The organism is Prevotella amnii DSM 23384 = JCM 14753 (assembly GCF_000378745.1).
Lineage (GTDB): Bacteria > Bacteroidota > Bacteroidia > Bacteroidales > Bacteroidaceae > Prevotella > Prevotella amnii.
The window spans coordinates 1-56,103 of record NZ_KB905278.1 but is presented as its reverse complement, the minus strand read 5'-3'; the positions used below and the strand labels follow the sequence as shown (position 1 = coordinate 56,103).

Below are 56,103 nucleotides of genomic sequence, written 5' to 3'. Positions count from 1 at the left end.
CTCGCTGGTAAAACCATAACTGCTTACAGTGCCTAACTTATGGTCTGACTTTTCCATAAAGTTACGCTCGTCAAGCCAAAAGTCAATCTGCGAAACACTCTCTTGAATATCGACAACATCAAAGTAGTCGGCAAGTACATCTGGAAAGATGCAACGTAATAATTGGTGATTCTTCATGATGCAAAGATAACAAATACTTATGAAATTATGTGCCTGAGAGGAGAGGGCTTGCAACTGGGTTTTAGGACTGACCCATTATTAAGAACAACACTTTTCGCAATATTTAATTTGTTTAGGGAATTTCTTCTCAATATGCTTGATAATTGTCTCACAAACTTCTTGGTAATCCTCGTTTGTCATTGGTTCCTGTTCACTTCTCCATCCTCCATGTGATAAGTCATTTATGAATGTATATGATTTTTTGTCACTTGGAATGTTCTCCTTTATATATTCAGAAATACTATCCTCTGATATTTCTATATTTTGAAATTTCGATAGCGTCTCTATAATATGTCTTATAGAATTAGCTGTAGTGTGACTGTATAGTTGCCCCTTACGAGCAATCCTATATATATCAACCAGATGGTTAATATATGGAACGGTAAAATTCTCATTAAAAGCAATTAAATTCCCTCTACTAAGAAGAAGTTTTGTTGTAACAATGTTATTTGAACATAATATTCTCATAAAATCATTATTGTGAGTAAATATTATAAATTTCTCATATTGAATTTTATTAACTATCTGCCGTAAATCTCGAATAACTCCACATAGCGTATAGACATATGTGAAATCCATACTTGATATTGGGTCATCAATAATAAAAAACAACTTATTATAATCTTCTTCCCTCTGAATTTTTAAATGCAAATCCCCAATATAATAGGCAAATGCGACTATGTTTTTTTCACCTTCGCTAAGCACTCTTTTCACTTGCCCTTTCTCCAAAGATTTTTTCTCAAAAATCAGTCTAAATGAATCTTCATCTAAACTATATTTTCCTGCAAAGAAATAATCGAGAACTTTCTTTATCGTTTCATAAACAGTTTTTTTCTTGCTTATTTTTTCAGATTCCTCTTTTTTTTGAATTTCAATATTAAGTTTTTTATATGCTTCACGCAAAGATAAGAGAGAGTTTAAATCTCCTGAAATTATATCCAATAACTTATTATAAGCAGATTTACAAATTTTTCGTCTTATAGATTTGCTTTCCTCTCCAATTTTGTTTTTACGGGCATTTATTTCGTCAATTTTTTTATTATTATCCTTGATAATTTTCTCAAGTTGCGAATAATGCTCATCAATTTGGGATATAAATTCTGTGCCAAGGTTAATCTTTATACTTAAATTATCTACTTTATTTTTGAGGTGCTCACTCAAATTATCTAAATCTTCTTCAAGGGATTTGATTTCTATTTCTTGGAGATTATCTTTTTCAAAAGACGGGATATATTTCTGCTTATACTCATCAAAGAAATTAATTGCTTTTACAGATTGCACCTGTAAACTTTTCAACCTCTTTCTTTCTGCCTCAATGTTATTTTTATATACTTGAAATAGCTTTATTGCCTTAGCCTCTTCATCTGCAAGATAGTGAGTATATTTGTCTATTAAGGATAAGGATTCCTTTTCAAACTTCTGACCACAAAAAGGGCATAACCCATTTTCCTCCTCCTTGTATCTAAGACCTAATTCTATAAAATCCTGCCTATTTTTTACTTTTTGCTTAAAATCTTCAGCAAAAGAACTTATAGAGAAGACTTTCCCAAGATTTTCAATCATGTTAGTAAGGGTAGGTCGGAAATCGCTTTCAGTTGTGTCTATGGACTTAATATCTATAAGATTATCTGGCGTTGATTTTATTTTGTTATAATCATCTACATTATCGCTGAGATTCTTATCGACTTCTACTTTACTGCATTTTGTTGGTGAATCTAAGATTGTATCAACACTTAAATATTGCTTGTACTCTTGGAGTCTTTTTATATCTCTTATAGCATTTATATTTTTATCAAGAAAAGTTTTAATTATATCCTGCAACTTCACTCTAAGTTCCTTACCCTCATCATCAATATTTTGTAATCGGGCTTTGTCCGAAGCCAAATCTATGTGAGACTTCCCTAAGATATATCCTTGTATTTCGCTGTCTTTTTCAAACCCCAGAGACCGTATATTTTCATCAACGTAATCTTGGTTGAATGTATGATAGATATAGAAAGTATGTGGAATTGTCGGAAGCTGTTTTTGTTGTATAGCTAATGAAAAGTCCTCTTTAACCGTATCGTTATATGCTGTTATTTTAAAAGAAAATAATCCTTTTGTAGAATTAAACCGCAACAGGCTATCAGTTGGGCTATTACCTTTATCGTCTAAACATATAGGAGTGTTGTTCTCCATAAGCCGGAATAGGCGACTTATGAAAGTTTTACCACTTCCATTATTGGCAAATATAGCTGTTTTTAAGCAACTCGCGGAATAAGAATATTGAAGGTTTTCTAAGGGAGCAATATTTGAGCAAAGTATATCTATTTTTATATTCTTCGACATAAATTAGGCGGCATTATAAAGTTGTACTAGCATATTCTTAATTTCTAAAAAGGATAAAGTAGCTGACAAATGGACATCTAATCCTATATTTATAATAAAGATAAAAGACTCTTTTCTGTAGTATTTATCACCAACTGCTTTCAAAGACTTTTCTACAGTATCAGCCTTAGCTAATAAGCATGTAAGCTGATAATCACGATTTATCTCCTGAGTTTTATTATCAGGGTGGGCTTTTGTAAAATGTTGCGTAGCTGTAAGCTTTATCAGGTTCTCTAAATAGTGTGCCAATTGCGGAAATTGAGATTTTGGAAAGATATGATGAACTTGTGTTGCTTCTCCATTTCCCCATTGGTCATGAACTTCGCTTTCTATTTGTATTTTCCGCAACAGATTCATTGCTTTCTGAACATAATAAGCATTGTATGCTTCCTGCTGTTTTACATCTTGTTGCTCTTGTGCCTCCTGCCTAGTGATGGATTTATCTTTATTCAAGTCTCTCCAATTCTTACGATTGTACATTAAATCAGAGAATGTAAAGATATATTTAGACATATGTCCTTTTTCTGTTCCATTAATCTGATTTTCAACGGCATATACATTCAATATCTTACTAAAAATACGATGAACTTCTACTTCCGTATTTATAGCTGTATGACCAATCACAAAACGGTCGTATCTACTTTTTAGCTCTTGGAAGTCTGTATTCGTAGCTTTCCCCTGCAAACATTTATCTTTGAATGCTTCAAAATATCGGATAATTCCACTATCCGAAAGAACCTTTCGTAGATAGCAATAGAGGAAATTATATGTGTTTCTTTCTCTTTGCGCTATATAGTCAAGAATATCCAAATTAGCAACACGATAATAATTTGTTCCAGATCGCTTTTCTATCTCCAACACATGAGCATAAGCAAGCATCCGCAGAGGTTGCTGTATAAACTTGTCATATTCATGATGAGCTTTTGGATTAGTTGGCAATGGCTTGTTGAAAATAGCTCTTGCGTTCTTTATGAAGTATTGAGCATCCCAAATATTGGACACGGTAAACTCATTGTCAACATCTATTGTATTGATAATGCAATCAGCAATAAAGCAAACAACATCAGGAGTACACTTTTGATCCATAAAACGTGCATTTTGTGATTTACGTACATCCAAGTCAAAGTTACTAAGATATCTTATTATATTTTCTCTCATTTCATCTATCCTTTAAGTTTTCCAAAAAAGAAAACAGAGTTGTTATCAATATTAAGTGAACGTGTACCTAAATTTCTTGCTATTGCATAGAATTTAGTAAATTTATCCGTGGCATAAAATGACAGGTCTTCTTTTGTTATAACCTCATCATTATTTGCCAAAGTAAGAATTGCAACAGAACCATCAGCAATGCACCCTTTGGGGAGAAAGCACGCTCGTGGGTTATATGTCAAGTTTGGGAGCAGGACACAATTTGTTTTGTTTAGAAACTTACTAACATCCAGCCCATCTAAATTATCCACATAACTGTCATATTCTGGAATATCTATAATTTGATTATCACCAATATTCCTTGACTTGAGAACTCTTACCTGACCTTTTCCTTTTGTCAAAGACTTTGTTATAACTCTGTCTCTATATGCTTTGAACACATTGAACTCCATTTTATCTGCAACTTTATCAAAATCTTCGTTACGATATATTATCCAATAAGGAAACTTTGTATCCATAAGGTAGGATTGCTGCTGTACTACAACTTTTTCCGTAATATAAGATTCGACAATAGTCTGAGCAGACTTTCGCTGTGTTTCAACAACAAAGTTTATAGTTTCAATCTTAACTTTCTTGAATCCTTTTTCCCCGAAATCAATGATATGAGAAACTCTTTTTTTACTCATTAGTTGACGAGTTTTATTAAACTCAGGAGCATTTATCAAACTTTTAGGTACAATCAATGATACTACTTTTCCGATTCTCATAGACTTTTCTATAAAAAAAGAAAATATGTTATTTGTATCAGTATTGTAAGCTTCAGCTTTATAGACAGATAGTAACTCTTTTTCCTTTGTCAGTTTTTTATAAGGAGGATTTCCAACAACAACATCATACTTCTTCTTAAAACAATAAGTAAGAAAGTCTGTATGAATGTAATTTATGTGTACATTATTAGGAATATTTATATGACTGACTAGAGCCTTAAGCACTTCAAGGCTGTCATTATCAATATCCACAACATCTATGTTTACAGAGGGAACGTCCGCATACTTTTGAATAAGCATGGGAATAAAGTTGCCTACACCAACAGAGGGCTCCAAAATATTGATTTCTGTAAAGCCTTTCACTTCTGGCAAGTTCGTAACTACTGAAAAACAAATATCCTGTCGAGTATAATATGCTGCGTTATTATTTCTATTCGCATTTGCTAATTCTGCAATTTTTGACAATTCGCAGAAACGGTATTTTGTAGATTTATTGATAAAATCTACAAGATTTATTTGACTATCAAGATGTTTCCGCTCTATCAAATCCTTAATATCTTGCTCCGTCATATTGACACGACAGGAAACTTTGGATATTTTATGCGCTATCTGTCTAAATATGATAGTAGGAACAGCTTCGCCCAAATTTTGTCTTATATTCATTTCTTCCTTTTTGAGGAAAGCTTCTTTTTCTTTTATAGGCAATTTGTTCAGCTCATTAAAAGGAATATCACTCCATTGAAAAGATTCTGGAACCGACATCATAAGCATAACTTCACGAATACTGAAAACCCGATTATCCACTGGATGAACAGTATTTTGACTTGCCATAATATCATTACGAGTATGAATGCAGGGTGCAACTTTATCCCAACACTGACGTGTATATTTATCCCCATTCTTCTGAGCATTATAAACTATAACCCCATCCTTTATGGTATGGGGTATCTTGGTTATGTCAGTATTGTCAAAAGCTGACTGCCCCTCTTTTATATCGGCAATCCATGCTTCCATTCTTGGAGCATATTTTCTAAAATTGTGATAAATATCGGTTTTAGAAATTTCTCCCATAGTTCTTAATGATGGCAAATCACCTATTATCTGTCGCAAAGTTCTCTCAGGCTGCCTGTCAGGAAACACATCATAAGGAGTAATTTCTTTTAAATCTTTTCTTACTCCAATGACCAAAGTTCGTGTCCTGCTAGATGGATTACCATAATCCTTAAAGTTCACAACCTTAAACAGCACATTATACAATCCTCCAAGATTCAACTCTATTGCATTTTTAATAGTCTTATCTTGACCATCAACATCTGTACAAATGGATGTAAGAAATGCACGGACATTCTCGAATATGAAAAATTTTGGCTGTATTTTGCTAACCATTTTTATAGATTCAACAACCAAAGAATTCCTTTTCAGTTCATTTTTCTTCTTATGATTTGCTACAGACATACCTTGACATGGTGGTGTCGCAATGATTACATCTAAATCTTTTACATTAAAATTTCGTTTCCATAAATCCAATTCCTCAAACACTCGTCCTTGTGTTTCTTTTTGGGTCATATCTCCACAAATATATCCACTATCGTATGCACATTTTTGATTGAATTTTTGTATCTTTAGCCTACGTTCAAGTAATTCTACTGTAGCAATGCAATAGAAGTTCTCTTGTTTAAAACCGTAACATCCTACACCAGCGCTACTGAACAAACTAACATAGGTTTTCAGCCCATACGGAGAACGGCTTTCCGCAACTATTGTGGATGCAAATTTTATTGTATTATATTTCTTTTTTAACATCACACTATACCTTTAAGTTTTCTTTGACAACAGATAAAACATTTATAGCAACTTGTTTCTCTGGAGCCACAATATCGGAGACTTTGTCAGCAAGCCATAAGATAATCAACTCTTCTTGCTTGACATGAAATAGCCCTGACAAGATGCACACCTGTTCTCTTTTTGCTTTTCTTTCTCCTTTTTCTATCTTACAATAAGTCGCCGTATCAATATCAAGTGCAGCTGCCAAATGGCGTTGTGGCAGCTTATATTGCATACGCAACTCTTTTATTCGTTCAGAAAATAGCATATTACTTACTTATGTCTTGACATTATTTGGCAAATATAAGCAAAAATATTGATAACAACACATTTTCTACGCAAAAATGTTGCTTTCATTGTACATTATATTTTCATGGTATTATAACTCTTCAATGCTTAATTATGATTTTTTTTTATATTTCATGAGCCTAAATTATTTGTTAGTTCTCATATTGATGAGCAATGCAACGGTTTTCGTTCCGTCGTTGGTACAGTCATGGTTTTGAGTTTTGCTTCGTATTCCTCTTAGTAGCAGTGGTAATATTTGTTTTTTGTTGAGCGTAGATTTAATAAAAGGGATTTATATGTTGTAAGCTATAAGAAAGTAAGAGGGTATGTCAATATTGGCATACCCTCTTACTTTAATATTTTATTTTTTATCTGTTTCTTCCTTCATATCTATAAATTGCTTATCTTCACCATAAAACTCATATTGTAGGTAAGCTAATTTTTGTGAAGGAATAACATGAACTCCTATTCCGTATTTTAGTTGCCATTTTCGCTTTAAAGAGATAAAGCCCTTATTAATATAAGCAGCTACATAAGGATGAACATGTAGATAAAATTTCTTCACCCCAAACTTATTAACTAATCTGTCAATCTTATGCTCTAATTGATCTGTAAACAGAATACTTGCTCGTACCTTACCTGTACCAAAACATGTTGGACACGTTTCATCTACATCTACGTCCATAGCAGGACGAACGCGTTGACGTGTAATTTGCATTAAGCCAAACTTACTTAATGGTAATATATTATGGCGAGCCCGGTCTTGTTGCATATTCTTGCTCATTCGTTCATACAGCATCTGTCTGTCTTCGGCAAGATGCATATCAATAAAGTCTACAACAATAATTCCACCCATATCGCGTAAACGAAGCTGACGTGCAAGCTCATCTGCTGCTCCAAGATTAGCATCAAGAGCGTTTTGCTCTTGACCTTTTTCTTTAGCTCTATTACCACTATTTACATCAACAACATGCATAGCTTCAGTATGTTCTATAATAATATAGCACCCATGTCCATAATTAATAGTTTTACCAAAACTAGATTTTATTTGTCTTGTGATATCAAAATTATCAAAAATAGGTAACTTTCCTGTGTATTGCTTTACTATGCTTGCTTTTTCTGGAGCTATCATAGAAACATAGTGGCGGACAGCTGTGCAAATATCTTTATCGTTTACATAAATATTTTCATAAGTTGGATTGAAAAGATCACGTATCATTGCAACTGCTCTACCAGTTTCTTCGTAGACAAGTTGTGGACGTTCTTGTGTCTTTTGCACTTTGGTGATAACATCATTCCAACGTTTTAGCAATATTTGCATTTCTGCGTCCAGTTCTGCAACGCGTTTTCCCTCTGCAACCGTACGTACTATAACACTAAAATTTTTGGGAGTGATACTACGAATTAGTTGTTTTAAGCGAGCTCTCTCTTCACCACTTTTTATTTTTGAAGAGACACTTATTTTGTTTCCGAAAGGAAGTAATACAATGTAACGGCCTGCAAAAGAAATCTCTCCTGTCAGGCGGGGACCTTTTGTAGATATAGGCTCTTTGACAACCTGCACTAATACTTCTTGCCCTACTTGCACTACCCCTTTTACTGTACCATCTTTTTCTATATCTGGCAGTATAATGGCCTTCTGTATAGGATAAAGGCGTTTACGATCGCTCTGTACCTGTTTAAGATATTTAGCATAAGAATTAAACTGACTTCCTAGGTCTAAGTAATGGAGAAAGGCATCGCGTTCATAGCCTACATTAACAAAGCAGGCATTAAGTCCTGGCATTAGTTTTTTAACCTTTGCCATATAGATGTTGCCAACAGAGAAATTAGCTTCTCTTGGTTCACGCTGATATTCTACCAGCCGTTTATCCTCAAGTAGTGCTATAGAAATCTCTTTTTCTTGGACATCAATAATAATTTCGCTTGTCATTATCCTTACTTTAAGTAATTATACTCTACTATTTTTTTTGAAGAGTATGAATAATTAAAAAAAACAGGACTTGTCATCGCATCTTTAAAAAAAGGTTATACGCGAAGACATGCCCCATTTCCATTTTGAAAGTCTTTAAATACTTAAGTGCTTTCAGCCTTATTAGGGGATTACTTGCTCTTATGTCTATTCTTTCTTAATCTTTTTTTACGCTTATGCGTAGCCATCTTATGTCCTTTTTTCTTTTTTCCGTTTGGCATAATTTTTAAATTTTTAAATTGTTATTTATTATATTATTTCTTCATATCCTCTATAAAAGTCTTAGCAGGCTTAAAGCTAGGGAAATCATGTGCAGGAATAGTAAGCGTAGTGTTTTTTGAAATATTACGGGCAGTCTTTTCTGCACGATGCTTTACTATGAAGCTACCAAAACCACGTAGATATACATTTTCTTTCTTGTCTAAAAGGCTATCTTTAATAGCCTCCATGAAAGACTCTACAACGGCTGAAACATCTTTTTTTGAGATACCTGTTCCTGTGGCAATCTCATTAATAATATCTGCTTTAGTCATTTTAATTTTATTTTTTATAATTTGTTCCTTATTTATCTTAATATATTACGGACTGCAAAGGTATTCATTTTCAGAGAAATAAGGAAATGTTTTTAGTTGTTTTTTAGTTTTTAAGTCTACTTTACTTAGTTATTCTTCTGATTTTTGTAACTTTGTTTCCTTATATTACATTAAGTTTTATGAAAATATCAATAGGTATAGATGTGGGTATTTCTACCACAAAGATTGTAGGGCTACGAGAAGGTAAGGTAGTAAAGCCTATGCGTATTAAGGCTACCGACCCTGTAACATCATTGTATGGAGCATTTGGGAAGTATCTATATGACAACAAAATAGGTCTGTCAGATATAGATAAAGTGTTACTTACAGGGGTAGGTGCTGCCTATATTAATAAGCCAGTATATGGGTTACCTACTTATAAGGCAGACGAATTTCTTGCAGATGGGTTAGGCGCACAATATGAATCGAAATTGCAAAAGATGATAGTGGTATCGATGGGTACAGGTACATCTCTTGTAAAATGTGATAATAATAAGATTAATCATATTGGTGGTATTGGCATAGGTGGTGGAACTTTAAGCGGATTATCACGTTTATTATTAAAAACTGATGATTTTCATGAAATAGTTTCTTTGGCACGAAAAGGAGATATCTCTCATATTAATCTTCAAATAAAAGATATTTCATCAAAGCCTTTGCCGGGTTTGCCTATGGACGCTACTGCTTCTTTGTTTGCAAATGCTCAAGGTACAGCAAGCAGAGAAGATATTGCTTTAGGGCTTATTTGTATGGTATTGCAATCTATAGGCTCAGCGTCAATCCTTAGTGCACTTAATACCGATATTCAAGACTTTGTTTTAATAGGCAATCTTACTTTGCTCCCACAGTGTGAACATATTTTTTCTTTAATGGAGCAAATTTATAATGTACATTTTATAATACCGAAATATTCTGAATTTTGTACTACCATAGGAGTTGCTTTGCAGGCTACTATGATAGATGAAAATGATAAGAGTAGAGTTCTTTAATATTTATAAATATACTTATATTTCATGCAATGTAGAGCTTTTTTTTTATTATAGTCTGCTACATTGCATAAAAAATTATTTTTTACCTAACCCTTTTAACCACTTCAAAGGTTTTTTTAGTAAAGCTTTTATTCCTTTTTCTTTTGAAGTATATTTTCTTGAAATATCTTCGCGAATATCATACTTAGTACTTCTTTTGATATTCTGTTTTTCTTGATTAGAGAGTTTTTGTGAACGCTTTCTCTTTGGCTTCGTATTATTACTTGCAACTTTTGTTTTTCCTTTATTGCCTGATGGTTTATCGTTACCTGTAATGTTCTGCTCTTTTTTATTATCTTTTGAATATTTTTTTTGTTTAGTTTTATTGTTGTTATTATAAGTATGCTTACTGTTTTGACCTTTATCGATATTAACAACCTCGCCTTTGTTTTCTTCTTGCTTTTTGCTTATCTTAGTATTAATTGCTTGTGTGTTGCTTCTGTCATTTTTTTTAACATCTAACAACTGATTGTCTTTCTGTTGTTTTGTGTGGCAATTATTGTTTTTCTTTTCTTTATTATTGTTCTTTATTTTATTATTGTTCTTATGACTTTTAGCTTGTTTGCTTCTAACAGCTTTACTATTAAAATTATATTTTGGACCCTCACCTAAAGATTCTGGTAGAGGCTTTTTATCTATTGTCTTTTTTAAGAAAGACTCTATATGCCGGAAATAATATATATCTTCTTCACTAACAAAAGTAATAGCGTTGCCATCACGGTCAGCTCTTGCTGTACGCCCTATGCGATGAACATAATCTTCTACATCATGTGGCACGTCATAATTTATAACCATTGCAATATCATCTATGTCAATGCCTCTTGCAACAATATCTGTTGCAACCAGAACATCTATTTGGCTGCTCTTAAATTTGAACATCACATCATCGCGTTGTGCTTGATCTAAGTCTGAATGCATTTCCCCGCATTTGATATTCTGTTTATTTAGTGAAGCTGTTATTTTCTTAACCTTTTGTTTGGAACCAGAAAAGATAATTACACGTTTTAAATTGCCAGATTTAAAAATTTCTTTTATTATTCCAATCTTCTGAGTTTCATAGCAAATGTAAGCAGACTGCTGTATCTTTTCGGCAGGCTTACTCACTGCAAGCTTAATAATTTCAGCATTTTTCAATAAGCTCTTAGCAAGACTTTCTATCTTATTAGGCATTGTTGCAGAAAACATAATCGTCTGACAGCTTTTAGGCAAATTATTAGCTATCATCTTAATATCTTCTGAAAAACCCATATCAAGCATACGATCAGCTTCGTCTAAAACGAAAAAGCTAACTTTAGATAAGTCGACATTGCCTAAAGAGATATGCGAAATAAGTCGGCCTGGTGTTGCAATAACGATATTAGCTCCCATGCTAAGGCTTTTAATCTCTTGATCATATCTATTGCCATCATTACCACCATATACAGCTACACAAGAAATGCCATTGAGGTAATAAGAAAAGCCTTGTATGGCTTGGTCTATCTGTTGTGCTAATTCGCGTGTTGGCGACATTATGACACAATTTATAGCATCATCAGCATAGTTGCCTTTTGCCAGCTTAGAAAGTATAGGAAGGAGGTAAGCTGCTGTTTTACCCGTACCTGTTTGAGCTACAGCAAGAATGTCCTTACCTTTTAATATTAGAGGGATACATTTTTCTTGAACAGGGGTACACTTGTCAAAGTGCATATCATATAATGCATCAAGTACATCGTCATTTAAATCTAATTCATCAAAATACATATTTTCTTTTTGTTGTTTACTACCATTTCTTTTGGTAATAAGTATTTTCTTAATAATTTTTATAAGTCTTAAGACCTTAGTTTGGTGCATGTTTATAGCAAAAATATGCTATAAAAACAAATATAAAATTAGGTATCCATGCTGCTAATATAGGAGGAGTATTGGCTTTAATAGCAAATGTAGCAGAAACAGTTTGCAATAAAATATAACTAAAACTCAATCCTAACCCTATGCCAAGATATAATCCCATACCACCTTTACGCTTTCGTGCAGATAACGACAAACCTATTATAGTAAGTATAAAAGCAGAAAAAGACATTGCTATGCGTTTATGAAACTCTACTTCATATTGCACCACATTACTTAATCCTCTACTATTTTGCTTTGATATATAGTTAAGTAACTCTGGAGAAGTAAAAGTTTCTTGTTGTCCTTTAGAATAGACTAAATCGGTAGGTTCCATTAAAAGAATGGTGTCTTTTTCATCTCCTGTTGTAATATGTTCTTTTAATCCTTTAAGCTGCCTGATTTTGTAATTGCTTACTTTCCAATGATATTTTGTGTCTGCAACTGTATCATATTGTATTTCCATGGCTGTCATGTGGCTAACAAGCTTTTTATTTTCAAATTTAGCTAAAGAAAAGCCATAGCCACGCTTATAGTGGTCGTCAAAATATTGAATATATGCTACAGTGTTTTTAGCAACCTTTAATTGAACATTTTCGGCAGAAGTGTTCTTCTTGTTGTTACGATAGAGCGATTCAAAGTTTTGTCTAATCACTGTTCCATGTGGAATAACAAAACTATTTAAATAAAACGTAAGTACAGAAATGACTATACACGAGATCATATAAGGACGCATTAAACGCTTAAATGATACACCTGCTGCCAACATAGCTATTATTTCAGAGTTGCTCGCAAGTTTGGACGTGAAAAAAATTACAGCTATAAAAACAAATAAAGGTGAGAATAAATTGGAATAATAAGGAATGAAATTGGCATAGTAATCGAAGATTATAGCTCTCCATGGGGCATGATATTGTGTAAACTTTGAAAGATTTTCATTAAAATCGAACACAATAGATATAGATATAATCAAGAGAATGGCAAAAAGATAGGTACCGATAAACTTTTTAATGATATACCAGTCAAGCCTTCCTATCCAATGGGAAGGTAGGCAATGTCTAAGGTAAGACCAAATCTTATTTAGAAATGGAAGCCCATGTAAAAGTCCCTTTCTAAGGACTTGTAAGAAATTCTTTATTACTTTTATTAGATTCTTTATCTTTTGCATGATTATCAAGATACAAAATCTTTCTATATTCTTCTGCCTAACTGTTCTATAACAGATGATTTCCACATTGTGAAATCGCCTTTTTCTATATGTTTGCGAGCATCACTGACAAGGCGAAGGTAAAAAGCAAGATTATGAATACTTGCTATTTGCATAGCTAATAATTCGCCAGCCTTAAATAAATGATGAAGGTAAGCTTTTGTCGTAATTATATCAATATCACAACCATCTATGTCTATAGGAGAGAAATCTGCCTCCCATTTCTTATTCCTCATATTCATTGTGCCGTTATAAGTAAAAAGCATAGAATTACGTCCATTGCGTGTAGGCATTACACAATCGAACATATCAACACCACGCTCAATAGCCTCCAATATGTTTTGGGGCGTACCTACACCCATTAAATAACGAGGCTTGTCTTTAGGGAGAATATTGTTTACTACTTCTATCATTTCATACATCACTTCCGTAGGCTCTCCTACAGCCAAGCCTCCTATAGCATTTCCGTCAGCACCCTTATCAGCTACAAACTTTGCCGCCTCACTACGTAAATCCTTATATGTACAGCCTTGAACAATAGGGAACAGGCTTTGGCTATATCCATAAAGAGGAGATGTTTTTTCTAACTGCTTAATGCAGCGATCTAACCAGCGTTGCGTAAGCCCTAAACTCTTCTTTGCGTATTCGTATGAGCTTTTCCCAGGAGGACATTCGTCGAAAGCCATTATTATATCTGCACCTATTACGCGCTCTGTGTTCATAACACTTTCAGGAGTGAATATATGTTTAGAGCCATCTATATGACTTCTAAACTCGCACCCCTCTTCTGATAATTTTCTAATGCCTGTTAAAGAAAACACCTGAAAGCCACCAGAGTCGGTGAGTATAGGGCGTTCCCAGCCGTTAAACTTATGTAATCCTCCCGCAGCTTTTAATATTTCAAGACCAGGACGAAGATATAGATGATAAGTATTACCTAAGATAATTTGTGCCTTTACTTGCTTTCTTAATTCTTCAAAGTGAACACCTTTCACAGACCCTACAGTACCAACAGGCATAAATATAGGAGTCTTTATCTCACCATGATCAGTTGTTATAATTCCTGTCCTTGCATCACTTGCAGGATCGGTATGTTGAAGCTCGAATTTCATTTCTTTTCTTCTTCTATTGTGAAATTAACAGGATCGCTAACCAATTCTGTGCTAAGGGCAAAGTCCCATACTTGTTGAACAGTCTCTACATAATGAAAAGTTACTCCTTTCCTATAAATTTCATTTATTTCATCTATATCTTTTTTATTTAGAGAACACATTACAATATCTGTTATCCCTGCTCGTTTTGCAGCTAATATCTTTTCCTTAATACCACCCACTGGGAGAACTTTTCCACGAAGGGTTATCTCTCCCGTCATAGCCGTGTTTTTACGCACCTTACGTTGAGTAAGAGCAGAAGCAATACTTGTAGCAATAGTTATACCAGCCGATGGACCATCTTTAGGGGTAGCACCTTCAGGGACATGTATATGTATGTTCCATTGTTCTAATATTTTATAGTCTACACCTAATTTGTCTATATGGGCTTTTACATATTCTAATGCTATGATGGCAGATTCTTTCATTACATCTCCGAGATTACCTGTAATGGTCAGTTTCCCTGCCTTTCCTTTAGATAATGAAGTCTCTACAAATAATATCTCACCCCCAACACTTGTCCATGCTAACCCTGTTACTACACCAGCATATTCGTTACCCTGATAAATGTCGCGAGAGAAAGGGGCTTTACCTATAAGCTCTTCTATCTTTGGTAAAGTGATCTTATCATACTGAGCATTATCGTCTATTGCTTGCTTATATGCTATTTTACGTAAAATCTTATTTATCTGCTTTTCTAATTGGCGAACACCGCTTTCACGGGTATAATCTTCTATTATCTTTTCAAGTATAGCTTTAGAGAATTTAGGCTGAACACTTAGCTTGTCAAGCCCAGTGTTATTAAGCTCTTTGGGGATTAAATGGCGTTTAGCTATTTCTACTTTCTCCTCTGTAATATACCCTGATACGTTTATAATCTCCATTCTGTCAAGCAATGGCCTTGGAATAGTATTCAGGTCATTAGCAGTAGCTATAAATAATACTTTCGACAAATCGTAATCTAAATCAAGATAATTGTCGTGGAAAGCATTATTCTGTTCAGGATCAAGTACTTCTAATAAGGCTGAAGAAGGATCACCATTTAAGGTGTTTTGAGTTACTTTATCTATCTCATCTAAAATAAATACAGGATTTGAAGAGCCCGATTTTTGCAGACTTTTTATAATACGTCCCGGCATTGCACCTATATAGGTCTTACGATGCCCACGAATCTCAGACTCATCATGTACACCACCTAAAGAGATACGTACATATTTACGTTTTAAAGCATTTGCTACGCTCTTTCCCAGACTTGTTTTACCTACTCCGGGAGGACCATATAAGCACAAGATAGGCGATTTTAAGTTACCTCGCAAACGTAATACTGCAATATACTCTAAGATGCGTTCTTTCACCTTCTCCATGCCGTAGTGATCTTTATCTAATATGCGTTTTGCACGCTTAAGGTCAAGGTCATCTTCAGTAAATTCGCCCCAAGGGAGAGAAACTATTGTTTGTAGATAGTTTATCTGGACACTATAATCAGGGCTTTGTGGGTTAAGCGTATCTAATTTATCAAGCTCTTTAGTGAAAAATTTAGATATTTGTTCTGACCATTTCTTACCATTAGCTTTTTTTACTAATTCCTTTTTCTCTGGCGAACCTTCACCATTACCTAATTCTTCTTTGATATTTTTTATTTGCTGATGAAGGAAATATTCTCGTTGTTGCTCGTCAAGATCCTCTCTTGTTTTTGAGCGAATATCTTGTTGTAGATGTTGATATTGAATTTCACGATTTAATATTTTCATCAAATGAAACATACGTTTATGCATCATTTGTTCTTCTAAAAGCTCTATCTTTTCTTTCGTAGAAAGAGGCAGGTTGGTTGCAATATAATTAATCGTGGCTATAGGATTAGAAATGCCCTCAAGAGCAAAGGCAGAATCATCGGGCAGCTCTTCATTTCCATGGATATATTCTTTTGTAACATTTTTCAGATCCTTTACAGCTGCTTTAAACATCACTTCTTCTTCCTTGCTTATAGAAGTGTTTTCAGGTAAAGCTTCTGTAAAACCTTTCATAAATGGCTTTTCGGTGCTTATGTCATTAAGCTTACACCTCCCTAATCCCTGAATAATAGCAGTACGTGTGCCTTTCTCAAAGTTAGCAGGCATATCAAAAGCACGTACAAAACGAGCATAGACACCCGTCTGGTATAGATCTTTTAGCTTTGGCTCGTTTACACTTGGATCTTTTTGGCAAACCACAGCAAAGATAGTATCAGGATGTTGTTCCAGATATTTTACTAACTTTAATGTTGGCTTTCTTCCTACAAGGACAGGAGAAAGTATGCCGGGAAAAATAACCAAATTACGAGTAATAAAAACAGGCACTTCGCCATCTACTTTTATATCTAATTCTGGTAAATCACCTTCGTAATCAGTGAACATTTGAATAGAACTATTTTGTTTCATAAAGTTTTTATCCGAATTTTAGTGTGCAAAGATACAAAATAAAAACCGATTAAGGCTATTTTTTATATACCTTTATGTAAAACCTATTTTATATAGAAATTTGTTGTAAGTTCTTTATACCATTGGGAACGTTCTCCGTCTGTTTCATTCAGAATAACAGTTTGGTTTTGGCAATCTATATTATTATTACTTTTCCTAAAGCATAGCAAGCATCTTTTAGCGCGTGTAGCTTTGGGGGTAGTGAAGATTTTAACAAGTTCTTCTAACTGAAAGCCAGTGAAGATGGCTTCTGTTTTTAAGATAGGCACATTATCCATAGGAATAATAACAGATAATGTTCCATCTTCTTTTAAAAGTTTTTTTGTGCAATGCATTAATTCTGTATACGATAAAGACACGGTATGGCGAGCTTTTGTTCTACTTTCTGAAACAGATTTAAGCGAATTAATAAAAAAAGGAGGATTACATACAATGGCATCGAACGTGTTGTTTTGTGTTTTGCAAAGATCTTGTAAAGAGATAGGTTCTATGCGTATTCTATCATTAAACTTAGAGCTTTTGATGTTTTGAACAGCATCTTTTAAAGCGTTTTCATCAATATCAATACCTGTTACTTTGCTATGTGGAAACCTTTGCGCCATCATTAAAGCGATAAGCCCGGTACCTGTCCCTACGTCTAAGATGTTTTCTCCACCCTTTCCCCATGCTCCTATAAGCACACCATCTGTGCCTACCTTCATGGCACAGAAGTCCTGCTCAATGTGAAAAGACTTAAAAGAAAACCCCATTTCTATATTTTCATCTTGTTTAATAAATTGTGATACATGTTTTGTACCTTTCCAAAACTTGCAAATATTTCAGATAAAGCCGTTTGAGCAATATTAGGTTTCATCTTTTCTATATTAAAATCGGGATTCATTATTACCCTAATTCCTTTTTCTACTATACTTATATCTACATCTTGTTCCGTCTCTATAGGGTCGCCATCAAAATGAATAACCCCAGGCTGCTGCCTGTGAATATGTACCTTTCTACATTTAAATGTCTTGACTTTGATATTCTTGTCTAAAGTCTTATTAAACATCTCTATAGCCACCTTAGCCGCGTCTATAATTCCAAAGGGCTCTATTAAAGTAATGTCTAACAGCCCATCACTCATTGTAGCTTGTGGAGCAATATAAGCATTATTACCATATTGAGAGGCATTAGCAGCAGATATTAAAAAAGCTTTGTAATGTAGAGCTTTATTATCTATTTCTATGTCGTAAACTTCAGGCTTATAAGATAAACCTATCTCAAGCACTTTTTGTACATAAGTAAGCGCTCCTCGTTTCCCTGCTTTGGCAAATTGCATGGAAATAAAGGCGTCGAACCCCATGCCACAAGTGCAGAAAAAAGGATGCCCATTTATCAGTCCATAATCTAAATCTTTTATATTGCATTGGTTAATAATGTCAATACATTTTTTTACTTTAGCAGGTATGCAAAGGTGGCGAGCTAATCCGTTACCCGACCCACAAGGGATAATAGCCATTGCTGTGCTTGTATTAATAACAGATCTGCCTACCTCGTTGATAGTCCCATCACCTCCTACAGCCACTACAATATCTACTTTTTCTTGAGCAGCTTGTTTAGCTATAATAGAAGCGTGCCCGGCATATTCTGTTTTTATAAATTGATAATCGAACTTCTCTTTGTCAATATATTTTTCTACATAATATGGGATCTTCGCTTTACTTACTGTTCCTGAAATAGGATTAATTATAAAAATAATTTTTTTCTTCATTTGCTTTTAAAAAGATAGATATTATTTTTTTATACAAATATAAAAAAAGTTTTTTAAGATACTCGTTTATATAATAAAAAAAACGTCATTATAAACTTTTCTTAAAATTTAAGCCATATATTCATTCTTAATTTATTATCTTTGTACTCTAAAATAAAAATTGAAGTGTTGTTGTAAGATGAAATAACACATATTATAAAGATATAATGGGACAATTACAAGAAAGATTTAAAAGCTACACGCAGCCACAAGAATACATGAAAGCAGGGCTTTATCCTTACTTTCGTGAGATAACAAGCAAGCAAGGCACAGAAGTAACAGATATTGACGGGAAAAATATTTTAATGTTTGGGTCAAATGCTTATACGGGCTTACCAAACGATCCTCGAGTAATTAAGGCTGGGTGTGATGCTATGTTAAAATATGGTTCAGGATGTGCTGGTAGCCGTTTCTTGAATGGTACATTAGATTTACATGTACGCTTAGAAAAAGAATTAGCCTCTTTTGTGCATAAAGATGAAAGCTTAGTCTTCTCAACAGGTTTCTCTGTAAATGCTGGCGTGTTAGCTGTAGTAGTAGGGCGTGGCGATTATATAATATCAGACGATCGTGATCATGCAAGCATTGTTGATGGAAGACGCTTGAGCTTTGCTACCCAGTTACGTTATAAACATAACGACATGGAGGACTTGGAGCGTATTCTTCAGAAGCTCCCTAAAGACTCTGTTAAGCTTATTGTTGTCGATGGAGTGTTCTCAATGGAAGGAGATGTGGCTGATCTTCCTAAGATCATAGAGCTGAAAAAGAAGTATAACTGCTCGGTGATGGTTGATGAGGCTCATGGTTTAGGTGTTTTTGGTAAGCAAGGACGTGGTGTTTGCGATCATTTCGGATTAACTGATGAGGTAGATCTTATCATGGGTACATTCTCTAAAAGTCTTGCCTCTATAGGTGGTTTTATAGCTGCTGATAAGGATACTATTAACTTCTTGCGCCATAATTGTCGCACTTACATTTTCTCTGCAAGTAATACCCCCGCTGCCACAGCTGCTGCTTTAGAAGCTTTGCATATATTGCAAAATGAGCCAGAACGCTTAGAACATCTTTGGGAAGTTACTAATTATGCGCTAAAGCGTTTCCGTGAAGAAGGTTTCGAGATAGGTGATACGGAAAGTCCTATTATCCCTCTTTATGTTCGGGATATTCATAAAACTTTCGTTGTAACTAAAAAAGCATACGAAGCTGGTGTGTTTATTAATCCTGTTATACCACCTGCATGCGCTCCGCAAGATACTCTCGTACGTTTTGCCCTTATGGCTACACATACAAAAGAGCAAGTGGAACGTGGCGTAATTGCTCTTAGAGATATTTTTAAAGAAGAAAATATTATAAAATAAAAAGCAGTGGCTATAACTTTTTATTAGCTGTTGTGTAAAAAAAAACTTTACTTTTGCGTAGCTGCATCGCTCTTAAAAGGAGCAATGTAGCTATGTTTTTTATATAATGCTCATAATAAAATAAAAAAGGAGAGGCTTTGCTTAGTTTTGAAAAATATCATGTGAAAAAGTTAAGCATATTTTGCACTTGCTGGTTCGGGTACGTCTGTGATAGATTGGATTTAGGATAATGCAGGCTTAATTGGCAAGTGTTTGAAATATTATCACTATCTTTGCAATGCAAATGCGCTGCATTTAGCAAACAAATATAGTAATAATTTTAATTTATACATATCGAAAGAAGATAAGCTGTAAAGTATATCCCTGATTCGACCGAGTATCAGAAATAGCACTTCGGTAAACTTAGGTCTGTCAACTCTCGGATATTCACGCCATATCGGGCGTGGATATAAAGATTGTTGCCTAAAGTGGGCTGTGCTATGCCTTGATACCAGCATTCCTCTCCACGCCCTTTTTTTCTTTCCGAAAAGAGGGCTTTTTGCCTTCAGGTAGTTTGTCGCTTAAATTTTACAACTATGCTGAAGAAGATTAAAATGAAAAATAGCGAGGTTGAACAACTGTCAAATGCCTCACGGTATGCTTTTCCAAAGTATGCGACCCAGATTATTAACCTTTTGAATAGCAATGCTCAAGGTACGAGACCTGCTGTTGTAGGTCAGATGTCAGAACTTATCCAAGAGTTTAATGGTAAATCTTTGGAAGAGTGGATTAAGTGGTACAATGAACATCAACCAGATGCGGTAAATAACGCTACAGAAAAGATTTATAATATGTACCTGGTTATGAGTGAAGCATTTAGTGCTATTACTCGTGAAATGGTAGAAGAGTGGGTAAAGGATTTGCTTTATATCAAAACGTATTGTGGTCTGAAATTCCAGAGTGCAATTATTGCATTCTTGGCTGATAAGGTTAATGACACATGGAGATTGGCAAATGTAGAAGAGGAAGCACAAGGCATTGATGGATTTATAGGAGAACAACCTCTTCAGATTAAATCTATAACATACAAGTTAGAAGCTCGTTTGTCTGAAAACATAGATGTCCCTATTGTTTACTATGATAAGAAGAAAGATGGCATAAACATTGAATATGATACAAATATCTTCGGATAACGTTATGGATGAATTTATACTTACGATAGATAAAGATAAGTTCCGCTCCACAAATACCAAATGGAATAAACTGATGCTCAATAGCCCATAATCAGTAGGATATGTATCTACTCTTATTGAAACTGCTAATTGGAAGAACTATGAAGAGTGGAAAGAAACCTATTATGCAAGTGGAAAAGTTCGCAATACCTTTATTGAAAAAATGCTACTCAGTTTGGTTATAGCAAAGAGTTCTTAAAAGATACAACAACACCTCACAATAAAGCAAGGCGCTCTGCATTGAGGCAGGGCTTTCTTTTATTCAAAAATTATTCAAACAACGTTCCTTTTTCTGAAATTGGAATATCCTTCAAAGAACGATCAAGATAATATGTCGATTCTATTGTCAAATCGTTTTTATCTTCAATGACATCAACTTCTTTCATGTAATGGAAGGTAAGATCGGTTTCTTGACTAGTCATAACTTTGCACCCTAAATGAATATTGTCATATTTGACCTCCTTTTTCATCTTAATACGCTCATCAACAAAAGCTAAATGCTTCTTATATCGTTCGTTAATCAACGCATTGGCTTTAATAATATTAACAGAACTAAGAATATCTTTAAGCAATGGTTTTAATAGTGCGTCAATTTCGAATCCAACACTATTTCTTTCACTCAGCATCGCTGCGATTACTGTTGTACCTAAACCTATAAAGGGATCTAAGACTACATCTCCTTTCTGCGAATACATATTTATTAGACGGAAAGGTAGTTCGATGGGATATGATGCATTTCTATCTCTTGATAGTGCTTTATCAATAGTTTGTTTAACACCTCTGATTTCCCAAACATCAGAGAACCAAACATTTCTTTCTTCCCAAAAGAAAGAGCTATCTCTGCGAGCATCCTTTTCTTCTGCTTTTTTATAGACCTTTTTTCCGCCTTTTCTAAATATAAGAATCCATTCATGTTCTAATGTTACATAAGCTCCACATGGAAGCATGCCACTTCCCATAAATTTGTTAGGAGCATTTGTTGTCTTGCGCCAAAGGATGTTCGGAAGATTGATAAAGCCTAACTTTTCACAAGCCTGGATAATCCTTGTGTTATTGTTATATAGGGCAAATTCACCGTTTATTGTTCTTGTTGCATCACCAATATTGATGCATAAGAAAGATCCTTCTTTTAGAACTCTCCAGCACTCTGCCCATACTTTATCAAGTTCTTGATGCATGAGTTCAAAGGCTTTTCGAGGTTTATTAGCTCCGAAAGCACTTTTGATGTCAGGATTTTGGTTTGACATAATATCATCCCACATTTCAATCATCGGATATGGTGGTGATGTAACAACTATATCCACTGACTTGTCTTTAAGCTGACTCATATTCTGAGCTGCATTGAAATAAATAGTATGCTTCATTGTCTACAATTTTGTCGAAATAATAAGGTCTTTTACATCAACATCCAATAAAAAAGCAATCTTTACTAACGTTAATAGGTCTGGTTGGGACGCATTGGAACACCAGCGGCTTGTTGTAATTACACTTACGCCAAGCTGTTCGGCTAACCATTTTCCTGTTTTTCTCTGTTCGACAAGAACAATTTTTAATCTATTTAATTCCTTCATAGCTAATATATTTAAATCGAATGCAAATATATTAACATCATTTGTAAACTCTAAGAGATTTTAGATTATTTATATTTTTGCTGCATGTTGGCTATATCTGTGTTAAAAAAATATATTTTTGTATAATACGGATTTTTCTTTGTATTTTTGTCATACGTATCAATGCAATTGGGATTATGTTGTATGATATACTTATTGTTTTTTAAGCCTTTTATAAAGTATATTCAATAACAATTTGTAAGTCATATCAAAGCGAAGATTACTTTGAAGTTGGAAAGATTTAGTTTTTGAAGATGCTCATTTGTTTCTTAAATACACGTTGGCGGAATTAAGTCAGTGCATACTTGACTCTTCCCCGAGAGAAAAATTAAACCCTAATCGGTCATTAGACTAGTTTAGGACTTGTCTATCTATTTACCGAAACTTATGTCTTGTAATGAAAAAGCAAATGCGTTTTCGTGAGGAGAAATATCAGAGAAAATGAAAAATAAATTATTTTTGTAGCATTTTTAATCTATTTTTGCTCAAAAAATAGATTAAAAATGTTTTTTATAGTATGTCTTTCAGTGGTGTATATATGCTATATTTCTTTATACGAACAGGTGTTTTTTCTTTTTAAGACTCATGCTTGGTAACGTTTTTTAACACTCGCCTTAAAAAAGTATTTATTTTTTATAATCGGCAGTCTTGGTTATATTGTGAAAATGTGCAAATTAAATAATAATAAGCAGGCAATCTATTAAAATCATACCAGTTTTATGAATATTTGGTGGTTTCGCTATAAAATATTATCTTTGCATATCACTTAGCATAAAAGATAAAACAATATACAATTATGGCAAAGAAATTCGCCGAGCATAAGGGACTGGATCTTGTGCAGACTAACAAGAAAGTATTGAAAATGTGGGAGAGTAAAGATATTTTCCACAAGAGTGTTGATGAGCGTGAAGGTGAGCCTAAGTTTATTTTCTTTGAAGGGCCACCCTCTGCAAATGGTCATCCTGGCATTCATCATGTCTTAGCTCGTTCCATAAAGGATACTTTTAACCGCTATAAGACTATGCAGGGCTTTCAGGTTAAGCGTAAAGCAGGTTGGGATACTCATGGGCTTCCTGTAGAGCTGGGTGTAGAGAAGGAATTAGGAATAACAAAGAAAGATATAGATAATCCTGCTTCAGAAAAATATATATCAACAGTAGATTATAATCATAAATGTCGTGAGAATGTAATGAAGTTTACAGCCGAATGGCGTCAGGTAACAGAAGAGATGGGCTACTTTGTAGATATGGACCATCCTTATATTACTTACGACAACAAGTATATAGAAACTCTTTGGTGGTTATTAAAACAGCTATATAATAAGGGTTTGTTGTATAAAGGGTACACTATTCAGCCTTATTCTCCCGGTGCAGGTACAGGTCTGTCAAGTCATGAGCTTAATCAGCCTGGGTGTTATCGAGATGTGAAAGACACAACGGTAACGGCTCAGTTTGATATTCCCACAGCTGATTGGTTAGAGCTATCAAAGCGTGCAGGTTTAGGTAATGCTACTTGGGGTAAACCTTGCTTTATAGCATGGACTACTACTCCTTGGACTTTAGCATCTAACACAGCTTTGTGTGTAGGTCCTAAGATAGAATATTCTATAATAGAAACTTATAATCCATATAATGGTACTCCCATTACGGTTATTATAGCAAAATCTCGTATAGAGGCATATTTTAAGAAAGAGGCTGAAATAAAAGAAGGCTCATTACCTCCTTTTGAACAAGGTAAAAAAGTAGTACCTTTTAAAGTAGTAGGAACTATAAAAGGAACAGAGCTTGAAGGGTTGCATTATAAGCAGTTAATGCCTTGGGTAAAGCCAGTAGAGAAGGTTGGCGATTTTGCTCCACAGTTTGTTAACGATTATGCAGCAGCACATCCTGAGAAAGTGTTTGTAAGCGAGGAAGGTCGTGATAAGTTTGTAGAAATGGAAAGTGAGGCTTTTCGTGTTATCCTTGGCGATTATGTTACTACTGAAGACGGTACTGGTATAGTGCACATAGCACCTACTTTTGGAGCTGATGATGCTAAGGTAGCTAAAGATGCTCATATACCTGCGTTATATTTAATATCTAAGCGAGCAGAAACGCGCCCTATGGTAGACCTTCAGGGAAAATATTATGCAATAACCGATTTAGATGCAAGTTTTCTGAAGGCTTGTGTAGATAAGGAGGCGTATGGACATCATGCAGGCGATTATGTAAAAAACAGTTATGATCCTAAATATAATCGTGACGGAGTATGGGATAAAGAGGCTTCAGAGAAAGCAGAAGATCTGAATATTGTTATCTGTATGGAAATGAAGCAAGAAGGTTCTGCTTTTAACATTCAGAAGCATATACATAATTATCCTCATTGTTGGCGTACTGATAAGCCAATACTTTATTATCCTCTTGATAGCTGGTTTATAAAGGATACATCTGTTAAGGCTCGTATGGTGGAATTAAATAAGACCATAAATTGGCAGCCAGAGTCTACAGGTACAGGTCGTTTTGGTAATTGGCTCGAGAATTTGAATGACTGGAATTTAAGTCGTTCACGTTTTTGGGGAACCCCATTACCTATTTGGCGTGATGATAACCGTGGCGAAAAATGTATAGGTTCTTTGGAAGAGTTGTATGCAGAGATAGAAAAGTCTGTCGCAGCAGGTGTTATGAAGAGTAATCCTTTTAGGGATAAAGGTTTTATAGTAGGCGACTATAGTCAGGAAAATTACGATAAGATAGACCTTCATCGTCCTTTTGTAGATGATATTGTTCTCGTTAATGAGAAAGGAGAGCCTATGTATCGTGAGAGCGATTTGATAGATGTATGGTTTGATAGTGGTTCAATGCCTTATGCTCAGCTTCATTATCCGTTTGAAGGTAAAATAAATAAGTCAGGATTAGAGCGACATGGTATGACAGAAGAAGAGTATCGTGAAAAGCTTGTACATTCTACTTATGAAGGTGTAGCAGTAGCGCCTGCTTTCTTTCCAGCAGATTTTATAAATGAGGGTGTAGACCAGACTCGTGGTTGGTTCTTTACTTTACATGCTATTGCTACTATGGTTTTCGATTCTGTAGCTTTTAAGAATGTTATTTCCACAGGTTTAGTTCTTGATGCGAAGGGTAATAAGATGAGTAAGCATGTAGGAAATGTTATTAGCCCCTTTGAGATGCTGGACAGATATGGTGCAGATCCTGTGCGCTTTTATATGATGACTAACAGTGAGCCTTGGGATAACTTAAAGTTCGACCCGGAAGGTGTAGACGAATGTCGTCGTAAGTTTTTTGGAACATTATATAATACATATAGTTTCTTTGCTCTTTATGCTAATGTAGATGGCTATGAGGGAGGTGCTAATGTTAGTATGTCTATAGAAGCACCAGAGATAGACCATTGGATAATATCTAAGCTTAACTCTCTTGTAAAAGGAGTTACTGTAGAGATGAACAATTACGATCCAACTCGTGCCGGCAGATTAATAGACGCTTTTGTTAATAACGATTTAAGTAATTGGTATGTGCGTCTTAATCGTAAGCGTTTTTGGGGCAAGGATATGAGTGAAGATAAGAAGAGTGCATATAGCACTTTGTACACTTGCTTAATGACTGTATCGCGCTTATTGGCACCATTTGCTCCTTTTTATGCTGATGAGTTGTATAAAGATCTTGGTGGAAGTTGTGATAGTGTGCATCTTGCGAAGTGGCCTGTTGCAAAAGAGGCAGATATAGACCATGATTTGGAGGAGCGTATGGATATGGCTCAGCGCATAACATCTATGGTATTGGCTTTGCGTCGTAAGGTAAATATAAAAGTGCGTCAGCCTTTGGCTCAGATAATGATTCCTGCTATAGATGAAAAGCAAAAGCAGCATATAGAGGCTGTAGCTAACCTAATAAAGACTGAGGTAAATGTAAAGGAACTTAACTTTGTAGAGGGTTCTGGTATCTTAGTAAAGAAGGTGAAATGTAATTTCCGAGTAATGGGTAAGAAATATGGCAAACTAATGAAGCAGGTAGCTGCTCGTATGGACATGCTTACTCAAGAGGAAATAGCGGCTTTTGAGAATGAGGGCGAGTTTAAGTTTGATATAGACGGTGCGCCTGTATCTGTTCAGGTATCTGATGTAGATATTATTTCAGAGGATATTCCGGGTTGGTTAGTGAGCAACGAGGGCAATCTTACAGTAGCATTAGAGGTGGAACTTAATGAAGAACTGGTAAACGAAGGTTTGGCACGTGAGCTAATTAATCGTATTCAGAATATTCGTAAAGAGTCTGGATTAGAGATTACTGATCGCATCAATGTAGAGCTAACCCCTAATGAAAAGATTAATGCGGCAGTAAATCAATTTGCAGAATTTATTAAAACACAAATATTGGCAAATGATATTAAGATAGCTAATAATAAAGGTGTTGAGACAGATTTTGATGATTTTAAAATTTGTATTAATATAACTAAAGTATAATGTCAATTATAGGGATATGAGGAATGTATAATTTTCTTATATCCCTATTTACGTATAACCTGTTAATACCATTATATTTATGGAAGTGAAGAAGCGATATAGCGATGAGGAGCTGGAAGAGTTTAGGATTATTATAAATGAAAAATTGGCTATAGCTAAATCCGACTATGAAGAAACAATGAAGGTGCTTAGAAATAAGAACACAAACGATGTAGATGATACTTCTCCCACTTATAAAGCCTTAGAAGAGGGTAGTAGTAACCAAACAAAGGAGGAGTTAGTGCAAATGGCTCAACGTCAGCAGAAGTTTATACAAGGTTTACAAGCTGCACTTGTTCGTATTAATAATAAGACCTATGGTGTAGATCGTCTTACGGGCGAGCTAATACCCAAGGAGCGATTGCGTGTTGTTCCTCATGCTACATTAAGTGTGGCATCTAAGAAAGCTAATAAAAATCATTGATGAAATCAGAAAACAAAAAGGCAGTTATAGCCTTAATACTTATATTGATATTGCTACTTATAGATCAAGCTATAAAAGTAGCTATTAAGTTGAATATGAATTTAGGCGACTCTATTCATATTACAGATTGGTTTCAGCTTGTTTTTGTTGAAAACAATGGTATGGCATGGGGAGTGGAAATAGGCAGTAAGCTCTTTTTGAGTATGTTCCGTATTTTAGCAGTAGGAGCTTTAATATGGTATCTGTATCAGCGTATTAGGCGCGGTGCGCGTATAGGTTATATCGTAGTGCTTTCCATGATAACTGCAGGTGCTGCAGGAAACATCTTCGATTCTCTTATATATGGTCAGATTTTCACAACATCGCAGCCTTATTATCTGCCTACAGCCACACCTTCTCATCTTGTATCTTGGGGGGAAGGATATGCACCTATGCTTATGGGAAAGGTAGTAGATATGTTTTATTTTCCGCTTTTCCATGGTGTTTTCCCTAATTGGTTTCCTATTTGGGGAGGAGAGAAGTTTGTGTTTTTTTCTCCTGTATTTAATTTTGCCGACTCTTGTATTTCTGTGGGTGTGTTCCTTTTATTTTTGTTTTATCGTAAGGATTTTAATGGTTGGACGCCTAATAAGAATATATTGAAAAAAGAAAAACAGTCCAATTAAATGAGAACGTGTATCCAAAAATCAGTATTTATTTGTCTATCTATATTTTCATTTTTGATTATAATAGTTTCGTGTAAGCCTTCCATTCCGTCTAAATATTTACAGCCAGATGAAATGGAGGACGTGCTTTACGATTATCATCTTGCTATGTCTATAGCCAATCAGAATGCTGAGGATACTATACGAATAAAGGCTTATCAGCAAGCTGTTTTTAGTAAATATGGCATAACTGAGGAGCAGTTTGATGCATCGTTGCAATATTATATAAGGCATACCGAGAAGCTGCAAGATATTTATGAGGATCTGAGTAAACGTTATGAAAACGAGGCACGTTTACAAGGTGCGTCTGAAAACGATTTTAATCAGTTTGGTAATATTAGGTCAAAAGGTGATACAACGGATATATGGCGTGGTAATAGAACCTTACTTTTATCGCCTTATGCATTTGTAAATAAGTATAGTTTTTCGTTTAAAGCAGACAGTTCTTTTTATAAGGGCGACCGTTTTGTTTTTCGTTACGATTCGCAATTTATGGTACAAGATGGCATGCGCGATGCTGTAGCCTTACTATCTGTAACATTTAGTAATGATAGTATAGCTACACAAATGGAACATATCTTTTCAGATGGTAGCCAAACTATAACAATAGAGAATAATGACACGCTTGGGATAAAAGCTGTTAAAGGCTATTTTTTGATGTTACATGGTCAGCAGCCTTCTACTACGTTTAAACTTCTTATTATTCGCAACATAGAGTTAGTGCGAATGCATATAAGGAAAACAGACGATACTAAGCAGCATAAAGACTCTTTGACGCAGCAAAATGCTATTAGAACAATAGGTGGAGCCCCCGTATCATCTTCGCATGCGGCAATAGAAGATAAAGATAGTAAATCGCAATCAACGAGAACACCTCAGCAATCTATGCGTGAGCGGGGTATTCCTATAACACGATAGAGAGGTTGTTAATATATGGTTCGTCGAATAGCATCTAACTTTATCAGAACTCCCAGTGGGGTATATCAGCAAGCTGTTATAGAGCTTGTTGATGGATACGTTTCACGTATATATCCTCTTGTTGGTGAAATATATAATACAGAATGGATACAAGGAATGATAGAGGTAAAAGAACTTTTTGATGGTAGACTCGTTGCTTTTTATGGTTATAACAGAATAGAATAAAACGCTTATGCATATATTATTATCATTCTTACTGGCAGCCCTTTCTTTCGGATCACCTGTTCATATTCCAGTAGAGCTTGCGGGAAACTTTGGCGAGCCACGTCCAAATCATTTTCATGGGGGTATTGACGTAAAAACTAATCGTGAAGTAAATTTAGGTGTTTACTCTATTGCCGATGGTTATATATCAGGTGCAGTAGTGCAAAAACACGGTTATGGCTTAGCTATTTATGTTGCTCACCCCAATGGTTATACAAGTCAATATTTTCATTTAAACAAGTTTGTTCCTCAGATAGAAGCAGCTGTACGTAAATATCAGTATAATCATCATAGTTATGCTGTCGATGTTAAGTTCGCCCCGGGCGAGTTTCCTGTCCGTAAAGGTCAGCTTATAGCTTTGAGTGGTAACACAGGAGCTTCAAAAGGTCCACATATTCATATAGAATATCATGAGACAAAAACGGGTAATATGACCGACCCTTTAAATGCTTTAAAAGGTATATTAAAGGATAAAACGCCCCCTGCAGTTTATTCTTTTAAAGTGTATCCGCAAGCAGGAGAAGGTGTTTTCCAGCATTCGCAATCTTCACGTATATTTACTTTTGATAAGGGACATTTTCTTGCTTGGGGGAAAGTGGGCTTTGGCGTTCGTGCTAACGATCACATGGACGATGTTTACAATAGCTTTGGGGTACGCTATACTAAGCTCTATTGTGATAACAGATTGATTTTTTATAGTGATGTTAACAATATTCCTGTTATCGATAATCGTATGATCAATTCATGGGGAGATTATGATCATTTTATATCTACTCATATATGGTATTTGAAATCGTTTATAGATCCGGGTAATCGTTTGCCTATTCTTAAAGCTGTGGGTAGAGGTATTATCAATTTTAATGAACCTCGAGAGTATCATTTACGTTATGAGTTAAGTGATGTATATGGTAATACTACTATAAAGAAATTTACAGTGCTTGGTAATCCTGAAGCTATACCTCAGGCTTTAAAACCAAAGAAAGGCACTACTGTTTATTATAATAGATATAATAATGTATATTTGGAAGGGTGTCGAGTATCGATAAAGAGAGGTTTGTTAGCTAATAATGGTTATGTTGTTGGGCGAAGAGCTATGCTGCCTTTGGCTTATTCTCCTGCATATAGCTTCTCTACTAAAACATATCCTCTTTTTGACTGGACTAAAATAAGTATAAAGCTTGATAAAAACATAGGATTAGCCACCTCAAAACTGTATATTGCAGCATTAAATGGTTTAAATAAAGGAGGTGCGCCAATGTATTGTGGCGGTATTTATAAAGATGGTTGGGTAACAGGACGTATGCGCGATTTAGGGCTTTTTTATTATTTAGCAATAGATAATGAAGCTCCACATATTACAGAAATGAGCCTTAACCCACGACATCTTTTTTTTCGTATATTTGATAGAGGAAGTGGTATGAAAAGTTATCAGGCGTATGTAGACGACAAGTTTGTGCTCTTTTCCTTTGGTAAGAATAAGGAAATAATATTTTGTGATCTTGCCGATACACCTATTCATTCTACAGGGAAAGAACATACGCTTAGGATAATAGCCACAGATAATCGTGATAATGAGCGTGTGTTTACAACTAAAGTGCGATATTAAAAAGCTTAAATTTTAAAATATTAATAATATGAAGAAAACGTTTTTAGCAGTGATGTTGTTTGCTATAGCAAGTTATGGTATAGCATGCACTAATTTTATAGCAACAAAAGGAGCTACTATAGATGGTTCTGTGCTTGTTACTTATAATGCCGACGACTATGGTTTGTTTGCAAAGCTTTGCCATTATGCAGGTGGCAAGCATCAAAAAGGTGATAAATATGAGATTATAGATTATGACACACATGCCTCGCATGGATTTATACCCCAAGCTCCCATAACTTATAATGTTATAGGTAATATCAATGAATATCAGGTAAGTATAGGCGAAACTACTTATGGCGGACGTAAGGAGATGATAGATAAGAGCGGACAGATAGATTATGGGTCTCTTATGTATCTTGGCTTGCAGCGTGCAAAAACAGCTCGCGAAGCTATTAAGGTAATGACTTCTTTAGCCGAAACTTATGGATATTCTTCTGGTGGTGAAACATTTACTGTAGCCGATCCTAACGAGGTATGGATATTAGAGATGCAGGGCTGCGGTGGAACTCCTAACAATAAGGTAGTGTGGGTAGCTGTACGTATTCCTGACGGTATGATTTCTGCACATGCTAACCAAAGTCGTATAGGTCAATTCTCGAAATATAATACAGAGGTGATAAAGTCTAAAAACTGTATAAAGTTTGCACGCTCTAAGGGTTGGTTTAAAGGTAAGGATGCTGACTTTAGTTGGAAGAACGTATATGCTAAGCCTACTTTTGGAGGAAGGCGTTGGTGTGAGGCTCGTGTATGGAGCTTTTTTAATCATTTTAAAGATATGAGCCGTTGGTTGCCATGGGCTTTAGGTAAAGATGCTGCTGCTGAAGATATGCCTTTATGGATTGAGCCAAATAAAAAGCTGGACGTATCTGTAATGGCTGCTTGTATGCGCGATCATTACGAAGGTACACCTTTAGCTCTTGATAATGATATTGCAGCAGGTCCTTGGAATACTCCTTATAGACCTACACCTTTAGTTTATGAGGTAAATGGTAAGAAATATTTTAATGAACGTCCTACCTCAACACAGCAAACAGCCTTTTCTTATATAGCACAGCTTCGCTCATTCCTTCCACGTGAAATAGGAGGTGTTATATGGTGGGGTAATGACGATGGTAACATGGTGGCCTATGTCCCTATATATTGCGGTATTACTAAGCAGCCAGAATGTTTTAATACTCCGGGTGTTGATGCTGTAACTTTCTCTGATAAGAATGCATACTGGGTATGTAACTGGGTGGCTAACATGGTGTATCCTCGTTATGCGCAACTTTTCCCAGCATTAAAAAAGGTACGTGATAATATAGAAGGCTCTTTCTTAAGATCACAACCTGAAATAGAAGCTAAAGCTAAAGCACTTTACGATACAGATAAGGCGGCTGCTTTAGAATTGCTTTCAGAGTATTCATCTGCTAAAGCCAGTGAGATGATGGATAGTTGGAGGAAATTAGCTACTTATCTTATTGTAAAGTTTAATGATATGGCAGTAAAACCAGAGAAAGATGGAAAGTTTTTGCTTACTCCTACGGGTATGGGTGCAACTGTTAAGCGTCCTGGTTATAGCGAGTATTTTAAGAAAGAGCTTGTTAAGCAAACAGGTGATCGTTTTGCTTTGCCAGAAGAAGAATAAAGTGAGATATGAGTTTTTGCTTGGTTTGTAGATGTACCTTATAAAGTTAGTCATTATATAAGATAATGTGAACTGATATAATTATTATAAATATAGTATTAGTTAATTTATTATAAACATTAAAGGTAAATAATCTTATACATATATCGTATGTTATGATTTTTTCGTACCTTTGCAAGCAATTATGCTGTATTGGCTAATGTGTTAAGTGCTGGAAAGATGCTCAGCCGCCTATCAGTGAAACCCGTTTAAATAATATTAAAATGTACGCAATTGTAGAAATTAACGGTCAGCAGTTTAAGGCAGAGGAGGGCAAAAAGCTCTTCGTTAACCACATGAAAGATGTGGAAGCTGGCAAAACTGTTGAATTTGACAAGGTATTATTGGTAGACAATAATGGTGATGTCACAGTTGGCGCACCAACTGTAAGTGGTGCAAAAGTAGTAGCTGAGGTTGTTAATCCTTTAGTAAAGGGCGATAAAGTTATCGTTTTTAAGATGAAACGTCGTAAAGACTATCGTAAGAAAAATGGTCATCGTGCTCAGTTTACTCAAGTTGAAATAAAATCAATTAACGCTTAAAAAGAGGAGGATTTAGAAATGGCTCATAAAAAAGGTGTCGGTAGTTCTAAGAATGGTCGTGAATCAGCTTCACAGCGTTTAGGTGTCAAGATTTGGGGTGGTCAGAAGATTGTTGCCGGTAACATTATTGTTCGCCAGCGTGGTAATCGTCACTATCCTGGAGAGGGTGTAGCGCAAGGTAAAGATGATACTTTATATGCTCTCACTGATGGTGTAGTATACTTCCATAAAGGTAAGTTTAACAAAAGTACAGTATCTGTACTTTCTGAGGAAGTTTACGCGTCTAAGACAAAAAAGCCTGAGGCTTAAATAAAAAAATAACAACTATTCCAAACAAACAACATAGTCCCAATATCTGAAAAGATATTGGGACTTATGCTTTTATATACTAAAGTCTTTACCTCTTTATTTGATATAACTTTATAAGAAATGCTTTAGTAGGTGAAATTCCTTTTTCAAAAACTCTCAACTTTCTTTTTGTTCAAAAAAAAATTGTAACTTTGCTTTCAGTAGTAAAAATTAAATTAATGACATTATGCTTACATTAAAGCTCATCAGTGAGGAAACTGAACGCGTAGTACGAGGTCTTGAGAAGAAACATTTTCAAGGGGCTCGTGACGCAGTGGAAAAGGTTTTGAGCTTAGACCGTATGCGCCGAGAAGCACAGCAAAAGCTCGATAATAACAAGCAACAGCAAAATCTCTTATCTAAGCAGATAGGAGGCTTAATGAAAGAGGGAAAGAAGGCTGATGCTGAAGCTATAAAGCAGAAGGTGGGAGAGTTGAAATCTTTAGACAAATCTTTACAAGAGGAAATGGAAAAAGCTCAGAATGACATGAATGAGCTATTGCTTTCCATTCCTAACATAGCTAATGATGATGTGCCAGAGGGCAAAGATGCTTCTGATAATGTTGTGGTAAAAGAGGGAGGTAAGAAGCCTGATCTTCCCAAGGACGCATTATGCCATTGGGATATTTGTAAGAAATATAATTTGATAGACTTTGAGCTTGGCGTAAAGATAACCGGTGCAGGATTTCCTATTTATATAGGTAAGATGGCTCGTTTTCAGCGTGCTTTAGAGGCATTCTTTCTCGATGAAGCACGTAAGAGTGGATATTTGGAAGTGCAACCTCCATTGGTGGTTAATCAAGCGTCAGGATTGGGTACAGGACAGCTTCCCGATAAAGAAGGACAGATGTATCATGCTACGTTAGATGATTTATATTTAATACCTACAGCAGAAGTCCCTGTAACAAATATTTTTCGTGATGAGATTCTTGACGAGAAAGATTTACCTATAAAGCGTTGTGCTTATTCTGCTTGTTTTCGTCGTGAAGCAGGAAGTTATGGTAAGGATGTACGTGGGCTTAATCGTTTGCATCAGTTTGATAAGGTAGAGATAGTACGTATAGATACTCCAAAGCATTCTTATGACTCGTTGAAGGAAATGCTTGATCATGTAGAAGGTCTGTTAAAGAAATTAGAGCTTCCTTATCATATTCTTCGTCTTTGTGGTGGGGATATGAGCTTTACATCAGCTATTTGTTACGATTTTGAGGTGTGGAGTGCAGCTCAAGAGCGTTGGTTAGAGGTTAGTTCGGTAAGTAATTTTGAAAGTTATCAAGCTAATCGTTTGCATTGTCGTTATCGTCATTTAGAGGATAAGAAGATAGAGTTATGTCATACTTTAAATGGTTCTGCTTTAGCCTTACCTCGTATAGTAGCTGCAATTATAGAAAATAATCAAACCTCAGAGGGTGTACGTGTTCCTAAAGTTTTGGTACCTTATTGTGGTTTTGAGATGCTTGACGATAAGAATTTCTAAGAATCTTATAATTTCGCCTCATTGTTTTATGAAATAGTGGGGCGAAATATCTTTATATAAAATATTACTAACCCCTAACCTTATCGTATATCTATGAACAAGATTTTAAGTAAAAATCAGTTGGCTGCTCATACGTTTAATATTGAGGTGGAAGCCCCACTTATTGCGCGTAGTTATAGAGCAGGTAATTTTGTTATTATTCGCGTAGAAGATAAAAGCGAACGTTTGCCTATTAGTGTGTCTAAAGTTAATCCTGAGAGAGGTTCTATCACAATAGTAGTAAAGGAGGTTAATCATTCTACGGCTCGTTTAGTAAGTTTAGAGCCTGGAGATGCTATAAAAGATATAGTAGGACCCTTGGGAACGCCTATAAAAATAGAAACTTATGGTACGATACTTTTTGTTTGTGATGATATAGGCTCGGCTATAGCAATTCCTATTATATCTGCGTTGAAAAAGGCTAATAATAGGATTTTAGTACTTTTGTCATCAGAAGACGAAGGCATTGGTTTAATGATGGAAAATATTAGGGAGGTTGCAGATGCTGTGTTTTATATTGGAGCTAATAATGATGACATTACAGAATTTCTGAAAACTGCTTTGACCAATAATAAAGTAGATAAGATTATAGGTATAAGTACACAAAAGTTTATGCATCAGTCTTCAATATTTTCTGTTAAATATCAAATACCGTGTGATGTATATCTTAGAACTATTATGGTAGATGGTACAGGAATGTGTGGTGCTTGTCGTTTAACAATAGGAGGTAAGATAAGATTTGCTTGTATAGATGGTCCTTGGTTTGATGGGTGTAAGATAAATTGGGAAGAACTTATAATGCGTACAAGTGATGTAAAGGCTTTAAAAATAGAAGATGAAAACCCCAACTATACTATTAATGATTTTGATAAAAATACAATAAATTTAATACAAGAAGATGATGCTTTAGAGCTGTTGTCTAATCGCAAGACAGAGTGGCGTGAAGCTCTTAGAAAGCAGATAAAGCCTAAGGATCGTATGGCGTTAGAACATATTCCTGTGCCTACTCTTGATCCTATATATAGGGCTACAACAAGAATAGAGGAAGTAGCAAAAGGCTATACAATGCAGATGGCTACTGCGGAGGCTCATCGTTGTTTGGATTGTAGCAATCCTGGTTGTGTAAAGGGCTGCCCTGTTAGTAATGATATTCCTGCTTTTATTAAGAATATTGAACGTGGGAATATTCTTGGAGCTTATAAGGTGTTACGTAACACATCTTCTTTGCCTGCTATTTGCGGGCGTGTTTGTCCTCATGAAAAACAATGCGAAGGTGGTTGTATTCATAATAAAATAAGTGGTAAACCTGTATCTATAGGAGGATTAGAACGCTATGTTGCTGATAGTGTACGTGAGCAGCATATTCAAATAGACACACCTTCAGTAGCAAAGAATGGTATAAAAGTAGCAGTAGTAGGTTCAGGTCCCGCAGGGTTAAGTTTTGCTGGCGAGATGATAAAAAAAGGCTTTTCTGTATTTGTTTTTGAGGCATTGCATGAATTGGGTGGAGTATTAAAATATGGAATACCAGAATTTCGTTTACCAAATAAAATAGTAGATATTGAGATAGATAATTTGCGAAAATCAGGTGTACATTTCTTTACAGATGTTGTAGTGGGGAAGACTATTACGATAGAATCACTTAAGAAGCGAGGGTTTAAAGGTTTTTTTATAGGCAGTGGGGCTGGTGTTCCTAATTTTATGGGCATTCAAGGAGAGAATGCTGTAAATGTGTTATCAAGTAATGAATTTCTTGCTCGTATAAATCTTATGGATGCTACTAATCCAAAAGCAGAAACATCTCTTTATGTGGGTAAGAAAATAATAGTAGTTGGTGGAGGTAATACTGCTATGGATGCATGTCGTATGGCGCGGCGTTTAGGGGCTGAAGTAACAGTGGTTTATCGTCGTTCTGAAATGGAAATGCCTGCTGGTAGGATAGAGATCTTGCAAGCAAAAGAAGAAGGTATCAAGCTCTTGACACTTCATAATCCCAAAAAGTATATAATAGACAAGAAAGGATATGTTACTAATGCTATTCTCGACGTAATGGAACTTGGAGAACCCGATGAAAGTGGGCGTCGTTCACCTAAGACAACAGGTAAAGAAATTATTATAGAATGTGATCAGGTAATAGTTGCAGTAGGGACATCGCCTAATCCCTTAGTGCCAAGATCTATAAAAGGATTAAATTTAGGCTGGAAAGATACTATTGTGGTGGATAATAATAGACAAAGTTCGTGCTCTGAAATATATGCAGGTGGAGATATCGTAAATGGTCCTGCTACAGTAGTTCTTGCTATGGGAGATGGTAGAAAGGCTGCTAAATCTATGGCAGAGCAACTTATGATATAGATTGGTATGATGATGGAAAAATAATGTATGAGCGTTGTACTTACGTTGTTTAAAGTTATTAGAGTGTTTAATGTTTTTGATATAATTTGTTAATATGCTTTTAAAAATAGAAAGCTCAAATGGTTTATAAATATATGTAAGTATAGCGTTTAGTAACTTTAGAGATAAAGTGGTAGGAAAAGGCATTAGATACGAAAATATATTTTGCACGTCTACTGCTAATGGTAGAAAGGGCTTATTAAAGTATACTAACAAACCCTATTGATAATATATTCCCTAAAAGAGGGGATTTTAAGGATAAGCAAACTAAAGAATATCAACACAAAACAAAAGCAAGACTAAGAAAAAGCTGGAATTTAGAACTCTACTTGAGACTTTTTACTTAATTTTGCAAATGTCGTTGTATTTTGAGGTTGAATTTGCCATTTTCCCTATTTTTCTTGTTTTACATATTTACTACCATCTACGTTTAAGTAAATATGTTTTCCTTTACATTTTGCATCGAAATAAGGAGGTTCTTCCCTAAGGGTAATAGAGTCGTAAATGAAAGGGGCTATGATAGTGTCTTTGCCATCAGGTAGTATTAGCCCCATCTTGTCGTCTTTCTGTGCTATGATAGGTAGCATTTGGAAGGTATCTACATACATATAGCAGGCGCGTAAGAACTTATACTTAGGGGTTACAACGATATTGCCTTTATAGTCTGAAATGCCAAATTTCCCGTTTTCTTCAAATACTTTATGATACCTTATATATATATCATTTATAAGCTGTAGGTATTTTACCACCTTTCGCTTATCGTTTATAAGAGTAAGAAGGTAGCTATAAGTATCACAATAGTTAGCCATGGCTCGTGCTAAAACAAGTTTCATGTCTAATCCCTTTAAAGCTTTGCGGTTAAGATCAAGATATTGGGCAATGACAGTTTCTTTTTCATCTAAGGATAACCCTTCTAAATGTTCTTCAAATAAGAGCATCTGTTGCTTGCTACCATGCATACCTTTTATATAGCGATGAATCTGCCTACTTATCTCTTTACATACGAAGTGGCGTATCTGTTGCACCTCTATAGGGTCTGTATATTCTATGTTAAAATTGTCTTGTGTGATCATAAGCACTTCTCTGCTTTTTGGCAAAGATAGTATTTCTTTTGGGTTTATCCAAAGTTTTATATTTGTTTTTTTATCTTCTTCTTTATAATAGGTAAAATTATATATGTTACGATGTAAAAAAAGGAGCTATATGTGTTAATATAGCTCCTTTATATATAATATATAAGATGTGTATAATCTTTATTTTGTTGCGTTTTCTCTAAGCTGCTGTAGATGTTTTTTGTAGGCATCAAAGTCGGTTATCTTTTTGCGTGCAACACCGCTTTGAATAGCTGCCTTAGCTACTGCTGAGCTTACTTCTGTAATTAAGCGTGGGTCTACAGGGGTAGGAATGAAATAGTGTGTTCCAAAAGTAAGGTCTTTGTTGTTGTATATTTGTTTTACTTCTTGTGGAACAGGCTGCTTTGCAAGGTCAGCAATGGCTGTAACGGCAGCCATTTTCATTTCTTCGTTTATAGCTGTTGCGCTTACGTCAAGAGCTCCGCGGAAGATGTAGGGGAAGCCTAAGACGTTGTTTATCTGGTTAGGATAGTCAGAGCGTCCTGTAGACATTATGACATCTGGTCTTGCCTGAAAGGCTTCTTCATAAGATATTTCTGGTACCGGATTAGCAAGAGCAAAGACAATAGGGTTCTTTGCCATTGAGCGTACCATGTCTTTTGTTAATATCTTACCTTTTGATAATCCTAAGAAGACGTCAGCACCTTTAATAGCTTCTTCTAAGGTGTGCACATCGTTGCGTGTAGTGGCAAAGAGCTTTTTTTCTGCGGTGAGATTGTTACGCTCTGTGGTTATAACACCTTTAGAATCGAGCATTAAGATGTTTTCCTTTTTTAGTCCAAGTGCTATATATAGCTTTGTGCATGATATAGCTGCTGCACCAGCACCATTCACAACAAGTTTTACTTGTTCTATATTTTTCCCTGCCACCTCTAAGGCGTTTCTAAGCCCTGCGGCTGATATTATAGCCGTGCCATGCTGGTCGTCGTGCATAACGGGTATATCCAAAGTGCGTTTTAGCCTGTCTTCTATGTAGAAACATTCAGGTGCTTTGATGTCTTCAAGGTTTATGCCTCCAAAGGTAGGTGCTATGCGTTCTATTGTTTCACAAAACTTTTCCGGATCTTCCTCTGCCACTTCTATGTCGAACACATCTATACCGCCATATATCTTAAACAATAAGCCCTTTCCCTCCATGACTGGCTTACCGCTCATAGCTCCTATGTTGCCTAACCCTAAAACAGCAGTGCCATTACTTATCACTGCTACCAGATTACCTTTATTAGTATATTTGTAAACATCGTTTGCATTTTGCTGTATCTCTAAACATGGGTATGCCACGCCTGGCGAATAAGCCAAACTCAAGTCGGTTTGTGTGCTAAAAGGTTTTGTTGGTCTTACTTCAATTTTTCCCGGGCGCCCTGTGTTATGATATTTCAAGGCAGCCTCCTTAGTTACTTTAACCATAATGTTTTGATATAATTTGTTGTTTTTATCCTGCTACGCTTATCTTTTATTTATCAATGTTGCAAAGTTACCAAATTAACGTTGAAACGATGTGAGTATTCATAATTTTTTTGTAATTTTGCCCTCCATTATACATGATATAATAATATAGTTTTTTCTTTAAAAAGAGTCCTTGTGTTTTAAGACAAGGCGTAACGAATGAGGAGTAATATTTATAAGCCGCTATTGCTTGTAGCTTTAGTAATAATAATACTAACGTTGCTTCACTTTATCCCTACTATAAAAATAGCAGGTACAGAGCTTCGTAAGATAGATATATTAAGCGATTTAACTATAAAAGAAAATAAAGCAAACGCTGCTATAATAACATCTCAAAACGATGTCATTAAGCTGAAAACGAGCAAAGGAGATATTATTTCTTTTAAAGAAGAATGGGGTAAAGGCATAGAGCCTATTATAGATTATGGCATAAATACAAACAACTCTTTAGATAACTTTTATGATGCTATATCAAAGCTGTCAGCTCATAAGAAATTAGGTCGTGCTGTAAGAATAGCTTATTTTGGCGATTCTTATATAGAAGGCGACATCTTGCTTGCCGACCTTCGTGAGCTTTTGCAACGTAAGTATGGCGGTTGTGGTGTAGGGTGGCTTGATGCTGGTAACGATATTAATGAGTATAAGCACACCACTACTCATAAATATTCTGGTTTAGTGGAGCATATGGTAAAAAAGCCTGCTTCGTACGATGTGTCAAAGGCTGCTATATCAGAGCGTTACTATACCTTAACTGCTCAGGGGCAAATATCTCTCTCGCCTTTTGTTGTGCACGAATATAAGCATACCGACCATTGGAACTCTACAAAGCTATATCTACGCCCTATGGCAGGGGCTACTGTAGATATTACGATAGATGGGAAAAGGCATCAAAGGATGGTTCTTCCTCCGTCTTCTAATGTGCAGCAAGTAGAGCTAAAGGGCAATACATCTAATGCGCTTATTAAGGTAGATGGTAAAAAAGCCATACTCTTTGGTACTGCGCAAGAAGGTTTAGGGGGTATTGTGATAGACAATTTCAGTATGCGTGGCTCTGATGGGGTGTCGCTTGCAAAGCTGCCCGAAGAGATGTTAAAGCGTTTTGCGGCTATTCGTCCTTACGACTTAATAGTATTTCAGTTTGGTGTTAATGCTGTAGATGCTAATACTACCGAAGAGAGATTAAAAATGTATACAGGTAAGATGCGTGATGTTATTTCTCTTTTTAAGCGTTCTTTCCCTAAAACATCCATTCTTATTATGGGTGTGCCTGATCGTGGGTCGAAAGCCTCTAACAATGGCACTATGAAAGGAATAGTAGAGCTGGAGCTTTTACAGAAGAAGCTATCTAAGGAAAGCAAGGTAGGCTTTTATAGCTTGTTTAATGCCATAGGTGGTGCAGGGTCTATGCTACGTCTTGTAGATGAGAAAGATATGGGTAGTAAGGATTATACTCATATTAACTATAAAGGTGGTGGATTTTTGGCAAACCGCATCTTTAAGTCGATAGTGGCAGGGCAGAAAAACTATGTTCGCCGCAAGGAGCTTATGGAGGGAAAGGGTAAATAGTAAGTCTTTTGTGTTATAAAAAATAATATGGATTTTAATAAGATTATCGATAATATAGTGGCTTTTTTCTGTAGCTTATATGCTAATATGTCAGGTTATTTCTCTTCTATAGATGCCTCAAGGGTATTAACTGTCTTGCAGTACGATCCTCGTAATCCGTTGCTTTTCTCATCAGGTGCTTTTTTGTTTGTAGCATTAGTCTTCTTTTTGTGTTATTGGCTTTTGCGCAAACAGTTGTCGGCTCGCTTATTGTTTGTAACTCTCTTTTCTTATTATTTCTTTTATAAGAGTAGTGGTTTATACTTTCTGTTGTTAGTAGTCATTACTGTTTCCGATTTTTATATTGCTCGTCGTATTGCCCAAAGTAATAAGAAGAAGGTGTGGTTGTGCCTTTCGTTGGTTATAGACTTAGGTATGTTGGCTTACTTTAAGTATACTAACTTCTTTTCGTCTATGGTGAGCCAGATGATAGGTAATAATTTTCAGCCATGGGACATCTTCCTTCCTATAGGCATTAGTTTTTATACTTTTAAAGCAGTGTCGTACACTATAGATGTTTATCGAGGGAAGATGCAGCCTTTAAACAGTATTATGGACTATGCTTTCTATGTTAGTTTTTTCCCTACTCTCTTAGCAGGTCCTATTACACGTGCTAACGATTTTGTTCCTCAGATACGTAAGCCGCTTTGTCTTTCTAACGAAATGTTTGCCAAAGGGGTTTTTCTTATCATTATAGGCTTGTTTAAAAAGGCTGTTATCTCCGATTATCTTTCGGCTAACTTTGTAGATCGTATCTTTGATAACCCTTCGTTGTTTTCAGGCGGTGAGGTCTTGTTAGGTCTTTATGGCTATTGTTTTCAGATCTATTGCGACTTTTCGGGCTATTCTGATATGGCCATAGGCATTGCTTTGCTTCTCGGCTTTACTATTCCTGACAATTTTAATGCTCCACTTCAAGCCGACTCTATGACCGACTTTTGGCGCCGTTGGCACATCTCTCTATCTACATGGATACGCGATTATGTTTACATCTCGTTGGGTGGTAATCGTCATGGGCAGTGGCGTATGTATCTTAACCAGATGATAGCCATGGCTGCTTGTGGCTTGTGGCATGGTGCTTCGCTCAACTTTATAGTATGGGGCGTATTGCATGGGTTGTTTGTTTGTATACATAAGTTTTGGTCGCAAACAGTCTTACACCATGATAAGCGTTATCACCCTAAAGGGTTAAAGAGGTTTTTCTCTGTGTTTATAACCTTTCATGTTATTACGTTCTCGTGGTTGCTGTTTCGTTGTGGGAGCTTCGATTCGGTAAAGGTTATGGTTAGTCAGATCTTTACAAAGTTTAATCTTGCAGTGCTGCCAGATGTTTTTGTAGCCTATAAGTATGTGTTTTTGCTCATGCTCTTTGCTTTGGTTAGTCATTGGCTGCCGTTCTCATGGCACGAGGCAGGCATTAAGCTCATTAGGCGCACGGGTGTTATAGGTGCTGCTATAGCCGTAGTAGTGGTTATCTTTATTATTATGCAGGTAAAAAGCTCTGAGGTGCAGCCGTTTATTTATTTTCAGTTTTGAGCTAAAACAGGTAAATAAGTATTGAGCCATTTGCTTTTTTTAGATAGCTCTTTGCTTTTTCTTGCAAGTTTTATTATCTTTGTTTTCACATGAATAAAGTAAAGGTAACATCTGTCAAAGAAAAGGTATTGGTGCTTTTCCTTGTTTTTTTTGCTGTTATAGTGGCTAAAGCTGGCGAAAAAGAAAAGGTGTTATTGTTACGTGTAACTGCTTATGGTGATAAGGTAAAAGCATCTTTTACAGACTCTTTAGAAAGGAACGTTTATAGAAAGTGTTTCATAGATGTAAAGAAACGCAATTTTACCTTTATAGGTATCCCCACTATGTTTTATATGATGAAGGACGGTAGGCGTAAGGCTGTTATAGAGAGTTATGCCCATGAGGTGCTGTTTCCTGATAAAGCGAAGCGCGTTAGGCGAAACATTTTCTTAAGTACGGTATATCATGGGCGTATGGTCCTTTATAATTTGCTCGATTATGTATCCCCACGGATTTACGAAACAGAGGTTTTTCGTGAAAGGATTCTGTCGCCTTTAAATGTTAAGAATTATAGATATTACTCATATAAGCTCACCGAAATTAACGATTCGCTTACGCTCTTAACCTTTAAAAGCAAACGCATACATACCGAGCTTATAAGGCATGGCTGGGCAAAGATAGTTACTTCTACGGGTCGTATAGTAAGTTTTAGTTTAGAGGGCGAAAGCGATATGAACCATTTTACTATAAAAGGCACAATGGGCAGTGATGGCTATGGCGTAATCTTTCCACGAGAGTGTAAGGTAGATGCCTCTATTAAGTGTGTGGGAAATCATATAAAGGCTGTTATAGATACTTATTATGATATGCCAGAAACGCTCTCTGACAGTATAGACTCTTCGCAGGATGTGATGCTTATGGCACGTTTGCGCCCCACAGGCTTAAGCCACGATGAGGAAGAACTAATAAAAGCCTATTACCCTCGAGAGCAAGATAAAAGCAAAGACACAGTAATAGTATCTACAAAAAAGAATTGGTTAAAAACAATATTTTGGGATATTATAGGCGATAATATCCTTAATGACATCTACACACCTATAGATAATGATAAGGGATATATGCGTATAGCTCCTATCTTAAATCCGCTTTATTTTAGTTATAGCCGCAAAAAGGGTGTATCTTATAAGGTAGATATAAGGGCAGGATATGCTTTTAATAGTAATAGCGACATTTATGGGCGTTTGCGCATGGGCTATTCCTTTAAGCAAAAACAGTTGTTTTATAATTTTCCTATAACATATACCTTTAATGATGATAGGAATGGATATGTAAAAGTAGAGTTTTCTAACGGTAATAGGATAACAGACTCTCGTGTCTTAGATAGCATAAAGGAGTCAGTCCATAACGATACGATAGACTGGGAGAGTATGAATCTCGACTACTTTAGAGATGCAAGCATCTCTTTAACAGCTGCTTATGATGTCCTTTACACAAGGTTATCTTTAAAGGGTGGTATCTCTATGCATAATCGTTCAGCCATATATAATAGTGGCTTTATCATAGTGGGAAGACCAAAGGTTTATAGGTCCATAGCTCCTTTTATATCGGTGTTATGGTATCCTTTTACGCGTAAAGCTCCTTTTGCTGTTGCAGCACAGTATGAGCATGGGGTAAAGATGTTTGGGGGTAACGTTCTATATAGCCGTTTAGAGGCAGATATGCAATATATCTACGGCTTGCCTTGTATGCGGGCATGGTCTTTTCGTATAGGAGCAGGTGGATATTTTAGTAGGAAGGGAGCTACTTATTTTTTAGATTATTATAACTTTCGCGAAAACTATATACCTCAAGGGTGGCATGACGAATGGAGTGGGGGCTTTGAGCTGTTAAACTCTAACTGGTATAACGCCTCTCCTTTTTATGTAAGAGGCAACGTTACTTACGAAAGCCCGTTGTTAGTGTTGTCGTGGTTACCCTTTGTAGGAAGGGTAATAGAGAAGGAGCGTGTTTATATGAGCATATTAGGCGTAAAATATTTGTTCCCTTATGCAGAGGTAGGGTATAGCTTCACTAACAGGCTGTTCTCAATGGCTGTCTTTACAGGCTTCTCCCGCCGCCGATATGAGGGGATAGGAATAAAGTTTGGCTTTGAGCTTTTTAAAGGTTGGTAAATGTATAGATGACATTTTGTAATGAAGAGTATAGCAAATAGTAACAAGACACTTACAGTATATAAGGCATCAGCGGGGTCGGGGAAGACCTTTACGCTCACAGTAGAGTTTATCTCAATACTTGTAAAATATCCAGAGGATTATAACAAGATGCTTGCCGTAACCTTTACTAACAAGGCTACAAGCGAGATGAAGCTGCGAATACTTTCACAGCTATATGGTATAGGGCATGGGTTAGCATCGTCTAAAAACTATCTTGAGAAGGTAAAGGCTAACACAGCATTGACCGAAGCCACTATAAGAAATAATGCCCTTTATGTGCTGGAAAAGCTAACACACGAATATCATAACTTTAGAGTGCAGACCATAGATGCCTTCTTTCAAGCCGTGTTAAGAAATCTTGGCAAAGAGCTTGGGCTAACGGCTAACCTTAGGGTAGACCTTAACACAGCACAAGTGGAAGCGAAAGCTGTAGACGAACTCATTGATAACCTTAAAGAAAACGACCCTGTCTTAAAGTGGATAGACGATTATATATCATCTAATATAGAGGAAGACAAAAACTGGAATGTGGTAAAAGACATTAAAGAGTTTGGTAAAAAAATCTTTGATGAGCTGTATAAGACACATGAAAAGCAGTTAGATAGCTTTTTTAAGGACAACAACCTTTCAGCCTATTTTATAAAAACTCTTAGAAGCGAACGCGATGCGTATGAAAAAGATATTAAGGAAAAGGCAGAAAAGATAGTGCAGCTTATTGCAGAGAGTGGTTTCCCAACCAGCTATTTTGCCGCCTATCCTTATAAGTATATCGTAAAGCTATCTAAAGGACAGATAGAGAGTGGCGATGTATATAACCCCATACAACAAATTATAGATGGTAAGAAGCAATGGAACTCATCTAAATGTTCTAAGAAAGCAGACAAGGACAGCCTCAACTCCTTTGTAGAGAGCATAGCCTTAAACAAGATAGTGTACGACATGGAGGCGTACCGCATAGCGGGCTGGAAGAGGTATAACACCTGCAAGGTAGTGTTGCTTCATTTCTCTAAGTTGCGCCTTTTGCATAAGATAGCAAAGCAGGTGGAAGAAGATAATGTGGAGAATCATCGTTTTATGTTAAGTAACACACAGTCGCTTTTAAAGAATCTGATGAAAGATAACGATATTCCTTTTGTCTTTGAGCGTATCGGGGCAATGCTAAAATATATCATGATAGACGAGTTTCAAGACACCTCGCGGGTGCAATGGGACAACTTTAAGAAGCTCTTACTTAATTGTATGGCAGAGGCAGGGTCGTATAATCTTTTAGTGGGCGATGTGAAACAAAGCATTTACAGGTGGCGGCAAGGCGACTGGGAGCTGCTTAACAACATAGAGGAAAGTATTAAGCCCTCTCAAGGAAGCTACGTAGACACTTCTTCCATAGAGGTGAAAACGCTTGCTACCAATTACCGCTCGGAGAAAAATATTATTAGTTTTAATAATGCTTTTTTCTCTAAAGCCATTAATGTTTATGCCCAAACAGAGGATAGTATCACCGATGATAATAGTAAAAAAACTACTTCTTCTAATTCAAAGCACTTGTCCACACTGCAGATCGATAAGCTAAAACTTGCCTATTCTGATGTAGAACAGCAGAGCGCGAAGAGCGAAGAGAGAGGTTTTGTGCATGCCAGCTTATACGGTAAAGATGCTGATAATAACGCAAAGATACTAAGCGACATGGCTGATAACATAAAGCGGCTGCTTGATATGGGATATGCACAGAAGAGTATAGCCATTCTTGTGCGTAGCAAACGTGAGATAGCCGATATAGTAACTACTATCAACTCCACGCCATGGGGTAGGGACATTACAATAGTATCTGAAGAGGCGTTTCGCTTAGATGCATCGTTGGCAGTAAACATATTAGTAGAGGCACTTCGCTTGATAGCACAGCCTTATGACAATCTGACAAGAGCAAAACTTGTAAGAGCTTATTATAAGGTGATAAACCATGATAAAGATTTTGCTAAAGAGCGCACACACATATTAGTTTCAGATGTTGTAGATATACCATACGATGAGAATTATTATGAGAAAAAAGCCGATTTTATAGCAAAACATCTTAACGGCTTCTTGCCAGAAGAATATGTCTTAGAAAGAGATAAGCTCTTGCGATTATCTATGGTAGACTTGGTAGACCGTCTTTATCACCTTTTCCAGCTTCATAATCTGCCCACTGAAAACGCGTACATAAGTACCTTCTACGATACTCTTAACGACTATTTGAGTAATAACACATCAGACATAGACGATTTCATTAAGGAGTGGGACGATAACCTTTGTGGGGTGAATATACAGACAGAAGATGTTGATGGCATTCGCATTCTAACCATTCATAAAAGCAAAGGGTTAGAGTTTGATAACGTAGTGATACCTTTTTGCGACTGGGAGTTAGAAAAGTGGACTACTATCTTTTGGGTAGATGGTAAGAAAAAAGAAGCGCCTTTCTCTGAACTACCTATAATACCAGTATCTTTTAAAAAAGATTTAGAAAACAGTGCCTTTGCTTCCGATTATAAAGAAGAGCATTTCCAAAACGTGATAGATAATCTTAACCTGCTATATGTAGCATTTACAAGAGCCGGGAAAAACCTTTTTATATCAGGTAAGAATATTAATGACAGCAACAGGCGTAGCTATCTGTTATGGCACTGCTTAGAAGTTTTAGGAAAAGAGCTGAAAAATGCAGAATACGTAGAAGAGGAGAAACAGGAGCAGCAAGGAGGCGACGAACCTATAACCTTTACCTTTGGCACACTTATACCAGCAGCTGAATACGATAAAACAGAAAGCCAGAAAAAGACTATGCTAAACCCCTTCACCATAGTGCCACAAGCTAAGGAGTTAGATATAGAAACATTTAACAGTGCGGTGAGCTTTCGTCAAAGTAATAAGAGCGATGCTTTTATACATGGTCAAGAGGTAAGCAAGCGGCAGAGGTATATGCAGGTGGGTAGCGTGTTGCATAATATTTTTTCTTCTATAAAGACCTTTGCCGATATAGAACCCCATTTGCAGGCTTTAGAAGCTGAGGGAATTATATATAACGACGACGTTTCATCTAAAGAGCTGAGACAGCAGATAACCTCAGCCGTCAATAACGAGCAGGTGAAGGAATGGTTTTCTCAAGAGTGGAAGGTATATAACGAGTGTGCTATCTTGCAGTATGACAAGACTACCGATAGCTGTTTTGAGCAGCGTCCAGACCGTGTTATAATGAAAGAAGGCAAGGTGGTGGTGGTAGATTATAAGTTTGGTAGTCCTCGCGAGGAATATCATGAGCAGGTGCAACGTTATATGCAGCTTCTTAAGAAGATGGGCTATTGTAACATATCGGGCTATCTGTGGTATGTTATGCGTGGAGAAGTAGTGGAAGTAGTAAGCAAGGAAAACTAAAAAAACGGTAAACAATATAGAAAAAATGAAATCTTTCTTATCATACGTAGCAGAAGACTTACTGAGAAAGTATCAGGACAATTTGGCACATGTGGCAGTAGTGTTCCCAAATAAGCGTGCAGCGTTATTTCTTAATCAGGAGATAGCACAGAGAGCAGATGGCCCTGTGTGGTCGCCTAACTATATTACAATATCTGAACTGTTTCGTACACAGTCTGATCTGATCATAGCAGACCCTATTAAGAGCATTTGCATTCTTCATAAGGTATATATGGATATAACACACAAAGCCGAACCTTTAGACCAGTTTTATGGGTGGGGCGAATTGCTCCTTGCCGACTTTGATGATATTGACAAGAACCTTGCACCTACAGAGAAGTTGCTCGGGCTTTTAAGTGCTAATAAAGAGTTGGAATCGTTAGATTATCTTACCCCAGAGCAGATCTCTGAACTAAAAAAAGTATTTACTAACATAAGCATCGACGAGGATAGCTTGCGGCGTAGGTTTCAAGAGTTTTGGAGCAAGCTCTTTGATATATATACCGAGTATAAACGTCGTCTTCGAGCCTTAGGACTTGCCTATGAGGGTATGCTTTATCGTGATGTGATAGAGAAAGGACGTTTCTCTCTGCCATATAAAAAGTATGTTTTTGTAGGCTTTAATGTGCTGCAAAAGGTAGAGCAAAAGCTCTTTTATAAGCTAAAGGATAAAGCTGCTTTTTATTGGGATTATGATAACTATTATCTTTCTAAAGGGCGCGAGGCAGGCAGATATATACAGCGTTGGTTAGAGATGTTTCCTAACGAGTTGCCTCATTATAACCACGAGGTGTTTAACAATTTAGATTCACCAAAAGATATATCGTTTATAGCTTCTCCTACAGAAAATATGCAGGCGCGTTACATAACAACGTGGCTAAAAGAAAACTCTCGATATAAAGATGGACGCAAAACAGCCATTGTGCTATGCGATGAGAGCTTGTTACAAACCGTTATACACTGTGTTCCTACAGAGGTAGAAGAGCTTAACGTTACCACTGGTTACCCCCTTAGGCAGTCGTTAATAGCTTCTTTCATAGCACAGCTTATAAGGCTACAGGTAGAGGGCTATTCGCTCATGGAGGAAAAGTTTCGCTTACGTTATGCCACACGTGTGCTCAGACACCCTTATGCTAAATATGTTTGGAGCAATGCAGAGGAGCTTTTAGCAAAGATGAATGCCGACAGACAGTTTTATGTGTTGTGGGAGGGTATAGAATATTGCCCGCACGATGCACAAAACATGCTTGCCTTTGTAAAGTGGCTTGCGCAGATAACTAAGGTAGTGGGCATAAACGGTGCTTCGGAAGGCGATCCTTTCTTCCAAGAGTCGGTCTTTAGAATGTACACTTTGCTAAGCAGACTTATAGAACTTATGACAGCTGAAGAAGATGGGAGCTATTATCTGGATAGAGATATTATTATTTTCCGTAGGTTGTTTACACAGCTTGTCAATGCTACCAGTGTGCCTTTTCATGGCGAACCAGCAAAGGGAGTGCAGATAATGGGTGTGTTAGAAACGCGTAACCTCGACTTTGAACACGTACTTATCCTATCATGTAACGAGGGTAATATGCCTAAAGGAGTAGACGATGCGTCGTTTATACCTCATGCCATACGTCATGTCTTCGACCTTACTACGGTAAACAATAAGGTGTCTATCTTTAGTTATTATTTTCATCGTCTTATACAGCGTGCTGGCGATGTTACTATCCTTTATAACAACTCTACACAGGGGGTAAAGACGGGAGAGATGAGCCGGTTTATGCTGCAGCTTATGGTAGAATGGAGCAAGCCGTCTTGTTTAGTGCGTAGATACACGCTTAAGGCAGGGCAGCAGCAGCACAAAATATCTATCGAGCCTGTGCAAAAAGATGAGAGAGTAATGGAGAAACTTGTGCATATACCTAAGTTTTCGCCAACGGCAATTAACACTTTTATAACCTGCCCGGTAAAGTTTTACTATAAGTATGTTGTGGGTATAGAAGAGCAAAACATAGTAGACGAAGACAGCATAGATAACAGGATTTTTGGTAATATCTTTCATAAGGCTGCCGAGCTTATGTATAATGACATCTTTTGTGCTAAAGAGCTAACCAAAGCCGACATAGAGAAGGTTATCCTTAAGCCGAACGTTCTTGATAGTGTGATAGAAGAAGCCATCGCTTTAGAATTGTTTAACAAAAAAGATTTTAAAAAGGGTAGTAAGCTCAATCTTAACGGCTTGCAGATATTAAACAAAGAGGTAGTTAAAAAATATCTTATCAGGCTGCTGCGCTTAGATTATGATGTGGCACCTATTAGGGTTATAGCGCATGAGTTTGATGTGGAAGACGAAGTAGAGATAAGCCTCATGGGCAAGCCTTATAAGAAACGCATAGGGGGAAGAGTGGACAGGCTTGATGTAGCTACCTATATGTTAGAGAAGAACACCATGATAAGACGTATGAGGGTGGTAGATTATAAAACAGGTAGGAAAGAGGCTAAGCCCATGGCAGATGTGCCTTCTATCTTTAGTGCGGATAATATTAAGAATAAAAGCGACTATGTTATGCAGTCGATGCTCTATGGCTTGTTAATAGCAGATAACAAGGTGAAACAAACTCCTAAGACGCCCCCAGAGCTCTTTAATAAGGAGCATAGACCGGTGGCGCCTGCCCTTCTTTTCATTCAGAAAACTAATAAAAAAGCCTATTCTCCCATCGTTGTTATAGATAAGCAAGAGGTAATAGATGTAGCTAAATACAGAGATGAGTTTATGAGCGAGCTGAAAGCCGTTTTAGAGAGGCTTTACGACAAAGAGCAGCCTTTCATGCCTACTGACGACCTTGAGATATGCGCCAGCTGCCCGTTTAAGTTTATGTGCGGAAGATAACGAAGTAAGCCTTTATAGATACTCATTTACGAAGTAAGAAGAGGACGGTGGAAAGTAAAAATAACCTATTTTTGTTTCATTTTTAATTTATTTTTGCTCTAAAAATAATTTATTTTTCTTTCTCACCTCTTTCCTTTTACCTTGAAAGCAGTGTGGTAAATATTAGCATTTCAGCAGCAGAAGCAACGGTAATGCTTAGACAAGGGGCAAGATAAAAGAAGGTAATATATTTAGGAAAATAGTGTAAGCACCTATTTCTTTCTTATAATTGGAAGTGTTATTTTTGTATTATAGGTTACTTAGCAGTATCTTTGCAATAAAAATAAAAGTTATGTTTGATATAAAAAAGATAAGGCTAATAGCTTTTGATGCAGATGATACGTTATGGGACTGTCAAAGCTTTTATGATGAGGCTGAAAAGAGTTATATAAAGATATTAGAACAATACGGCATTACTCCTGAAGAAGCGTCATTGACTTTATTTGCTACTGAAACTAAAAACATGCCTTTATTAGGGTATGGCTGTAAAGCTTTTATTTTATCATTAATAGAAAACGCAGTAAATATAACAGATAAAAAGATAAAGGGGGAAGATGTTATGCGTATATTAGAATTGTCTGACACGCTATTAACATCTTTAGGAGAGCCTTTAAAAGGGGTGAAAGAAACGCTAAAGCAGCTTAGGAACAATAGTAAAATACCCCTAATAGTATTTACAAAGGGGGAGCTGCTCGATCAAAAAAACAAATATTTAAGATCGGGTCTTTCACGTTTTTTCGATAGCTTTATAGTGGTAGAAGATAAGACTCATGAGGAGTATCATAACCTTTGTCATCGTTTTGGAGTAAAGATGGAAGAACTTCTTATGATAGGCAACTCTTTTAAGTCGGACATAAAGCCTGTTTTAAAATTAGGTGGGAGTGCTATTCACATACCTTTTCATACGGTTTGGAAACATGAGGTGGTGAAAGAATTTCCACACGATAACCTGTTAGTATTGAAAAGTTTTTCTGATCTAACTCGTTTTCTTTTATAAGATTATTGTTATCTGGCATGATTTTAGCTAAATATTTATATAGATAAAAAAAGTGAACGTTATGACATTATATCCAAAACTCATAATAGATGCTCTGGAAAAAGTAATATATCCAGGGACTAAAACCAACATAATAGCAAGCGGTATGCTTGCAGACACACCAAGCATAGCAGGGAATAAGGTGAAATTTACACTTGTTTTCCCACGCGAGACGGATCCTTTCCTAAAATCGACTATTAAGGCTGCAGAAGCACAGATACACTATTCTGTAGGGAAGGAAGTAGAGGTAACAATAGATACCGAATTTAAGACTGCCCCACGTCCAGAAGTAGGCAAGCTTCTTCCTAATGTGAAAAATATTATCGCAGTAAGTTCAGGGAAAGGCGGAGTAGGTAAAAGCACCGTGTCAGCCAACTTAGCAATAGCACTTGCCAAGCTTGGTTATAAGGTAGGTATATTAGATACTGACATCTTTGGTCCAAGTATGCCAAAAATGTTTGGTGTAGAAGATGCTCGCCCTACTGCAGTAAAGAAGGATAATAGGGATCTTATAGAGCCTATAGAAAAGTATGGAGTAAAGTTGCTATCGATAGGTTTCTTCGTAAATCCTAAGACAGCAACCCTGTGGAGAGGTGGTATGGCTACTTCTGCGCTGAAACAGTTAATAGCTGATGCTGACTGGGGGGAGTTAGATTATTTTATTCTTGACACTCCTCCAGGCACAAGTGATATTCATCTTACGTTAATGCAAACTCTTGCTATCACAGGTGCTGTAATAGTATCTACACCACAGGAAGTAGCGTTGGCAGATGCTCGTAAAGGAATAGATATGTATCAAAATGATAAGGTGAATATCCCTATACTTGGCTTAGTGGAAAATATGGCGTGGTTTACACCAAAGGAGCTTCCTGAGAACAAATATTATATCTTTGGCAAAGATGGTTGTAAAAATCTTGCTAAGGAAATGAATACTCCACTGTTGGCTCAAATACCTATTGTACAAAGTATTCGTGAGGGTGGAGATAAAGGCGAACCTATTGTAACAAATCTAAACACTATGATAGGGCAGGCTTTTATTAACTTAGCACAAGCTATAGTAACTGTAGTTAATCGGCGCAATGCTTCTCAGGCACCAACAAAGATAGTTAAGACAAACTCATAAAAGCATATTAGCCTAAACAACTGTTTAGGCTAATACTTTTAGGTTAGCATTACTTTGTAACGATATATTTTTTTATTTCATCTACCCAAACATTATAACCTTCTTTAGAAAGGTGTAATCCATCTATGGAAAAGATAGGGTTCATATATTCTGAGTTTATAGATAAAAGCAGCTTTTTATAGAGGTCGATAAATGTATATCTGTGCTGAAAGCAATATTGCTCTAACTTTTTGTTTAATTCTTTTATCATCTTTTCTTTACCTGATAGCAGTTTCCACACACCTTTAGAAGGACAAAGAGGAAACAGGCTACAAACAAAAATTTGTGTATGAGGGCTTCCATTGTGTAATCTTTCGATAGTCTTGACAATGTTACAAAATACCTTGTCTATGGGTAAATTATGGCTTAAATCGTTCGTGCCACAGCTAAAGAACACCGCACGAGGCTTAGCTTTAATGACCATTGACAGCCTATGATACATTCCTATGGCATCATCTCCAACAATACCTCTGTTTATAATAAGGTGGTCGGTGTGGAAAAAACGATTCCAATCGCCTCCATATTCCATATGGCTATCACCAAACATTATTACTTTGCCTGTAGGCAATTTGCCTTCTTTTAAAAAAGTCTCCATTCTCTTTGCATAATGCGTAGAACTGCTAAAAGCTTGTTCTTGAGCTCTTATCACTTGTAAACAGGGAAAAAACGTAATATATAATGCTATTATTATACGATAAAACAATTTCATCTTTATTTATTATTTATGCAAAGGTAAAGAATAATGGTAATAAAAAAAACTGGCTTACTCTTTTTTTTTAAAAAGAATAAGCCAGAAAAAATACAAATTTATGAATCTTGAGTTTATTTAAAAACCTGCATTATTTCATAACAGCAAAAACTTTTTGCACATATTTTTGAGTTTTGGCAATGCTGTATCTTATGCCTCCAGCCCAAATACGAATGCCTTTCTCTATATTGTTCAAAGGGTTATGAAATGACTGAATAACCAAAAACATCTCTTTTGATTTTTGAACATTGAAGCGATCGGACAGGGTATAACGCTTTTTGCTACCTCTTGCTTGCAAAATGTTATTACACTCTTTTACAAGAACAGGAGATATTTGTAATACTCCGGCATATTGCCCATTAACAGCTTTTGCTTTTCCTCTACTCTCTAAATGAATAATGGCGTCTATTACTGGTTTCCAATTAAACTCATTACCATTTACTTTTTCTTCAGCATTAACACTTACAGAAAACAAATTAATTAATAAACTGAATACAATTACTTTTAAAAATCTCATCATTAAATACTTTCGAAGCATCTGAATTAAAACCCTTTAAAAGGGTATAATTACACAGTACGTTCCTATGTGAGAAAGAGTTACCACCGTACCTCCGCTTCATGTTATTGATGCAAAGGTATAAAAAAACAATCAAAAATATTCATAACTTGTTTACAAACAGCAGTTTTCTTTGTAATTCTTAACACAGATCATGTGCGATAGCTTTGAAAAAACATTTTATTATAGAAATGAAAGATTTATAAACACCAAAACATATAGTAGGTAAAACACCTTTCTTTTTAAGCGTTTAGCATCAATGTCTTTAATGTTTTATCACAGCATATAAAGGCATATATACAACCCGTTGGCGGAATTAAGCCAGTGCATACTTGACTCTTCCAATGGGTCTATTATTAATGTGATTTAAATATTGCATTGCGGTAAAGGCACTGATTTTACCGATAATTCTTGTAAACAATCCTACTGTTTCCTTTGCATAGTTGCGGCAAATCATAAATTGGTCGCACATCTGCGAGAAGTCTGTTTCAATCCTTTTTCTCGCCTTCGCAAAAGGAATAAAAGTAGGTTTCCAATTCTTTTGATTGTGCCGATAAGGAACTTCCAATCTGATATTTGCG

38 protein-coding genes and 2 pseudogenes are annotated in these 56,103 nt (G+C 36.1%); 21 read left to right on the top strand and 19 right to left on the bottom strand.

The window, feature by feature from the left end; translation table 11 throughout:
- Nucleotides 1-258: 258 nt before the first annotated feature.
- From F596_RS0106220 to F596_RS0106195, 6 genes are all read right to left on the bottom strand, one after another.
- On the bottom strand, nt 259-2,547 hold the full coding sequence (locus tag F596_RS0106220; protein WP_019036268.1) for an AAA family ATPase: 2,289 nt from the start codon (nt 2,545-2,547) through the stop codon (nt 259-261).
- 3 nt (nt 2,548-2,550) lie between these two features.
- On the bottom strand, nt 2,551-3,672 hold the full coding sequence (locus F596_RS0106215) for a hypothetical protein (protein WP_238292722.1): 1,122 nt from the start codon (nt 3,670-3,672) through the stop codon (nt 2,551-2,553).
- Between the two features lie 77 nt (nt 3,673-3,749).
- Nucleotides 3,750-6,305 (bottom strand): DNA cytosine methyltransferase, encoded by a 2,556-nt coding sequence (locus F596_RS0106210; RefSeq protein ID WP_019036266.1) that lies wholly within the window; start codon nt 6,303-6,305, stop codon nt 3,750-3,752.
- 4 nt (nt 6,306-6,309) lie between these two features.
- Nucleotides 6,310-6,594: a helix-turn-helix domain-containing protein gene (locus F596_RS0106205; RefSeq protein WP_019036265.1), complete on the bottom strand. Its 285-nt coding sequence runs from the start codon at nt 6,592-6,594 to the stop codon at nt 6,310-6,312.
- Between the two features lie 381 nt (nt 6,595-6,975).
- The gene (locus F596_RS0106200) at nt 6,976-8,547 is read right to left on the bottom strand and encodes an Rne/Rng family ribonuclease (protein ID WP_008450301.1); all 1,572 of its coding nucleotides are present in this window, start codon (nt 8,545-8,547) and stop codon (nt 6,976-6,978) included.
- 293 nt (nt 8,548-8,840) lie between these two features.
- Nucleotides 8,841-9,125, bottom strand: coding sequence for an HU family DNA-binding protein (locus F596_RS0106195; RefSeq protein ID WP_464640330.1), 285 nt, complete (start codon nt 9,123-9,125; stop codon nt 8,841-8,843).
- A gap of 173 nt (nt 9,126-9,298) precedes the next feature.
- Between F596_RS0106195 and coaW the strand changes: the two genes are divergently transcribed.
- Nucleotides 9,299-10,147, top strand: coding sequence for a type II pantothenate kinase (coaW, locus tag F596_RS0106190; RefSeq protein WP_019036263.1), 849 nt, complete (start codon nt 9,299-9,301; stop codon nt 10,145-10,147).
- A 75-nt stretch (nt 10,148-10,222) separates the two neighbouring features.
- Here the strand turns inward: coaW and F596_RS0106185 are convergent, their stop codons facing one another.
- From F596_RS0106185 to F596_RS0106160, 6 genes are all read right to left on the bottom strand, one after another.
- Nucleotides 10,223-11,926, bottom strand: coding sequence for a DEAD/DEAH box helicase (locus tag F596_RS0106185; RefSeq protein WP_026302369.1), 1,704 nt, complete (start codon nt 11,924-11,926; stop codon nt 10,223-10,225).
- A 76-nt stretch (nt 11,927-12,002) separates the two neighbouring features.
- Complete coding sequence (locus F596_RS0106180; protein ID WP_019036261.1) at nt 12,003-13,220, bottom strand: LptF/LptG family permease; 1,218 nt, start codon at nt 13,218-13,220, stop codon at nt 12,003-12,005.
- Nucleotides 13,221-13,243: 23 nt separating this feature from the next.
- On the bottom strand, nt 13,244-14,371 hold the full coding sequence (tgt, locus tag F596_RS0106175; protein ID WP_019036260.1) for a tRNA guanosine(34) transglycosylase Tgt: 1,128 nt from the start codon (nt 14,369-14,371) through the stop codon (nt 13,244-13,246).
- A complete protein-coding gene (lon, locus tag F596_RS0106170) occupies nt 14,368-16,827 on the bottom strand; it encodes an endopeptidase La (protein ID WP_019036259.1) in 2,460 nt (819 codons plus the stop codon). The genes tgt and lon overlap by 4 nt, the downstream gene beginning before the upstream one ends.
- Nucleotides 16,828-16,910: 83 nt before the next feature.
- On the bottom strand, nt 16,911-17,615 hold the full coding sequence (locus F596_RS0106165; RefSeq protein ID WP_008450447.1) for a tRNA1(Val) (adenine(37)-N6)-methyltransferase: 705 nt from the start codon (nt 17,613-17,615) through the stop codon (nt 16,911-16,913).
- Nucleotides 17,616-17,617: 2 nt separating this feature from the next.
- On the bottom strand, nt 17,618-18,613 hold the full coding sequence (locus F596_RS0106160; protein ID WP_008450260.1) for a diacylglycerol/lipid kinase family protein: 996 nt from the start codon (nt 18,611-18,613) through the stop codon (nt 17,618-17,620).
- Nucleotides 18,614-18,819: 206 nt separating this feature from the next.
- Here F596_RS0106160 and spt point away from each other — a divergent pair, with 206 nt between their 5' ends.
- The gene (gene spt / locus F596_RS0106155; protein ID WP_019036258.1) at nt 18,820-20,010 is read left to right on the top strand and encodes a serine palmitoyltransferase; all 1,191 of its coding nucleotides are present in this window, start codon (nt 18,820-18,822) and stop codon (nt 20,008-20,010) included.
- 575 nt (nt 20,011-20,585) lie between these two features.
- Entirely contained in the window at nt 20,586-21,182 is a 597-nt protein-coding gene (locus F596_RS0106150) for an MjaI family restriction endonuclease (protein WP_019036257.1), read from the top strand.
- Nucleotides 21,183-21,490: 308 nt separating this feature from the next.
- Here F596_RS0106150 and F596_RS0106145 read toward each other — a convergent pair whose 3' ends face one another.
- Together F596_RS0106145 and F596_RS0106140 are read right to left on the bottom strand one after the other, a co-directional pair.
- The gene (locus F596_RS0106145; protein WP_019036256.1) at nt 21,491-22,585 is read right to left on the bottom strand and encodes a DNA-methyltransferase; all 1,095 of its coding nucleotides are present in this window, start codon (nt 22,583-22,585) and stop codon (nt 21,491-21,493) included.
- A 3-nt stretch (nt 22,586-22,588) separates the two neighbouring features.
- Nucleotides 22,589-22,792: a helix-turn-helix transcriptional regulator gene (locus F596_RS0106140; RefSeq protein WP_019036255.1), complete on the bottom strand. Its 204-nt coding sequence runs from the start codon at nt 22,790-22,792 to the stop codon at nt 22,589-22,591.
- A gap of 835 nt (nt 22,793-23,627) precedes the next feature.
- On the opposite strand from F596_RS0106140, the gene ileS reads away from it, so the two are divergent.
- From ileS to gltA, 11 genes are all read left to right on the top strand, one after another.
- A complete protein-coding gene (gene ileS, locus F596_RS0106135; RefSeq protein WP_019036254.1) occupies nt 23,628-27,290 on the top strand; it encodes an isoleucine--tRNA ligase in 3,663 nt (1,220 codons plus the stop codon).
- 79 nt (nt 27,291-27,369) lie between these two features.
- On the top strand, nt 27,370-27,753 hold the full coding sequence (locus F596_RS0106130) for a TraR/DksA family transcriptional regulator (RefSeq protein ID WP_019036253.1): 384 nt from the start codon (nt 27,370-27,372) through the stop codon (nt 27,751-27,753).
- Entirely contained in the window at nt 27,753-28,418 is a 666-nt protein-coding gene (locus tag F596_RS0106125) for a lipoprotein signal peptidase (RefSeq protein ID WP_019036252.1), read from the top strand. The genes F596_RS0106130 and F596_RS0106125 overlap by 1 nt, the downstream gene beginning before the upstream one ends.
- Nucleotides 28,419-29,375: a DUF4296 domain-containing protein gene (locus tag F596_RS0106120; protein ID WP_024992660.1), complete on the top strand. Its 957-nt coding sequence runs from the start codon at nt 28,419-28,421 to the stop codon at nt 29,373-29,375.
- Nucleotides 29,376-29,390: 15 nt separating this feature from the next.
- Entirely contained in the window at nt 29,391-29,600 is a 210-nt protein-coding gene (locus F596_RS0106115; protein WP_008450367.1) for a hypothetical protein, read from the top strand.
- 7 nt (nt 29,601-29,607) lie between these two features.
- The gene (locus tag F596_RS0106110; protein ID WP_019036249.1) at nt 29,608-31,245 is read left to right on the top strand and encodes a M23 family metallopeptidase; all 1,638 of its coding nucleotides are present in this window, start codon (nt 29,608-29,610) and stop codon (nt 31,243-31,245) included.
- A gap of 28 nt (nt 31,246-31,273) precedes the next feature.
- On the top strand, nt 31,274-32,914 hold the full coding sequence (locus F596_RS0106105) for a dipeptidase (protein WP_019036248.1): 1,641 nt from the start codon (nt 31,274-31,276) through the stop codon (nt 32,912-32,914).
- Between the two features lie 263 nt (nt 32,915-33,177).
- Complete coding sequence (gene rplU / locus F596_RS0106100; RefSeq protein WP_008450517.1) at nt 33,178-33,495, top strand: 50S ribosomal protein L21; 318 nt, start codon at nt 33,178-33,180, stop codon at nt 33,493-33,495.
- A gap of 18 nt (nt 33,496-33,513) precedes the next feature.
- The gene (gene rpmA, locus F596_RS0106095) at nt 33,514-33,804 is read left to right on the top strand and encodes a 50S ribosomal protein L27 (protein WP_019036247.1); all 291 of its coding nucleotides are present in this window, start codon (nt 33,514-33,516) and stop codon (nt 33,802-33,804) included.
- Nucleotides 33,805-34,030: 226 nt separating this feature from the next.
- Nucleotides 34,031-35,320, top strand: coding sequence for a serine--tRNA ligase (gene serS, locus F596_RS0106090; RefSeq protein WP_008450476.1), 1,290 nt, complete (start codon nt 34,031-34,033; stop codon nt 35,318-35,320).
- A gap of 93 nt (nt 35,321-35,413) precedes the next feature.
- A complete protein-coding gene (gene gltA / locus F596_RS0106085) occupies nt 35,414-37,714 on the top strand; it encodes an NADPH-dependent glutamate synthase (protein WP_019036246.1) in 2,301 nt (766 codons plus the stop codon).
- 431 nt (nt 37,715-38,145) lie between these two features.
- Here the strand turns inward: gltA and F596_RS0106080 are convergent, their stop codons facing one another.
- Together F596_RS0106080 and F596_RS0106075 are read right to left on the bottom strand one after the other, a co-directional pair.
- Complete coding sequence (locus F596_RS0106080) at nt 38,146-38,826, bottom strand: hypothetical protein (RefSeq protein WP_008450275.1); 681 nt, start codon at nt 38,824-38,826, stop codon at nt 38,146-38,148.
- A gap of 183 nt (nt 38,827-39,009) precedes the next feature.
- Nucleotides 39,010-40,293: pseudogene (locus F596_RS0106075) on the bottom strand (malic enzyme-like NAD(P)-binding protein); the annotation flags it as partial.
- A 198-nt stretch (nt 40,294-40,491) separates the two neighbouring features.
- Between F596_RS0106075 and F596_RS0106070 the strand changes: the two are divergent.
- From F596_RS0106070 to F596_RS0106035, 7 genes are all read left to right on the top strand, one after another.
- Nucleotides 40,492-41,898, top strand: a complete 1,407-nt coding sequence (locus tag F596_RS0106070; protein WP_019036244.1) for an SGNH/GDSL hydrolase family protein — start codon at nt 40,492-40,494, stop codon at nt 41,896-41,898.
- Nucleotides 41,899-41,985: 87 nt separating this feature from the next.
- Entirely contained in the window at nt 41,986-43,473 is a 1,488-nt protein-coding gene (locus F596_RS0106065) for an MBOAT family O-acyltransferase (protein ID WP_373852540.1), read from the top strand.
- A gap of 89 nt (nt 43,474-43,562) precedes the next feature.
- Entirely contained in the window at nt 43,563-45,623 is a 2,061-nt protein-coding gene (locus tag F596_RS0106055; RefSeq protein WP_019036242.1) for a DUF5686 family protein, read from the top strand.
- 21 nt (nt 45,624-45,644) lie between these two features.
- On the top strand, nt 45,645-49,067 hold the full coding sequence (locus F596_RS0106050; RefSeq protein ID WP_019036241.1) for a UvrD-helicase domain-containing protein: 3,423 nt from the start codon (nt 45,645-45,647) through the stop codon (nt 49,065-49,067).
- Nucleotides 49,068-49,092: 25 nt separating this feature from the next.
- On the top strand, nt 49,093-51,981 hold the full coding sequence (locus tag F596_RS0106045) for a PD-(D/E)XK nuclease family protein (RefSeq protein ID WP_019036240.1): 2,889 nt from the start codon (nt 49,093-49,095) through the stop codon (nt 51,979-51,981).
- 331 nt (nt 51,982-52,312) lie between these two features.
- Nucleotides 52,313-53,017, top strand: coding sequence for an HAD family hydrolase (locus F596_RS0106040; protein ID WP_019036239.1), 705 nt, complete (start codon nt 52,313-52,315; stop codon nt 53,015-53,017).
- Between the two features lie 61 nt (nt 53,018-53,078).
- Nucleotides 53,079-54,179 carry an Mrp/NBP35 family ATP-binding protein gene (locus F596_RS0106035; protein WP_008450265.1) on the top strand — a complete coding sequence of 367 codons (1,101 nt, stop codon included), beginning with the start codon at nt 53,079-53,081 and terminating at the stop codon, nt 54,177-54,179.
- A gap of 49 nt (nt 54,180-54,228) precedes the next feature.
- On the opposite strand, the gene F596_RS0106030 is transcribed toward F596_RS0106035, so the two are convergent.
- The 3 genes and pseudogenes from F596_RS0106030 to F596_RS10900 all read right to left on the bottom strand — a co-directional run.
- Nucleotides 54,229-54,813, bottom strand: coding sequence for a GDSL-type esterase/lipase family protein (locus F596_RS0106030; protein ID WP_202899238.1), 585 nt, complete (start codon nt 54,811-54,813; stop codon nt 54,229-54,231).
- Nucleotides 54,814-55,057: 244 nt separating this feature from the next.
- Nucleotides 55,058-55,486, bottom strand: a complete 429-nt coding sequence (locus F596_RS0106025) for a hypothetical protein (protein WP_019036237.1) — start codon at nt 55,484-55,486, stop codon at nt 55,058-55,060.
- A 352-nt stretch (nt 55,487-55,838) separates the two neighbouring features.
- Nucleotides 55,839-56,103, bottom strand: a pseudogene (locus F596_RS10900) (IS982 family transposase); the annotation flags it as partial.

Coding starts and splice junctions, on each gene's coding strand:
- F596_RS0106120 (WP_024992660.1), top strand. CDS start 28,419: ATGAGAACGTGTATCCAAAAATCAGTATTTATTTGTCTATCTATATTT.
- F596_RS0106080 (WP_008450275.1), bottom strand. CDS start 38,826: ATGATCACACAAGACAATTTTAACATAGAATATACAGACCCTATAGAG.
- F596_RS0106125 (WP_019036252.1), top strand. CDS start 27,753: ATGAAATCAGAAAACAAAAAGGCAGTTATAGCCTTAATACTTATATTG.
- lon (WP_019036259.1), bottom strand. CDS start 16,827: ATGAAACAAAATAGTTCTATTCAAATGTTCACTGATTACGAAGGTGAT.
- F596_RS0106145 (WP_019036256.1), bottom strand. CDS start 22,585: ATGAAGCATACTATTTATTTCAATGCAGCTCAGAATATGAGTCAGCTT.
- gltA (WP_019036246.1), top strand. CDS start 35,414: ATGAACAAGATTTTAAGTAAAAATCAGTTGGCTGCTCATACGTTTAAT.
- F596_RS0106040 (WP_019036239.1), top strand. CDS start 52,313: ATGTTTGATATAAAAAAGATAAGGCTAATAGCTTTTGATGCAGATGAT.
- F596_RS0106050 (WP_019036241.1), top strand. CDS start 45,645: ATGAAGAGTATAGCAAATAGTAACAAGACACTTACAGTATATAAGGCA.
- F596_RS0106185 (WP_026302369.1), bottom strand. CDS start 11,926: ATGTATTTTGATGAATTAGATTTAAATGACGATGTACTTGATGCATTA.
- F596_RS0106220 (WP_019036268.1), bottom strand. CDS start 2,547: ATGTCGAAGAATATAAAAATAGATATACTTTGCTCAAATATTGCTCCC.
- F596_RS0106200 (WP_008450301.1), bottom strand. CDS start 8,547: ATGACAAGCGAAATTATTATTGATGTCCAAGAAAAAGAGATTTCTATA.
- coaW (WP_019036263.1), top strand. CDS start 9,299: ATGAAAATATCAATAGGTATAGATGTGGGTATTTCTACCACAAAGATT.
- F596_RS0106205 (WP_019036265.1), bottom strand. CDS start 6,594: ATGCTATTTTCTGAACGAATAAAAGAGTTGCGTATGCAATATAAGCTG.
- F596_RS0106210 (WP_019036266.1), bottom strand. CDS start 6,305: ATGTTAAAAAAGAAATATAATACAATAAAATTTGCATCCACAATAGTT.
- F596_RS0106150 (WP_019036257.1), top strand. CDS start 20,586: ATGCTGAAGAAGATTAAAATGAAAAATAGCGAGGTTGAACAACTGTCA.
- F596_RS0106070 (WP_019036244.1), top strand. CDS start 40,492: ATGAGGAGTAATATTTATAAGCCGCTATTGCTTGTAGCTTTAGTAATA.
- F596_RS0106045 (WP_019036240.1), top strand. CDS start 49,093: ATGAAATCTTTCTTATCATACGTAGCAGAAGACTTACTGAGAAAGTAT.
- F596_RS0106215 (WP_238292722.1), bottom strand. CDS start 3,672: ATGGATCAAAAGTGTACTCCTGATGTTGTTTGCTTTATTGCTGATTGC.
- rplU (WP_008450517.1), top strand. CDS start 33,178: ATGTACGCAATTGTAGAAATTAACGGTCAGCAGTTTAAGGCAGAGGAG.
- F596_RS0106140 (WP_019036255.1), bottom strand. CDS start 22,792: ATGAAGGAATTAAATAGATTAAAAATTGTTCTTGTCGAACAGAGAAAA.
- F596_RS0106030 (WP_202899238.1), bottom strand. CDS start 54,813: ATGGAGACTTTTTTAAAAGAAGGCAAATTGCCTACAGGCAAAGTAATA.
- tgt (WP_019036260.1), bottom strand. CDS start 14,371: ATGAAATTCGAGCTTCAACATACCGATCCTGCAAGTGATGCAAGGACA.
- rpmA (WP_019036247.1), top strand. CDS start 33,514: ATGGCTCATAAAAAAGGTGTCGGTAGTTCTAAGAATGGTCGTGAATCA.
- serS (WP_008450476.1), top strand. CDS start 34,031: ATGCTTACATTAAAGCTCATCAGTGAGGAAACTGAACGCGTAGTACGA.
- F596_RS0106160 (WP_008450260.1), bottom strand. CDS start 18,613: ATGAAGAAAAAAATTATTTTTATAATTAATCCTATTTCAGGAACAGTA.
- F596_RS0106110 (WP_019036249.1), top strand. CDS start 29,608: ATGCATATATTATTATCATTCTTACTGGCAGCCCTTTCTTTCGGATCA.
- F596_RS0106115 (WP_008450367.1), top strand. CDS start 29,391: ATGGTTCGTCGAATAGCATCTAACTTTATCAGAACTCCCAGTGGGGTA.
- ileS (WP_019036254.1), top strand. CDS start 23,628: ATGGCAAAGAAATTCGCCGAGCATAAGGGACTGGATCTTGTGCAGACT.
- F596_RS0106065 (WP_373852540.1), top strand. CDS start 41,986: ATGTCAGGTTATTTCTCTTCTATAGATGCCTCAAGGGTATTAACTGTC.
- F596_RS0106105 (WP_019036248.1), top strand. CDS start 31,274: ATGAAGAAAACGTTTTTAGCAGTGATGTTGTTTGCTATAGCAAGTTAT.
- F596_RS0106035 (WP_008450265.1), top strand. CDS start 53,079: ATGACATTATATCCAAAACTCATAATAGATGCTCTGGAAAAAGTAATA.
- F596_RS0106165 (WP_008450447.1), bottom strand. CDS start 17,615: ATGGGGTTTTCTTTTAAGTCTTTTCACATTGAGCAGGACTTCTGTGCC.
- F596_RS0106180 (WP_019036261.1), bottom strand. CDS start 13,220: ATGCAAAAGATAAAGAATCTAATAAAAGTAATAAAGAATTTCTTACAA.
- spt (WP_019036258.1), top strand. CDS start 18,820: ATGGGACAATTACAAGAAAGATTTAAAAGCTACACGCAGCCACAAGAA.
- F596_RS0106055 (WP_019036242.1), top strand. CDS start 43,563: ATGAATAAAGTAAAGGTAACATCTGTCAAAGAAAAGGTATTGGTGCTT.
- F596_RS0106130 (WP_019036253.1), top strand. CDS start 27,370: ATGGAAGTGAAGAAGCGATATAGCGATGAGGAGCTGGAAGAGTTTAGG.
- F596_RS0106025 (WP_019036237.1), bottom strand. CDS start 55,486: ATGATGAGATTTTTAAAAGTAATTGTATTCAGTTTATTAATTAATTTG.